This window comes from Yersinia vastinensis (genome assembly GCF_902726565.1).
Taxonomy (GTDB): Bacteria; Pseudomonadota; Gammaproteobacteria; order Enterobacterales; family Enterobacteriaceae; genus Yersinia; species Yersinia vastinensis.
Genome location: NZ_CACVAF010000003.1, coordinates 403,700 through 459,411, shown reverse-complemented (window position 1 = coordinate 459,411; position 55,712 = coordinate 403,700). Strand labels below are relative to the sequence as shown.

The following is a 55,712-nucleotide window of genomic DNA, read 5'->3' as shown; positions in this document are numbered from 1 at the left end:
ATATTATATAATAACATTTATTATTCATTAATGGACATGTTTTTGTAAGTATGGGTGATGGTGGTTTCTGAATGTATGCTGCTTTAATAAAAACTATCGATTATGTGTTTTTTTATATCAAGATTCTTAATTTAAATACAATTAAGAATCTTGATATTTAATCTATATTAACTTTATGTGGTAAAATGTTTATGATAAGGTGTGAGTATTCAATTGATTTTTTTATGATTCTTCACTATGCCAGAAATAAAAATTTAATTAATCTATTATTAAGTTAAAAGCCACTATATTTATAAAGGATTAGAATAGATATTGATACTCATTGACCTGTTCACCGTTGGCTAACATACCACCATGTTAGGTTCGCCTATCGTCCAGAACAACCTTGGTTATGTATCTGCTTAGTGCCAGGAGCGGACATTTCAAAGTGGAATTGCAATCGCTACTTCCCGAACTTTAAGAGCATCAGTTGTGTTACTAAGAAGTCTCAGTAACATCCTATTATAAAACACATGTATACGCTGTAATTTGTTGAAAATAGGAACGTTAGGTAGTGATTTCTCAGTTAACGCATGAGGTGTTATTGGGAAGTCTACATATTGACTGTTATATCTCATGTGAAATATAGTGCCTAATAGCGGTATTCTAACTTATTATTTCGGCCTTTTAACATACTGAATATCAAGAGTTAAAGAGATGAGTGTATTTGAGAGTTTCAAGTTATTAAAAGCGGATATGGTTGCAAATGGCTGGGTTATAGAAGCATTCCCTTTCAATTACAAAAACCGTGATTATATTGTGTTGGCTAAACTGTACGAAGATGGAGGAAAAAAGCCGAAATACGCTTTGATGAAAGTAGAGATATTGAAAAGTGAAGAAATTAATGAGCGACTAGTTTCAGCTGTAAACGCAAATGGATTCATGATCGAAGCGAAGCTGTTAAGAGCTTTTTTTGATATAGAGTATGACGAAAATCTTGGAGAGTTATTGGGTCAGTTTAATGAGTATTTTTCTCAGTTTATTCCAACTCATGTAACTTTAGGTAAAAGTCCACATATTGAGGAAGCAATGGTGATATCTCTATCAAATAGTGATAGCCAAGATCCTAATAAGCGCTTCTGTTATGGTGTTATGAGAAATTCAGATGGACGACAAAGAACTCCTTTCAATGACAATAAAACTAGATTGCTAAGACCCACTTTGCACCCAGAGTTCAGTAGTGATCTATCTATAAGCTTTTGCTACTCAACTGATGCTAATGATCACAAATCTGATGCAATAATAATTCAAAATTTTTCTAACAGATGAACTTGGATAACTTATTGAGGGGAATATAACAAAACGCTTAGCACGTTCCCTTCGGTCACTGGGACAGCCACGCAGAGGGCTTCACGATTAAGCCGCAACGTCACTGTCTGTTAGCTTAGCATTATAATTTTAAGGGGGTTGCGTGAACATTCTGGGGATTAGAGTAAACCATGTTCAATCGTTATTGCGATATATGATTCAGACGAAAATGCTATCGTAAACGTTGAAGAAATTAAAATGCCAAAAACCCTACCAACGCCTGAGACTCTAAAATATATTAGAAGCACGGCGTTAGCGTCCGCTGATTGCTCATAGCAGACCGAGATCAGCACACATTGTTCCGTTCTGTGCCAGAAGCGGACTGTTGATAGTTCATGGCGCTCCTTAAGAACCGCTTAGTCGGGAGGGTTAACAGCTTATTGGATCCGCCTTACCTCGGGATGCCGCACTGTGGCGGCTTCATGGAAAATATCATCAAGCCAGCCGGGGATTTCTGTTTCACTAAGATCGTCAGGGATAATGACATCATAGAGTCGGGATGATTTTTGTTCTGTTAAATCAATTCGATAAACCAGCCAGCGGCCGCCTTCACGCTGAACGCCGATGTGCCTGCCAAAAACATCGTAAATCATCATTTTTAATTTGCTTACCTAATTTGGGTGAACCTAGTTATTACCTTATCAAACGGCTTGCATATATGCTGGGCTTTGTTGGTATCGCTTCATGAGGATGCGCTGACCGATACAACGTCCGCTTCATGCCCTGAGACATTCGACAAGCTTTTTGGCCTGCCTACCTTGCTTTGATAGCCATATTGATGTTGTACTGATATGGCTTTGTACCCGCTGGCAATGTCTGATTTTTGTACGGATTTTCGTATGTGGGTACAAGTGCGGGTACAAATATCTTTAACCTGAAATAAATTACATTGATATCAATTTGTTAATTGTGATTGGCGAGTCCGGCCTTCTCCCTTATCCGCCAGCACCGCTTTTGGACGGGATTTCAGACAACCACTTGTATGAATAATACCAATCTGGTTGAGTAAGGTTTTCGCATATTGACTTTCGTGGGCCTGCCCACCGCTCAAGCAGAAGCTGGGGGGTAAACCTGCGGCATCTGTCGCCAGATGGATTTTTGTGCCAATACCGCCGCGAGAGCGACCTAGCTCATGATTATCGGGTTCATCGGGATTTTTTTCGATCCGACTGCCGCTTTCAGTGCTCAAATGTTACTGCCATCAGGTGCGATAACACCCCAGTCAATTAACGACGTTTCATCCAAAATATGTAGTAATTTATTGAAAATACTATTTATTTTTCAGGTTTTAGACCACCAATGAAAGCGGTTGAAAATAGTTTTCCAGTGACCATAGCGTTCGGCTAAACCTCGCCATGGAACATCGGAGCAAAGAACCCCAAAATACCATTCATGACGTGCTTGTGTGCAAAGTTGGAGCGTCCGCCTCTGGAAGTGCCTTTTTCAGGTGGTAGCATGCGTGAAATCAGCGCCCAAGTATCATTCGGAAAATCGTAACGAGCCAAATTGAAGGGCTTTTGCAGTTAAACCATGTGCTAGATTGAACAAAAAATAGTTAAGGGACACACTCTAGGGTGGGTCGAAATATATCTCTGATCATATCTTATCCTTAATATGTTTTTATATATTCCGCATTGCTTACTGTATCAGGACATATAAATACCACCTTTAAAAAATGCTATATATCAACACTGAAAATTAACTTATTAAAAGGAACTATTTGACCGTACGGCAAATACCACCTGTACATAAAGCAAAATTTTAAAATTAAGGGGCAGGTCAAATTCTTGTTGATAAAATTAAATTTTGTATTGTCATCTTAGTGATAAATGAGTTAATAAATAAGAAAAACTTTATCAAAAAATAACAGGAAAACGACTCTTTTGAATTCGTATCAGACAACTCCATGATGGAACGTAATCATATACAGAAAATCAGAGCTGGCGAGAATGTGTTGTCAGCGGTAACCTGCCGTATAGAGTGGATATTCGATACCTTTTCTCAGGTTTGCCTGTCTTTTTCCGGCGGTAAAGACTCAACCGTTCTGTTTCATCTCGTCGCCACGATTGCCCGCAGGAAACGTCGGCGTTTCTCTGTTCTGTTTATCGACTGGGAGGCGCAGTATCAGAACACAATTGAACATGTGCAGAAAATGCAGGAATTGCACCGTGATGTGACGGAGACATTTTTCTGGGTGGCACTCCCACTGACTACTGTGAACGGCGTTTCACAGTTTCAACCCGAGTGGGTGTGCTGGGAACCGGACATGGAGTGGGTTCGGCAGCCACCGGAAGATGCCATTACCGATATGACATATTTTCCCTTTTATCGATATGCCATGACATTTGAAGAGTTTATCCCGGCATTTTCAGCCTGGTTCACGCAGAATCAGTGTGGTGTAGCTGTGCTGACCGGTGTTCGTGCGGATGAATCCTTGAACAGGTTTCTAGGCCTTACTTGCCAGCGTAAGCTTCGCTATGCGGATGACAAACCTTGGACCACCGCCTCGCCCGCGGGCTTTTATTATACGATGTATCCTCTGTATGACTGGAAAGCCCGGGACATCTGGATTTATCACGCCCGAACAGGTGCTATTTATAATCCGTTGTATGATCTGATGTATAGGGCCGGTGTTCCCCTGCGTAATATGCGTGTCTGTGAACCGTTTGGACCCGAACAGCGCCTTGGACTATGGCTTTACCATGTTCTGGAGCCGGAGACTTGGGGCAGAATGTGTGCCCGTGTATCCGGAGCGGTCAGCGGGGCTATCTATGCCAATGAAAGTGGCGCTTATTTTGCCTTGCGCAAACGTATCTCCAAACCGGCACATCATACCTGGCGCAGCTATGCCATGTTTCTGCTGAATGCCATGCCAGAAAAAACGGCTGAACATTACCGGAACAAGATAGCGGTATATCTGCGCTGGTCTCAAACGCACGGTTACCCGGACGATATTCCAGATGAACAGGATAATGATCTGAGAAGCAAGGATATCCCCTCCTGGCGGCGAATATGCAAGACGTTGATTAAAAATGATTTCTGGTGCCGGACTCTGTCCTTTAGCCCTAATAAACCCCGGCATTACGAACGTTATCGGGAGCGTATGAAACAAAGGAGGAAAGAATGGGGGATAATGTGACCTTGGAGCAGATAGCCGAATTAATTACCCGGTATTTCAGCCAGCATGAATCTGATGAAGAAAAGGTCGCTGCCATGAATTATCTCCGTACAACACTTCATGAACTCAGTCCTTTTACCCGGGAGCCAGTAGACCTAGTGCTATGGGTGAAAGCCGATGCAGTAGTGGCCAATGATTACAATCCCAACATTATGGCGGCAGGTGAGAAAAAACTACTACAGCGCTCACTGCAGGAGGACGGCTTTACTCAGCCCGTCGTAGTCTCCGAAGATAAAGGGAATTATCTGGTTGTGGATGGTTTTCACCGACAGTTACTGGGCAGACGCGAGTCCGGAGCAGGAGAGCGTCTGAAAGGTTGGCTTCCTGTCACCTGTATCAATCCTGAACGGAAGGGACAGGCTGAGCGGATAGCTTCTACCATCAGGCATAACCGTGCCAGGGGAAAACATCAAATAATGTCCATGTCAGATATTGTCAGGGACCTAGCTCGGCTCGGATGGACGGATGAGCGTATTGGTCAGGAACTGGGTATGGACAGAGACGAGGTTCTGCGTCTGAAACAGATAAGCGGGCTTACCGAACTGTTTGAAGAAGAGGACTTCAGCCCTGCCTGGACGGTTCGCTAAAATGTGAACAGTACATTCAATAGTATTGGTATTTTACGCTTGGAGACGTGATTAACGAAGGAAGCAAAAAGGCTTTTCTCAGATTGAAACATACACATTAAAGCGCTCCGGTTTTCCTGGAGAGTATTTTTGCCTGAGTAATCAGGTTGCCACTCTACGTCACTCAGTCGCTGTGTATAAGGCAGCGACACATATTATGACCCTTTGTTGCTGTGATGGATGGCCCCGTTCATGTGTCTGGCCCACATCGCATGTTCCAATGCATCTAGGGCGAACGAAGTTTCCATCGCGGATGAGACCCGCCAACCGACTCACTGTTCCTGTCATTGCGGGAATGGCCTTTTTGTTTATTCCACGGGGCACCAACCCACATAGCAATAGTGTGTATTGATGTTGTTCACTAAGCAGAAGTAACGGTTTTTTGTGATCAGCTAGCGATTTTATCGTGATCATACTTGTATGGTAGTATGCGAGTTGAGTAAATTCTTTACATCGCAAAAGAGATGTAAGGAACAAAAAATGAAGATTGTAGCGGCTGAAGTCTTTGTCACCTGTCCAGGGCGTAACTTTGTCACCCTGAAAATTACGACCGAAGATGGTATTACCGGTTTAGGTGACGCGACGTTGAATGGGCGTGAACTGTCTGTTGCGTCGTACCTGAAAGATCACCTGTGTCCTCAGCTTGTCGGCCGTGATGCGCATCGTATCGAAGATATCTGGCAGTTCTTTTACAAAGGCGCTTACTGGCGTCGTGGTCCAGTCACCATGTCGGCTATCTCTGCTGTCGATATGGCGCTGTGGGATATCAAAGCGAAAGCGGCCAATATGCCACTGTATCAATTGTTAGGTGGTGCATCCCGCGAGGGGGTTATGGTTTATTGCCATACCACCGGCCATACCGTTGATGATGTGTTGGAAGATTACGCACGTCATAAAGAGATGGGGTTTAAAGCAATCCGCGTGCAGTGCGGTGTTCCGGGCATGAAAACGACTTACGGTATGTCGAAGGGGAAAGGGCTGGCTTACGAGCCTGCAACCAAGGGGCAATGGCCGGAAGAACAGTTGTGGTCAACCGAGAAGTACCTCGACTTTACACCAAAACTGTTTGAAGCCGTACGCAATGAGTTCGGCTTTAATGAGCACCTTTTGCACGACATGCATCACCGCCTGACGCCCATTGAGGCTGCGCGTTTTGGTAAGAGCATCGAGGACTATCGGCTATTTTGGATGGAAGATCCGACACCTGCTGAAAATCAGGAGTGTTTCCGCTTGATCCGTCAGCATACCGTCACCCCAATCGCTGTTGGTGAAGTCTTTAACAGCATATGGGATTGCAAGCAGTTGATTGAAGAACAACTGATTGACTACATCCGTACCACGATTACCCACGCAGGCGGTATCACCGGCATGCGCCGTATTGCTGACTTCGCCTCCTTATATCAGGTTCGTACAGGTTCGCATGGCCCGTCCGACCTCTCTCCAGTTTGCATGGCTGCTGCTCTGCACTTTGATCTGTGGGTACCCAATTTCGGTGTTCAGGAATACATGGGATATTCCGAACAAATGCTGGAAGTCTTTCCACACAACTGGACGTTTGATAACGGCTATATGCATCCGGGAGATAAGCCAGGCCTCGGTATTGAGTTCGATGAAAAACTGGCAGCGAAATATCCGTATGAACCAGCCCATTTACCCGTGGCCCGTCTGGAAGATGGCACGTTGTGGAACTGGTAATTAACGATTCAGTAGTGAATACAGGAGAATAAACATGGACTTCATTAACGATCATTTCATGATCGGCAATGAAGTCGGTGTTCGGCTGTATCAGGACGTCGCAAAAGATCTGCCGATCATCGATTATCATTGTCATCTTGAAGCAAAAGATATTTACGAAAATAAATCATTTGAAGATATTACCCAACTCTGGCTAGCGGGCGACCATTATAAATGGCGAGCAATGCGCGCTAACGGTATTAATGAACGCTTTATTACTGGAGACGCCAGCGCAGAAGAGAAATTCCGTGCTTGGGCTGAAACCGTGGAGGCCGCATTCGGTAACCCGCTTTATCACTGGACGCACTTAGAGCTGAGTAAATACTTTGACTGCAATATAAATCTCGATAGTCAGAACTGGCGTGAAGTTATGGCGCACTGTAACCGGCTTATTAAGCACAGTGATTTTAAACCGCGCCGCCTTATGGAACGGTCAAATGTCGAGGTTATTTGTACGACCGATGCTCCGCTGGACTCTCTGGAATATCATCGCCTGTTACAGCAGGATCAAACCTTTTTAATTAAGGTATTACCGACATTTCGGCCCGATGATGTTTTTAATGAAAAAGCGACTGAATTTGCCCTCTTTATTAAAAAACTCGCTCAGTTAACTGACGTCAGGATAAATACCTTTAATCAATTTTCCGATGCAATAGGTAAACGTATTGACTGGTTTCATGAAGTGGGTTGCCGTATTTCCGACCATGGCCCGCTAAATATTCAATACAAAGTTTGTTCGCCGGAAGATGTGAACTCTCTTTTTTCTCGTAAAGCCGGGGGGCAATCTCTGACTGACGAGGAAGAAATACAGCTCAATAGCGCTATTTTCATCATGCTCTCCGCGCACTACAAAGCTAGAAATTGGGCTATGCAGATTCATTTTGGTGCCATTCGTAATAATAACAGCCGAATGTGTCAGCAAGTGGGGATTAATTCCGGTTTTGATTCGATAAACGATCAAGTGCATCTGGCATCATCCCTTAATCAATTGTTGGACGCGATGGTACAAGCAAACGCGTTGCCAAAAACCATCCTTTATAACCTTAATGCCAGTTACAACGATGTTGTTGCGACAACTATCGCTAATTTCCAGAGTGCAGAGCATGGGGTGAAATCTCCGATGCAGTTTGGTTCAGGCTGGTGGTTTAACGACACGCGTCGGGGTATGGAAAATCAGCTTAATAGTCTTGCTGACCAAGGGTTGCTCATGCATTTCGTTGGCATGCTGACCGATTCCCGCAGTTTCGTTTCTTATACCCGACATGACTATTTTCGCAGGATCCTTTGCAACCTTATCGGTGGGTGGGTTGAGAAAGGTGAAATACCAAATAATAAAGAAGTTCTGACGCGAATGATCAGAAACATTTGTCACGCTAACGCTAATAACTATTTCAACTTCTAATACTCTTCCCTGTGAGGATAGAACATGACTCGTACCAACCGCAAAATTACCATTCCGGTCAGTATTGGATATGGTCTGACGGATATTATGGGTGGCGGCGCATTTACCGTTATTGGCGCCTGGTTACTTTTCTTTTATACCACCTTTGTCGGTTTATCTCCGGTCGAGGCGGCGTCAATTGTCGCGATTGCGAGGATCGTTGATGCCATTGTCAGTTTATTTATGGGATCTTTTACTGACCACTTTTATAAAAATGCATTGGGTAAAAGATTTGGCAGAAGGCGCTTCTTTTTACTTATCGGCGCGCCATTAATGCTGGTTTATATTTTGCTGTGGGTAACGGGAATGAGTTTCTGGTTTTACCTTACGGTATATCTGGCATTCGAAATCATTGCAGCAGTAGTGTTAATTCCATGGGAGACTCTGCCCTCGGAAATGACGAAGGATTTTAATTCCCGAACTAAACTCTCGACTTGCCGTATGTTCCTCTCTGCATCAGGTACATTTCTGGCCACCTTTATTCCAGGTCTGTTAATTGGTCATTTCGGTGAGCACGATCCAAATGCCTATTTTATTAATGGCGTAGTTTTTGCGGTTCTGTTCATGCTGTGTGTGTTTATTTCTTGGAAGGTAACATGGGAGCGCGAATTAACTCCAGAGATGTTGCAAGAATTGGAACGCAGCAATCAGCCAAAAACGTTCAGTGAAAAATTAGTCATGGTTGGGGGGCTATTTAAGGAATATGGTTCGACATTAAAGGTTCGCGCCTTCAGAAAACATCTGGCCATATATCTGTTTTCCTTTACCGCAAAAGATGTCTACAACACGGTGTTTGTTTTCTTCTGTGTTTACTGCCTGAATGTTTCTTCATCGCTGGCCGGTACGCTGCTGTCGATGAGTATTGTTGGTCTGCCGGTCACTTTGTTAGCGGGGGTGGCTATCATTAAATACGGTCCTTCTCGTCTATATGTCTTCGCATACACATTGATGATGTTGTGCCTGGCCGGTTTGTTCATGGTTTACCAGTTCCCGATGGGAAACAAAGTGACGGTGTTGCTGATTTTGGCGGCGTTGTATCAAGTTGGTCGTTGTGTGTTGGAGTTCACCCCGTGGAACGTGTTTCCTTTCATTCCAGATATTGATGAGATGATCACTCGCCAGCGCCGCGAAGGTTTGTTTGCTGCGGTGATGACTTTCTCGCGTAAAACGACGGTTGCCATCGCCACCTTCATTGTGGGTCTGATGCTACAGAATGGTGGATTTGAGAAGGGGAGTTTGGTGCAGCCTGAGCAGGCGATCAACACCATCGCAACACTATTGTTTGCCGGAACCGCAGGTTTACTGCTGCTGGCACTATGGCAGGCGGTGACATTCCACTTGAACAAACGCACGCACAAAATCTTTGTTGATGAAGTGGACCGTTTGAAAGCTCATGGCCTGAAACAGGATGTAGAACCAGAGACTCGGCGGATTGTTGAAGATTTAACCGGTTACTCTTATGACGCACTGTGGTGCGACGCGGATGATACGGTGGCTAAAGCAGCCAAGTCGGCTACAACGTTGAGTTAATACAGTGCCCCCCTGATGGAAAGTTAGGGGGGCATATAACTTAAAAATGATGTTATGCCCATGACGAAAAACGTCATTCAAATTTGTACATGTAACCATAAAGGCGTTTCCCTAAAGACGTCCTGACTCATTATAAAGTAGGCCATACAATGCAAAACAAGCTCTTAACGGCAAAGGCGACACTTCCTGGCTATGATCGCACTAAGCTGGTTCCACGTATTGTTCATCTTGGTTTTGGTGCATTTCACCGTGCTCACCAAGGAGTGTATACCGATATTCTGGCTACTGAGCACCACAGCGACTGGGGCTATTGCGAAATTAACTTGATCGGCGGTGAACAGCAGATTGCTGATCTGAAACAGCAGGATAACCTTTATACCGTAGCGGAAATGTCGGCGGATGCGTGGACAGCAAGAGTGGTTGGCGTGGTGACGAATGCGCTGCATGCAGAAGTTGATGGATTGGAATCAGTACTGAATGCGCTGTGCGAACCGCAGGTTGCTATTGTGTCGCTGACAATTACGGAGAAAGGGTACTGTCATTCCCCGGCAACCGGTCAATTGATGTTAGATCATCCGATGATCGCAGCTGATCTACAAAACCGCAAGCAACCAAAAACGGCACTCGGCGTGGTGGTTGAAGCACTGGCACGCCGTAAAGCGGCAGGTTTACCGGCATTTACCGTAATGTCCTGCGACAACATGCCTGAAAATGGTCATGTCGTGCGTAACGTGGTCACCGCTTATGCCCGTGCCATTGATGCTGAATTAGCGGCGTGGATCGAGCAGAACGTCACTTTCCCTTCCACGATGGTTGATCGGATTGTGCCAGCGGTAACGGCAGACACACTGGATAAAATTGAGCAACTAACCGGCGTTCGAGATCCCGCGGGTGTGGCATGTGAGCCATTCCGTCAGTGGGTAATTGAAGATAATTTTGTCGCGGGCCGCCCTGAGTGGGAAAAAGCAGGTGCAGAACTGGTCGCTGATGTTATTCCTTTTGAAGAGATGAAATTGCGCATGCTCAACGGAAGTCACTCCTTTCTCGCATATCTGGGGTATCTGGCGGGCTATCAACATATTAACGACTGTATGGGTGACGAAAATTATCGTCTGACCGCGCGAGCATTAATGCTGCAAGAACAGGCCCCGACGCTGAAAGTACAGGGGGTGGATCTTGAGCGTTATGCTGATCTGCTGATTGATCGTTACTGTAACCCAGCGCTACGCCATCGCACTTGGCAAATAGCAATGGACGGTAGCCAAAAGCTTCCTCAACGTATGTTGGACTCTATTTGCTGGCATTTGGCACATAATAGCGGTTTCGAGTTGCTGGCTCTGGGTGTCGCGGGTTGGATGCGTTATGTCGGTGGGGTAGATGAACAAGGCCATGCAATTGAAATCAGTGATCCTCTGCTACCAGTGATTCAAAAAGTGGTACAAGAAAGTGACGAAGGTGAAAACCGTGTTCAGGCACTGCTGGATATTGATGCAATTTTTGGCAATCAACTTCCGCACATTGAACTGTTCACGAAGAGAGTGAAAGAGGCGTATCTGTTACTTTTGGCGGAAGGCGCAAAAGCGACCGTTGCAAAATATGCCGCAAAGCTGTAATCAGCAGATGATAAATACCGCCTTTGGGCGGTATTAATGCCATTATTCTTCGCTAAACCAGTCGCTGTTTTCTTGACGAATCAACTGAACAGACTCACTGATCTCCTGCAGATGTATTGTCATTGCTCGCTCTACTGCATCACCGTCATGCTTTTCAAGGGCAGTAAAAATGTCCAGATGCTGGCGCAGTAGCATCTCTGGCGGGGAAACATGATCCAAGCTCATATAGCGGACTCGATCAATTGTCGCTTTAATGTTTTCGATGGTGTCCCATGCCAATTGGCAGTCAGCAATAGTTGCTAGTTGCTGGTGAAAATCATCATCTAGCTCGAAAAAATCATTAATCTGCTTGCGGTCGATGGCAACGCGTTGCTGGTTAAGATTCTGCTCCAGTTGGTAGCATTGGCTGTCGGTTATCATCGATGCTGCACGACGAACAACTGCACATTCAATTGCTTGACGAACAAAACAGCCGTTACGCACCTGCGATAACGAAATTTTGTTTACATAGCTGCCGCGCTGAGGACGAATTTGGATCAGACCGTTCTCCGCCAGTTTGATAAATGCCTCACGCACCGGCTGGCGAGACACACTAAAACGGACAGAAATCTCTTTTTCAGAAAGCGGCGTGCCCGGTGCAATAAGGCAATGCACGATGTCCCGACGAAGAATTCGATAAATCTGCTGATTTACGGGCTGTGTAGGATTAAGTTGCGTTTCGACAGTCATTCATTCTTACTGTTTAGTGAGTTAACGCTGTGATTCTACCACTCTTTTGCCAGAACAGGGCAGCCCGACAGTCGCAAATCGAAAACTCGGCTTTTCAGACCCGGTGGTGACCATTCTCCGAGCACATAAAGAGAAATATTATCTCTTTATGTGCTTCCAGTACCAGATCGCGAAATGGAATGATGGCGATATCTTTATGGCGGAACTGGAATAGAGTGAGGCCAGTCGTAATACTGACGCCGTAATTGGCAGCAATCAATCCCATCATCGTGGTGAGTTGTCGTACTTCCATTTGATAATTGAATCCTTCTCTGCCATCACACAATCTATCGGTATGCTGACGAATACGGGTTCCCGGACAAAAACCAATAAAGGGATACTGACCAATGTCAGCAATATCTACCATTTCGAGTCGTGCTAATGGATGATTGCGATGGCACAGCAGGTAAAATTTATCAGAAAACAGCAGTGTTGAATTAAATGTACTCAACGATGGCTGGCCCGCAGTCAGCGCTAGGTCAGCTTGACCATCTAACAGCGCCTTCAGGCAGCGATCCCACTGTGTGTCTATCAGCTTGATGCGAGTTTCTGGGTGGACAAGGCTGTATTGCACCAAAACTTCTGGTAGCTAAACCAGCCGATTGAAGGATACTAATCAAAATAATATAAAGGGCTTTCTATGGGTGAGGCCCTTATTTTTAAATAGAACTGATTTGGGTTTTAAATTCAGTCAGCCAAATATTGATATCGCTTTGTTTTACAAACTTTTGACAACTTTATACAGCAAACAGACAACTCGACGCATGATAAGATGAATAATCGCTGCACTACTCCTAGAGTCCTGCACAAGAGGTTTTATCATGTTAATAAAACAGGTCGTGAGAATAAAACAGGCCATAACTTTATTCATATTATTTCTACTCCCGCTATTTGTCATGGCCAAGGTAGCTACGCCAGCCGTCACTGTTAAATCAGAACTTTCAGCACCAGTGATGTTGGTCAACAGTGAAGATAAAAACTACCTAAAAGTATCTCTGACGGGTTTTAATCTCGACAGCAAACGTCGTAGCCCCATTAATCTGGCATTGGTGATTGACCGCTCTACCTCAATGACGGGGGACCGTATTGAGAAGGCGCGAGAGGCTGCAATTCTGGCAGTCAATATGCTTGATGCGACTGATACGCTATCGGTGGTGGCCTATGATAACAACGCACAAGTGATTATTCCGGCCTCCAAAGTCAGTAATAAACCCGCGTTGATTGCCAAGATTCAACAGCATATCCACCCAATGGGAATGACAGCCTTATTTGCCGGTGTCAGCAAAGGTATCGGCCAGGTGGATAAAAACCTGAACCCTGAACAAGTGAACCGCATCATTTTGTTGTCTGACGGTCAGGCGAATACCGGCCCAACCTCAATCAGTGAGCTTTCTGATCTGGCTCGTATGGCCGCGAAGAAGGGGATTGCCATCACCACTATCGGTTTGGGCGAAGACTACAACGAAGACCTGATGACGGCTATTGCTGGCTACAGTGATGGTAATCACTCTTTCGTGGCCAACTCTGCCGATTTAGAAAGTGCTTTTACTAAAGAGTTTCAGGATGTGATGTCGGTGGTGGCGCAAGATGTCATCGTCCAGATTAAGACCAACAATCAAGTGAAACCGGTCCGGTTGCTAGGCCGTGACGGCGATATCTCTGGTAACACCGTTAATGTGAAACTAAACCAGCTTTACTCCAATCAGGAGAAATACATTCTGCTGGAAGTAATACCAGAGAAGGGGAGTGATAATCAGAAAAAAAATCTCGCCGATGTCAGTGTCAGTTACCTTAATCTCAGCAGCAAGCAGCAAAATAATATCAATGAGCGGGTTATCGTCAGCTACAGCAAATCGGTAGCTAAGGTGAGTGATGCCGTTTTAGAAGAGGTCTTGGCCGAGTCAGAGATTCAAAAAACGGCGCTTGCCAATGACGAAGCCATCAGGCTTATCGATGCAGGGAATAAGGAGGAGGCGAAGAAAGTATTAGAATCCAATGCTGCTGCATTAGGTTCTATGTCATTCTCCAGCCCTGTCGCCGAGAGAAAAGTGAGAGAGAGCACCACTAAACAACTCAAGCTGGCGGAGGATATTGACAGTAAAGATGCCGCCACCTACCGTAAAGAATTAAAAGAGCAGAACTACAACGTCAAACAGCAGCAGAAGTAACAGTTAACTTTAATACTGAGTCAGTGGGTTGGCTCAGTATCTCCATGGGATGGAACATGAAATCGTCGAGAAGTCTGTTTCTTTTTGCGTTTATCACATTAGTGATTTTTTCCGCGATTGCTTATTTTGGCTATCGTACTCTGACCCATGAAACCTTATTACGTCATTATCAAAATCAACGTTTAGCTCAAAGCCATACTGAGCAAGTCAGTCGTTTTATTTTGGACCTGCTAAATCAAAATGCAGTGCGCCTTAGCTCGATTGCTTCTTATGTTAATGTAGACAGCAAAACGCTCAACGCATTAGTTGCGCAGGAGAGCGGCATTGATGCTCTGTTCGTGCTGAAGAAAAATCAGCTTTTGTTTCCCAATACCGAGGCGGCATTGACGGAGAAGGAAAAAAGCTGGGTGCAGGCCATCACTCCTATCGTGCAGGATCCGAGTTTACTCTACAGTCACCATTTCACCGACGAACAGACCCAACCCACCTCCGGCTGGTACTTTAGCCGTGAAGCGAACGATCCCTTGCTCATTTATTGGCAACAACAGGGCAGCCAGCTTATTGGTTTTAAGGTCCCCTACGTCAAGCTACTGTCTGATGTGATTAACTCACTGGATTTTGACTCTGCACCGAATACATTGCAGGTGCTGGATGATGGGCGCTTACTCTACCAAAATGATCATCAAACGTTGACGAGTGATCGGGTTGCATTGAACTCCCAACACTTGCCTTACCCACTGAACGCCTGGCAGATAGATTATTACGCCAAAGCGGTGAACAGCTCCTCTCTTTACCTCTGGGGTGGGCTGATGTTGGGGTTTCTGATGGCGATTATCGGGTTGGCGATGTTATACCTTTACCGGGAATATACCCGTCAGTTGCGCCTTGCACAGCAGCAGGTCAGTTTTGTCGGGCAGGTCTCTCACGAGCTAAAAACGCCATTGACCAATATTTCTCTGTATGCCGAAATGCTTCAGGAATTACAGCCGGAGGAGAGCACCTTTTCTAGCCCTAGTCAGCGCTATCTTGCAGTGATCCTTAATGAAAGCCAGCGGCTCTCCCGCCTTATTCAAAATATCCTCAGTTTTACCAATGTGCCAAAAGTACACTTACAGCCCGTGGTGTTGCGCCCATTGCTAAACGATATTTACCATGCTTTTACTCCCGCTTTTGCCGCGAAAGATATGGAGTTGGTGTTAATAGTTAATGGCGATATTCACCTCACGACCGATGTCGATCGGCTGACGCAAATTATCAGTAATTTTCTCAGTAACGCTGAAAAATATGCAGCGCAGGGAAAGCGGGTGGAATTGATTGCTGAACAGGCCGACAACAGGGTGCTGATCCGGGTGCGAGACTACGGCAGCGGTATGGCTGCGAAAGAATTGAAAGCTATTTTTCAGCCCTTCTATCGAGTGAAAAGCCACATTACTGAAGGCGTATCAGGGACCGGTATTGGGCTCACCATTGCCAGACAGTTGGCGACCAGTTTGCAGGGCGAAATTTTAGTCAGCAGTGGCCCGACGGGTAGCTGTTTTACCCTTAAACTGCCCATGACACCGGATGAAAAAACCAACATAGGCAAGGAGCCATCAACGTGAAAATATTAATTGCTGAAGATAATGCCCATATCCGCAACGGCCTGATGGAGGTTTTAGCGCATGAAGGCTATCACCCTATTGCAGCCGAAAATGGGGTTCAGGCACTGGCGCTATACCGTCAACAGCAGCCCGATTTTATTATTCTCGATATTATGATGCCGGAGCTTGATGGCTACAAAGTCTGTCGGGAGATCCGCAAACACAACTGGCAGATACCTATCGTCTTTCTGTCAGCTAAGGATGAAGAGATTGATCGAGTGATTGGATTAGAGCTGGGAGCAGATGATTACATCAGTAAACCCTTTGGTATTCATGAGATGCGCGCCAGAATTAAAACTATTGCTCGTCGTTGCCTACGACAGGCACCGCTCTCTGAAGAAGATGCGGGTTTCCCGTTTGGAGATTTGACTGTTATTCCTACTGAGCTGTGCGCTACCCGAGGCGAGCAACGTCTTGAGTTATCACTGCGCGAAGTCAATATTCTGCGTTATCTTTATCAGCACAAAAATCGAGTCGTGACCCGGGATATGCTATTTGATGCCGTATGGGGATACGACCATTTACCGCAGAGCCGGACATTGGATCAGCACATTTCCAAGCTGCGCAAAACCATTGAACTTGACCCAGTGAATCCCGTATTGATTCGAACTGTGCATGGCATTGGTTATCGATATCAAGGCGGTGAATGCAATCATCCCAAACATTCCCAGCATCAAACCCCTGCATGAGTTGAAAGGGATTTACGTCGTGAATAATAACGCGCAGTTTTTATGAGGGAATAGCGGCAGCCAAAACATGTGATCTGCAAAGAGAAAACCAGCGCACTGTGACTATCTCCTTATTGCCAGAGCACCGTTCGCCAAGATTCGTTTCGCCTTGACCAATGACAAGGCGGTTTGGGTATTAGCCACTTTATAATCAGGCCCGTTTTTTTCTTACTGGTGTGAAAGCATGGCTTATCAACTGAATCTTAACTGGCCCGAATTTTTAGAAAAGTACTGGCAAAAACAACCTGTGGTATTAAAAAATGCCTTCCCGAACTTTGTTGATCCTATTACGCCGGATGAACTGGCGGGACTGGCGATGGAAGCGGAGGTTGATAGCCGTTTGGTCAGTCATCAAAATGGTCAGTGGCAGGCCAGTAATGGGCCTTTTGAACATTTTGATAATCTGGGTGAAACCGGCTGGTCATTATTGGCGCAGGCGGTTAATCACTGGCATGCTCCGTCAGCCGAACTGGTGCGCCCATTTCGGGTATTACCGGATTGGCGCTTAGACGACTTAATGATCTCCTTTTCTGTTCCTGGCGGCGGTGTTGGGCCACATATCGATCAATATGATGTTTTTATTATTCAAGGGATGGGCCGCCGCCGTTGGCGCGTGGGTGATAAGTTGCCTCTGAAACAGTTTTGCCCGCATCCGGCATTACTTCACGTTGAACCTTTCACACCGATCATTGATGAAGATTTAGCACCCGGCGACATTTTATATATTCCGCCAGGCTTCCCACACGACGGTTTTACTCATGAAACAGCCTTTAACTACTCAGTCGGTTTTCGTGGGCCAAACGGTAGGGATCTCATCAGTAGTTTTGCTGACTATGTGCTGGAGAACGATCTTGGCAGTGAGCACTATAGCGACCCCGATTTAACCTGTCGGGAACATTCTGGGCGGGTGGAAGATTATGAACTCGATCGTGTGCGTACCATGATGATCGACATGATTAATCAGCCGGAAGAGTTTAAACAGTGGTTTGGCCGCTTCGTAACCACGCCGCGCCATGAGCTTGATATCGCGCCGGCGGAGCCACCTTATGAGCCGAGTGAGATTGTTGACGCCCTCATGCAAGGAGATGCATTGACGCGCCTTGGTGGGTTGCGAGTGCTGCAAGTTGGTGACAGCGTCTTCATCAACAATGAGTGCTTGGACACTGTCGATCCTAAAGCGGCTGACGCGCTGTGCCGCTACACCCTTATTGGGAAAAAGGAGCTGGGTGAGTCACTCAACAATCCTGCTTTTGTTGCTGAGTTAACCGAGCTGGTCAATCAGGGCTACTGGTTTTTCGATGAAGCAGATATTAAGTAGTAAGATTTATGGATTGGTGCATTGATGAGCGGCTCCTCCCTCTGGCAAGTTAGTCTTGCTCTACGGGTGGAGCCGTAAATTATGGTAGGTTTCCCCGATGAAGCCCTGGTGAGGCGATATCAGCATTTGCAGGCAGAGCAAGAAAAATAGATTACACCTACAACTTGTATTGATATTTTTTAGCTCTGTCACAATAAATATAAACACTTAACATGATGGCGGGAACGGGTGAAAACCACTCTTGTAACACTTTAAGGAAAATGATATTACAGATAGTTGGGATTCATTCATTTGACTATAATTATTAGCATAGGAAGGTATGTTACAAAAATGAATATCAACGTTACGGATACGCCAAACCCACTAGACGAAGAATATGTTATCGATGGTCTTTGGACACATAACCATAAAACGCAAGCGGTAGATATCCACCCGTTGTTCCTCACTGTGACCGACGACAATGATAAAATTGTGGCGGGATTAGTGGCCAGAACTTGGTGGGGCGGACTTGAAGTACAATATCTTTGGGTCAGTGACGGTTATCGTGAAAGTGGCTATGGCCGTCAATTAATGAAAGGAGCGGAAGAGGAAGCCATTAAGCGTGGATGTCATATGGCTTATGTAGACACTTTCGATTTTCAGGCGAGAGGCTTTTATGAAAAGTTAGGTTACCGTGTATATGGTAATTTAGGTGGGTATGCCAAAAAGCATACGCGGCACTATCTGGCAAAAGAACTGATAAAAGAAGTTTAACCCATTTTTGATCGGCGAGGTCGTAATGGATTTGCCCGATAAAAATAATGATATTTATTTCAAGGGCCTTATTGCCATGATGGAACACTTAAGTGAGCCATGGGGCATTAAAGATCTAAACTCCCGCCATATTTATATGAATAGGGCCGCTTACCTCTATACCAATACACCATTGAGTTTTGAGATAGAGGGGAAAATGGATGATGAGTTTCCTGCTCACTGGGCTGAGTTTTCTCCCGAGTTTATAGAGCATGATAAACGGACGGAGGAATCACAAAACCGGGTTACCGTAATAGAAACACATTATTGGTATGGCAAAGACACGCTGACACCATTTATTAGTGAAAAGCTACCTATTTATAATGATAAAAAAGAAGTCATTGGCGTTATGTGGAGTGCCAAACCACTTAATACGTTATCTCCATTAAAATATATAAACCAACAAAAACCCAGTATTTTAACGACTGAAATTAATAGCAGTACATTCACTCGGGCTGAACTTGACGTTATATTTTTAATGCTACAAAGATTCTCAGTTAAAGAGATTGCCAAGATATATAACATCAGTACTAAAACGATAGAAAATAGAATATATACTATTTATCAAAAATCTGATGTCCACACGTTGCAACAATTTGAGGAGTTTTGCAAATTTGCACATTTGGATAATTATATTCCTGATCGACTGGTGGCAAAAGGGATCCAGTTTATCTGACAACTAAGGGTACACCTTATCGTGATCAAAATTGAAGATTATCCATTGAGCCGAGTGCCACAGGATAAAAGGGTTTCATTTTTAAGTGTCGCCATCGTTCATATGGGTATGCTGACTGCGCTGGATCAATTTATGCTCGGTGCAGTGCTCGGTAATTCTATGACCCTAACTGATGCATTCACTGCGATCCTTATCGGCAGCATAATATTTGGCGTAGTCACTTACGGTCTTGGTTTGGCAGGTATGCGTGAAGGGATTTCCGGTAGCCTACTGGCTCGCTGGTGTGGTTTTGGTCGTTTGGGGTCTGTACTGATAGGGATTGTTGTGGCGGTGAGTCTACTCGGATGGTTTGGCATTCAAAATGCTATTTTTGCTAAATCGCTAGATTTTGCACTAGGCCATAAACTAGGGTTCGGATTTGCTGCTGCTTTATCGGGCACCTTGTTGACCATTTTAGTCGCCTTTGGTTTTAAAGCACTGCGTATTGCCGCTCGCATTGCTGTTCCGATGTTTATTTTGCTGGTGGCTTATATCTCCATTACTACGCTATCAGGTCATAATATCCATGAAATTATTCAGTTAGTACCACCCGGTGAGCATCTTCCTATCAGTGCCGGTATCACGATTGTGGTTGGGGGGGCCATTGTGGCGAGCCTAATGACGCCTGATCTGACGCGCTACTCCAAAAACAGTAAGCATGTCCTTGGCGTGACTATTTTTACCATTATTGCCGGGGAGTTTATCGTCAACGGTCTGGCTATCCTTATCGCCAAAACTCTTGGTACAGCGGATGTTGTGACCATTATGTCTCAGGCCGCCGGCGGAGCGGGTTTGCTGGTTGTGGTGTTTTCCACATTGAGGGTTAATGACCTCAATTTGTACTCTTCATCGCTCGGTATTGTTAACGCCGTTGAAGGTTTAACCGGTAAGAAACTGAAGTACACATTGACCACATTAGTTATTGGTGTGTTAGGAACGACCCTGTCTGTACTGGGCATATTAGACCGCTTTGTGGACTTCCTTACAGTACTGGGTGTCGTGTTCCCACCGATTATCGGTATTATGTTGGTTGATTACTATGTCCTGCGCTCTCATCGTAACATTCTGGACAAGAGCCGGCAGGAAGGAAAATTACCAGATGAAACACCGGTTATTGGCTGGGTTGCGATTATTGCCAGTATTGTCGGCAGTATTGTGGGGCTAGTGACTGAGTGGGGGATTCCAACCATTAATTCACTGGTTGCCGCCAGCCTTATTTATTGGGTCTTCAAAGTGGCTACCAGCCGCAATCAAAAACCAATCGAATCAGAAAAAGCAATTTAACATAGTTGCGAATAATGCCAATACTCCCCGATCAAGGGGAGTATAATGCTATAAAAAGGTGACTCTCTATTTTTTATATCCCTGACATAGTTAACTCATTCAATAGAATTATTTTCTTAAGTAGGCAATAGGAGAAAACTAAACGTGGGATATTTCATCAGAATATATTGATAAATAAAAACGCGACTAAAAGCCGCGCTTTGCTATTTATTATTGTATTAATTTAACAAGAATGACTTACCTTGTTTTAATACTAAATCACAGGCTTTGGTTTTGATTTTTTCTGTGATTTGCTCGCTACCGAGATCGTTCAGATTCAAACTCTTCCCTTCACCGGTTTTCAGCAGTCCACCCAAACCTTCTTGATAGTCTTGGCTCTTGGCATTTTCAGTGCTGGTGATCCCCAGTTTACTCATCAATTGATCTTTAATCGCTGTAGTGCCATTGGCAGACAGCACGTTATTTTGCACGCAATATTGCAATATACCGGCGGCATTGGTCATGGTGCTAGCACTCAAGCCTTTATCGCCACCATTGAGTAAACCGGTTAGCGACGACAGTGAAGATGAGCTGTCGCCTGATTTGCTGTACTGGTCTGCCGCACTTTTTACTGAATCTAATAAGCTGTTTGCATTAGCGGAGCCGGCAAGCAAGGTGGTTGAGAAAGCCAAAGCCAGTACCAGGCGATGAGTGATATTCATAGAAACTCCTGTTTTACAGTGGAGAGCACAGCACATAGCGCGTGATACCGCAGAAAGGCTGCTAATCATTATCTTCGGCGCTAAGAATAGCGCACAGAAAACATTTTGCTGATAGGCGTTATCTGATAACTGGAGTATTTATGACGCTAATGCCCATACCTTAAGCGCAAAACTTCTGGATAAGGATCAAAATACCGCTGTTGCATAAGATAGCTGTCGGGGACTGAGTTGGTGGCTGAAATAGCCTTGGATATGCTGCAATACATTGGTATGCCCGCGTCGGGAAGAGCATTGACGCATCTGCGCCATCAATTGACTTCGATATGCAAAGGCACAATCATTAATGGACTTCCATAGATTAATTGCCGCCACAAAACGGCCTAATTCACAGTAACCGGGTTGTGAATGAGCCATCAGTAGCAGCTTAACGGCTTGGAAAGCCATCAGAGTAGCGCGGCTCATGCCTTGTTTCTCAGGGATTTTTGGGGAGAGAGCGCGGGCAGCATGTGCTGCCCGTATCGGTTAAGGCATCAGACCAATAAAGGATGTTTTCTTACGTGGGCCGGTCATCAACCCTTCCAGTTCTTCGACACACTTCAGATAATGCGGTGTTTTCTTATGGGCCGCTACCGCATCTTCATCGATATAGGCTTCATAGATATAAAAGCGGGTCGGGATAGTCTCGTCCTGCAACACATCAAAACGTAAATTCCCTGCCTCACGGATAGAACCTAAGTGGTTGGCACGGAAAACCTCAATAAACGGTGCAACTTTGTCATCTTTTACATTAATTTCGACGAGGGTGACATGCATAACCTTCTCCTTGTCATTGCTTGCCAGCCGAGGCCGGCAGCTATTTCGAATTAACCTTTTTCGTGGAGGAACAACTGATAAGCCGTTTCTGCATTCTCGTTTTTATGCACCACGGCATGCACAGCTTTCAGCATGGCAATTGGCGCCTCTGACTGGAAGATATTGCGCCCCATATCCACGCCAGATGCGCCCTGATCAATTGCCTGATAGCACATTTCCAGTGCATCTCGCTCTGGTAATTTTTTGCCGCCAGCAATGACAATCGGCACCGGGCAACCTGCCGCAATACGCTCAAAGCCACTATCGACATAATAGGTTTTAATCACCTGCGCACCCATTTCGGCGGCAATGCGGGTTGCTAAAGAGAAATAACGTTGGTCGCGAGCCATGTCTTTACCGACGCCAGTCACGGCCATGGTTGGCATACCGTAGCGCAAGCCTTGGTCAACTAACTGGATAATGTTCTTGATTGACTGATGTTCATGCTCGGTGCCGATGTAAACCTGTGCTGCTACGGCGCAGGAATTGAGCCGCAAAGCATCTTCCATCGCGACAGCCACAGCTTCGTTGGATAACTCTGTCAGAATTGAGTTAGCCCCAGATGCACGCAGCACCACTGGGCGGTTAGCTGCGGCGGGTACGATGCTGCGCAAAATACCGCGGGTACACATTAAGACATCGGCATAGTCAAACAGCGGGGCGATATTGATATCAATCCGCTCCAAACCGGTGGTTGGCCCCTGAAAATAGCCGTGATCAAACGCCAGCATCACGGTGCGATTGGTTTTCGGATTAAATATCCGTGCCAGACGAGATTGCATACCCCAATCGAGCGAGCCACAGCCTTTTAGCGTAAAAGCAGGATTTTTCTGCGGTACGCCAATTCCGAAGTCTTTACCGTCTTTGATATCGTCTAAATCAGCCATCTGTAATTACTCCAAACGGAGGTGAAAGATACTATTGTGGCCCGCGGCTACCTCGCCGCGGGCCGCCGAGATTAGAAATCGTATTTGTCGATGTTCTCTTTGGTGAAAATGACCCGCTGCGGCAGTAATACAATGCCGTTGCCTTTGGCTTCATGGTTATAGCCTTGCACACTGTTTGGCACGACTTCGACGACACCAATATTTGGGATATCAATTTTATCGCCAACATTCAGGTCGCCTTTCTTCAGCATCTCATTGGCAACATAAACTGAGATTTTGCCTTGGTTCACCACATCCCATAGGCCAAACTCTTTGACCGTGCCGCGTTCAACATAAGGGCGCATCACATTCGGGGTACTGAAACCGACAATTGCCACATTGTCGCGTTTCAGGTTTTCAGCGGCCTGAGCAGCAGCAGGCAGAGCGTTAGCATCAGGGGCAATAATGGCATCGAGATCGCCATACGCTTTCAAAATACCTTCCGCGGTTTGTAATGATTTAGTGGCGTCGTTATAGCCAAATTGCGTGGTAACCACTTCCCAGCCGGGGTGGTCTTGCTGGATTTTTTTCTTCGCTTCATTCACCCATTGGTTTTGGTCGGTCACTGTCGGGCTGGAATAGAAAAATGCGACTTTAGCCTTATCTTTTTTCACCTGATTTGCTGCCATATCAACCAGCATTGACCCTAATTGATTCGGGGTTCCCTGATTGATATAAACCGAACGGCACTCTGGCTTGGTGTCAGAGTCCCAAGTTAGGATTTTGACGCCACGTTGCATGGCACGTTTTAGCGCCGGGCACAGGCCGTCAGGTGAAACGGCAGAGACGACAATGGCGTTATAGCCTTGGTTAACGAAGTTGTTGATTAACTGAACCTGACCCGAAACACTCGGTTCTGTTGGGCCATCATAGGTCACATCGACGCCCAGTTCTTTACCGGCATCGACAGCACCTTTACCGCCGCTGGTGAAGAAACCAACCCCGACCAGTTTCGGGATAAATGCGATGCGCTCAGCCGCTTGTGCGGTTGCTATAGAGCCAAAAGTGGTACAAGCAAATCCGAGGGCACAAACCAGCGCCAGCTTTTTTAGTCTTTGTGTTTTCATTGCGTTCTCCGAATCACTGTTCTGTAGGGGTAGAGGTGTTGGCATTTCGCTACAATATTTTCTATATAAATGAGAATGCTAACCTAGGGTGTGTCTGCTGCGACGACGTTGCAGCCATTCATAAATCAGGTGCCGATGTAGGCTAATGGAGCGACCAACCACCACCAGAATCAGTAATGCACCGGACAGTGCACTGGATATCTGGTTGGGTGTGCCAATCATTTGCAGGCCTTGTTGCAAGTAACCCACCAGTAATACCGCCAGTGCAGTGCCGAGGATGGAGCCAGAACCGCCATAAATATTGGCCCCCCCCAAGACGACAGCCGTGATCGCAGGCATCAGGAATGATGCGCCTAAATCAGAGCGTGCCGAGCCGAAGTAAGACACCAATAAGACGGCGGAAATAGCAGATGCCACGCCAGTCAGGGCATACAAAATACAGAGGGTACGAGCGACAGGCAGGGCGCTGTAACGTGCCACCCGACTGTTCTGCCCGATAAGGAAAACGTTGCGACCGCTATGGGTGCGGTGCATTAACAGCCAAAACAGCAACACGCAGACCATAAAGATAACCAGAGGTACGGGTAGGCCGAAGAGGGTTTGGTTAGCAAAATCGGTAAAGGCTGTTGGGAAACCGCCAATCCCCTCATAGCCTGTAGCGCCCGACATCCCCGACAACAGTAAGGCGCTACCACCGAACAGATACATGGTGCCAAGAGTGATAACTAGCGGATTGACACCGGTATACAGAATTAGCCCCGCGTTAATCAGGCCACACAGCGCCCCAACCAAAAAGGTAAGCGGAATAGCGATACTCATTGGCACACCGGCTTGGAACATCACACCCAAGAATATGGAACACAATCCAATGGTAGAGCCAAATGAGATATCAATACCGCCGCTGACAATCACCATTGTCAGCGGCAGGGCCACTATTCCGATGCAGATAAAGTCGCTGGTACTGAACAGCAGCACATTGATATCTAACATGCGCGGATTCGATAAACCAAACAGCAGGATTTCCAGTACCAATAATCCGGCCAGAGTCAGTTCCCATCCGTAACGTCGATATAAACTCATGGTGCCACCTCTTTTTTGATTTTGTTAAAAGGCTTGCTGTTATTCGCGGGTTTATCACTCGACGATTTACTGCTGATGGTTTTCTCTTTCTTCTTATCAGCCCTTACTGGCTGGGTAGTGAATCTGGCATATTTCTGTTGGCGGATATTGCGTTCAACAGCACAACGTAGGCGGCCATCAAAGACCAGCACCCCCAGCAGCACCAAGCCGGCGATAAAGTCATTCCACCAGGCAGGGAGGCGTAGCAGGACTAATACGCTGTCGATTTGTGTCAGGAGATACGCGCCGAGGATTGCGCCAATAATCGTGCCGGTGCCCCCCAACAGACTGATCCCACCCAGCACACAGGCGGCGATGGCTTTCATCTCTAACCCGCTACCGGTCTGGTTCGGGATAAAGCCAATCTGTGAAGCGAAGACGATCCCGGCAAGGGCCGCCATCACGCCATTCATTGAGAAAGCAAAAATACGAATGCTGTCGGTACGGATCCCCAATTGGCGAGCGCCCTGCAAGTTATCGCCAGTGGCATAAAAGCTGCGGCCAAAGGCGGTTTTCCCTAGCAATAGGGCCATCGCGACAATCAGCAACATAATCAGCCAGCCGATAGGGGAGATAGAAAACAGAATGGGCGTTGATAAACTTTTGAGGTCTGCCGGTAACCCTTCGATCCATTTGCCACCAGTCAGTAAGAGCATTAAGCCACGGTACAGCCCCAATGTTCCCAGAGTGGCGACAATCGCTGGGATCCTCAGCCAAGTCACCAAAATGCCATTAAAGAAGCCGGTCACCATGCCAACAAGCAGAGCGAACAGGCAGGAGAGTGCTAGCCCGAACCCCGCATTCAGCGCCATACCGACGGTCACGGCACACAGACCTGTAATTGAGCCGACAGAGACATCAATGTTGCGAGTCAGCATCACCATGGTGGCCCCGATCGCCAGCAGGATCAGGATCTGCGCGCTGCTGAAGATCATGGTGAAGGTCTGCATGCTGAAATAATTACGATCGATGACACCGAGTAGGGCAAATAAGGCGAGAATCGCCAGCAGCGCAGTCGCTTCGCGGTTATTTTGGATAAACTTCAACATGATACGCCCTCATTTTTAGCTGGCTGATGGGCGTCGGCATGATGTTCACCGAAAGCCAAATGCATAATGGTATCGACGTTCATGGCGCTGCCATCCAGTGCGCCACTGATTTCTCCTTGATGCATTACCAACACGCGATCCGCCATCTGCACCACTTCTTCCAGATCAGACGAAATAAAAATGATCGCCACATGTTGTTCGGCAATGCTGCGGATCAATTGATAAATATCACTGCGGGCCGCCACATCCACGCCACGGGTGGGTTCATCAATGATCAGCAATAACGGATTGGCTTCCAGGCATTTGGCAATCAGTAGTTTCTGTTGGTTTCCCCCGGATAAGGTTCTTACCGGTTGCTCAAGGTGATTGAATTTGATGTTCAGCGCCCGACGATAGCGCTCCAGAATGGCAGCCTCTTGTGCCGGGTGAGTCCATAATCCCTGATTACTTTGAGTTAGCGCACACACATTCCAGCTCAAGGGAGCATCCAGATACAACCCGGATGCCTGCCGGTCTTCTGGCAGATACACCAGACCGGTAGCCAACCGATTGACGGTTTTCATGGTGGTGATGTTGATATCTTCCAGCAAGACATGGCCACCACTGGCGGGGCGTAAGCCATACAGCGTTTCGGCCAATTCAGTTCTGCCAGCACCGACGACACCTGCCAGCCCAAGGATTTCACCCGCGCGTACTTCAAAAGAGATGTGAGCAAAACCTTCGCCGCTCAGATCGTTCACTTGTATTACCGGTTGATTTGATTGGGCGCGAGCTTGAGATCGGCGGTTACCGGGCAGCTCTAGCCATAATTTTTGGGTATCTGATAACTCGCTATTTTTCGCCTGTGGTGTGATCGCCTGAATAATGGTGTCGGTTGAGAAATCAGCCGTCGCGCCACTCAGGGCAATGCCCCCATCGCGCATGACGCTAACCCAATCGGCCAATTGACGAATTTCCGGCAATTTGTGAGAGATAAAGACCACACCGACGCCTTGCTGCAATAACATTTTTATTTGGCTAAATAGACGGTTGGTTTCCGCAGGTGTTAGCGACGCGGTAGGTTCATCAAGAATTAAAATACGTGAATCACGCATCAAGCCGCGCATGATCTCCACTAATTGTTGGTCGGCAACATCCAGTGAACCGGCACTGGCCGTTAAGTCCAGATGGCAGCCCAAACTTTGCAGTAACTGCGCCATCTTCTTCTTGTCGGCTTGATGCTTGGGTAACCGGAACAAGATATTTTCCTGCACCGACAGATTGGCAAACAGCATCGGTTCCTGCGGCACCAGATAAATGCCCAGTTGATGAGCCTTGGCAGGTGTGAGGTTTAAACAAGGTTGCCCATTAATCTCAATAGTGCCGTTATCGGGGGGGAGCACGCCGGCGATGATTTTCATCAGTGTTGATTTGCCCGCTCCATTCCCCCCTAACAGTGCATGAACCTGGCCCGGTTGCAGAGTAAAGTCGATACTTTTCAATACCACTACGCCGGAAAACTGTTTGCTAATACCACGTACTTGGAGCAGCGGTGGCGGGGTAGTCATAGTTTGCGGCATCGTGGCTCCAAGTGAACAAAAATAATTTAAAATTAAAAGTGTTCAAAAAAGATAGCTGTATAATCCCATTTATGGCGTAATCAAGATCACATTTTCGTGAATAAAAAAATTTAAATTAAAATGTGTTCAAATATGTTGTTTAAGCTGTTAGCGTAGTTATCAATTGAGATTTAACATTCGGTGTTCAGCGGTTGAGCTGATGAATGTTGAGAGGAATCAGAAGAGAAACGTCGGTAATGATGAAAGAAAAAGTGCTCACAAAAGAAAAACCTATGTCGTCCAATGATGAATACAAATATCCGGGTAATAGCATGAGTGAAGAGGAACTGCTCGCTCGTATTGCGTGGTTTTATTATCACGATGGCTTAACACAAGGGGATATTGGCGAACTGCTGGGGTTGACCAGACTGAAGGTCTCCAGATTACTGGAGAAAGGCCGGCAGTCAGGGGTCATTCGGGTACAGATTAATTCGCGTTATGAAGGTTGTCTGGAACTGGAAAACCAACTGCAACAGCATTTTGGCCTCAAACATATCCGTATTCTGCCCGCTCTGGCCTCCCTCAGTATCAGTAGCCGGTTGGGAATTGGTGCTGCACATTTATTGATGGCATTAATACAACCGCAGCAACTGCTGGCTGTGGGTTTTGGCGAAACCACCATGTGTGCGCTACAGCACCTGAGTGGGTTTATCGCCTCACAGCAAGTACGTCTGGTGACTCTTTCCGGCGGAGTCGGCTCTTACATGACCGGAATCGGTCAGCTAGATGCCGCCTGTCAGGTCAGCATTATTCCGGCTCCCTTGCGAGCATCCAGTGCCAAAGTGGCTGAAACATTTCGTCAGGAAAACAGTGTGCGTGATGTGATGCTGGCAGCACGAGCGGCAGATGTTGCAGTGGTTGGTATTGGCTCAGTTAATCAGCAAAAAGAGGCCACCATTTTGCGCTCCGGCTACATCGGCGAAGGTGAACAGTTGATGTTCAGCCGCAAAGGTGCCGTCGGCGATATCCTCGGCTACTTTATGCAAGCCGATGGTGCATTGGTGCCGGATATGCAAATTCACCAAGAATTGATCGGCATCTCACTGGCCGAGTTGACCAATATTCCGACAGTTATTGGTGTCGCAGGTGGGGTGGAGAAATCAGAGGCAATTGTTGCTGCACTACAGGGCAAATATGTGAACGCCTTAGTGACCGATGAGCTGACAGCACGTTCTATTATTAAACTGATTTAATTGGCTATTTGGCGTGTCAGTTTCGGTTTGTGTGGTGCTTAAAATTCTCACGAATTCTGTGTACGCGCCGGTTTTTCCGCGCGGGGCGCCCCTAATCTGACGACGGCAATGACGCCCATATTTTTTTCTTTTACAAAATTTCATTTATAGCAGTAGAGGACCGGTTTATTCACAAATCCATATAAAACAGAGGATAGCGCAATGAGTCAACTCTGTACGACCACCACGTCGGGTGAATACCTGATGGCTCTGGATGCAGGCACGGGCAGTGTTCGGGCTGTGATATTTGATCTTAATGGTAATCAGATAGCCGCCGGGCAGGCTGAATGGCTACATCTGCCAGTACCTGATGTTCCGGGGTCGATGGAGTTTGATTTAACCACTAACTGGAAATTGACCTGTCAGTGTATCCGTCAGGCTTTGCATCAGGCCAAACTACCCGCCAGTGCTATTCGTGCGGTTGCGGCGTGCTCAATGCGTGAAGGTATTGTGCTTTATGACCGTAGCGGCAAGCCTATCTGGGCCTGCGCTAATGTGGATGCCCGTGCCAGCCGCGAAGTCAGTGAGCTGAAAGAGTTGCATGATCATGGATTTGAGTTTGAAGTCTACCAATGCTCTGGGCAGACGCTGGCGCTGAGTGCCATGCCGAGGCTGTTGTGGCTGGCACATTATCGGCCAGATATTTATCGTCAGGCCGGCACATTGACCATGATAAGTGACTGGCTGGCGAATATGCTCAGTGGCGAGCTGGCGGTTGATCCCTCTAATGCGGGCACCACTGGTATGTTGGATTTAGCTACCCGCAACTGGCAACCGAATTTACTGGAGATGGCGGGATTACGTGCCGATATTTTATCGCCAGTCAAAGAAACGGGCACCTTGCTCGGCCATGTCACGGCACAAGCAGCAGAAGAGTGTGGTTTGTTGGCAGGTACGCCAGTGGTCATGGGCGGTGGCGATGTGCAACTCGGTTGTTTGGGGCTTGGTGTGGTGCGGCCGGGCCAGACGGCGGTATTGGGCGGCACCTTCTGGCAGCAGGTGGTTAACTTACCCAAACCCATCATTGATCCCAATATGAATACACGCATCAACCCTCATGTTATTCCCGGCATGGTGCAAGCAGAATCTATTAGTTTCTTCACTGGCCTGACGATGCGCTGGTTCCGAGATGCTTTTTGTGCTGAAGAGAAATTGCTCGCACAACGGCTGGGTATTGATACTTACAGTCTGCTGGAAGATATGGCGGCAAGGGTGCCGGCGGGAGCTTATGGCGTCATGCCTATTTTCTCTGATGTGATGCGCTTTAAATCTTGGTATCACGCCGCACCTTCATTTATCAACCTTTCACTCGACCCCGAAAAGTGCAACAAAGCGACCTTATTCCGTGCGTTAGAAGAGAATGCGGCGATAGTCTCGGCCTGTAATCTGGCACAAATTGCCGAATTCTCTGGCGTCAAAGCCTCTTCCGTTGTCTTTGCGGGGGGAGGATCAAAAGGCAAACTGTGGAGCCAAATCTTGGCGGATGTCACTGGCATTCCGGTCCGCGTGCCAGTCGTCAAAGAAGCCACTGCGTTAGGTTGCGCCATTGCGGCAGGGGTGGGTGTTGGGCTTTATGACGCGCTGGATAAAACCGGCGAACGGCTGGTGCGCTGGGAGCGAGAATATACACCCAATACTGAGCATCAAGCACTCTATCAGGCAGCCAAAACCAATTGGCAAGCCGTGTATACCGACCAGTTGACGCTGGTGGATAGTGGGTTGACGACGTCGTTGTGGAAAGCTCCGGGTCTGTGACATTGACGATTAAAATTGACTATCTTGTTTGCCAGCTTGAACTTCGGGCAGTACTCATCACCGTCACATACCGCTGTATGCTACGGTTCTTGCGCACTGTCCGCACTCAATCTTCCTGCACCGATAACGTCAATGGGTTTCGTGGGGTAAATCGACAACCCAAGAATGATTCTGCGGGAAAGCGTGCCGTGGGGGGCGGCGTAAACCTCTAGGGATAGGCTGATGGCATCTTCACTGCCTGCTTGTTCTCTCTGGGCAACACCAAAAATCATTGCTATGTCGCAAGTGCTTGGATAGCATTGTTGCCCCCTTTCGTTGCCGATGATGGCGCATCCTATGATGAATACATCAAATAAGACAGAATCACCTGCCGGGCAACTTTCTGCTCCTGTTTCTACCGCCCAACAGAGGGTATATAACCTGCCAGAAACATTGCGGGAGAAAGATAAAGTTCAGCGCATTTTAGTTATTAAATTACGCCATTTCGGCGATGTTCTTCTCACTACGCCGTTAATCAGCACGCTAAAAACCCACTATCCGCAAGCCAAAATTGACGTGCTACTGTATGGCGGCACGCAAGATATGCTGCGTGAGAATAAAACGGTCAATCACGCGTTTATTGTGGATCGTGGTCTCAAACATGCCGGCTTGCCAGCTCAAATTAGTGGCGAAAAGGCGTTATTTGCTGCATTAAAAGAGCACCATTATGATCTGATTCTCAACCTATCCGACCAATGGCGCGCCGCAGCCTATTGTCGCCTCTTAAAACCCGGCTTCAGTATTGGTTTTCATTACCCGAAACGTGACACTTGGCTCTGGCGCTACTGCCATTCTGCTTTGGTGGATATTCCTAATGCGGGCGAACGGCACACCGTACTGAATAATCTGGATATTCTTGAACCGCTACACCTGACCGAGGTTTGCACTGATGTCACCATGTCTTATGGTGCGCACGATGTTGAGCGGGTAAAACAGTTATGCCAGCAATACAGCATTAATGACTACATTTTGATCCAGCCCTCTGCCCGTTGGAAATTTAAAACGTGGGCCAGTGAATCCTTTAGCCAACTGATAAACCACTTAACTGAGCAAGGTGAAACGGTGCTACTGACAGGCGGCAAAGACCAAGCTGAACTGGACTATATTGCTGACATTATTGCCGGTTGCGTGCAACCAGAAAAAGTCATCAATCTATCTGGTCAATTGGCGCTACCGGAACTGGCTGTCTTGATCGATAACGCTAAACTATTTATTGGTGTGGATTCTGTTGCTATGCATATGGCAGCGGCATTACAAACTCCGGCCGTGGTACTTTTTGGCCCTAGCAACCTTAACCAATGGCACCCGTGGCAGGCTCCGCATACCCTTTTATGGGCGGGTCACTACCGCACTTTGCCACACCCGAATGAGATAGATACTGACACCACCGATCGCTATTTGAACGCAATTCCGGTGCGTGATGTCATAGAGGCTGTTGACGCCTGGCGTGTACAGAGCCGGTAGTTTGTTAAAACGGGTGTCTGCCAGCCACTTTAATCGCCTCCCAACCTGCTCAAACTGAGAGAATTATGATCATCCCATCGACTTCTTCGCCGGTCACGACACCGGCTAACCGTCGTAGCGACATACTGAGTGGCATCACAGCATTACTGCTCGGTATTGCTTTGCCGTCATCCAGCTCACTTATCAATATATCGTTGGTTTTAGTCCTGATTTGTCTGATAGTTAACCGTAACTCACTGCAATTTAAACCCTTGCTGACAAATCCACTTGTCTACTTGCCAGCAGCTATGTTTGCGCTTTTGGCATTGTCATTGTTATTTCATCACAACAGTTATGGCCCGGAGATGGTCGGTAAAGATAAAAAGTTTCTTTATATCCTGCCGCTGGCACTCTTCTTTATTCATCAGCCACGGCTGATTAAACTGTTTTCTATTGGGTTTTTAGCGGCTAACGCAGTGGCTTTGGCTGGCACACTGGCGGTTGGAGTGTTACACATCCCGATTGGTAATGTTGATCCAACCAATCCCACCATCTTTAAACTGCAAATTACCCAAAACTTCTTCATGGCTTTGGCGGCTATGCTGTGGTTGGCTCTGGCGGTTAAAAACCAGGGGTGGAAACGCTGGGCATATGGACTACTTGTCGTCGCGGCCAGTTACAGTGTGTTGTTTTTGGTTCTGGGACGCACCGGTTATGTTGCATTAGTTGTTGGACTCGGTGTTTGGTTGTTTTTCTCGTTGAGCAACCGTCAACGCGGGCTACTGGTGATACTGGGCGTGGTTGCATTCGCCGCACTCTTATTTATCCCCAATAAAGCAACGCAGCGTATCACTCAGGGTATTGATGAAATAAAAGTCTGCATAGCAGCGTCTGCAGGCCATGAGAATGATGCTTGCAGTACCTCAATGGGGCAACGTTCCGCATTTGCTATAGAGGCGGTACGGCTGATTAAAGCGGCTCCAATTCTTGGTCACGGCGCTGGTGGCTTCTATTATGAAAATCCAGAAATAAACTACAAAATCAATAATCCACATAACCAGTATCTGCTGGAGACTATTCAGTCCGGAGTGGTGGGTTTGATTATCTTCTTGGCGTGGATTGTCTGCTGTTATCGGGTTATCTGGCAGCAAACACCGGCTCTGCGTAATATTTTGTTAGCCGTTTTGACCAGCTATATGGCTTGCAACTTCTTTAACTCATTCTTGTTGGATTCATCTGAAGGCCATCTATTTATGATCTTTGTGGCGATTTTAGCCGGTTATTCTGTTGCGGGCACTCAGCATGCATCTGATAAGCAAGTAACCTAAAACCAGTGTGTTTAACGAATATACAAACTGAGTGCGGCCCCCAATGGGGGCCGTTTTTATTGTTCGGTAACATTTGCAATAGCGTGTATTTGCGATAGAGCATCGCAAGACGTTATCACTTCTAGGGTAATGATAACGAATAACCTAAATGTAAAGTGATGCCTTTAAAATAACCGTCAATATGTATATTTGACTAGGGAGTTATTGACTAGGTTGTAAATTTTAAATACGAAATTAACCAGTTTTATTTACGTTATTTCCGGCAATGAGAGAATAATACGTTAGGTTTGAGGGATAATTCCTACACTATTTCATCATTATGACCTGCGCCTCTATCGGACATTTCAACATAAAGCATCAGCCTTTCTAATGCGATCATAAAGAATAATGGATATTTTCTTTATTTAAATTAAATTGTTACTGCGGTTTTTTATGCTGGCATTTCTTTCTGTGCAAAAATAAAATGCTAGTTTGTTGTCGTGTCATGGCGTTAGTTCATAGTGATTTACGTTAGTAGGAATGTAACGGTTGTTTTTTAACGTATCGATAACAAATGTAAGCTAAATCTAAATGAAATCTAAATAAAACCTAAATGGCGATCATCTTTTCGCTATTGTTGTTGATTTTTCACACAAGTATAGCTACGCGTGGGAAATATAAAAAAAGAGTATTACCTATACGTTTTATAAAAAATAAAACGCGATGATTATGAACGGTCACTCTCTGATTATGGTTGTGATTACATAGGGGGGATAAGGTGATGAAGGCGAAGAAACAGATAAAATTTTATAAGATTACGCCTATTTTTATAGCTGAATATGAGTTATTTAAGCTATTGAATTTTAAGAACTTTATAATTAATGGTTTATGGCTTAATCATTAATGTTAGACCATGGGTTCAGTGTCTGCAAGAGTGCGAGCACCCTTATCTATACCTAAGTTATTTAATGAATTGGCATGCGGTAATCATCTTAAATGGCCTAATTAAAAAAAACAGATTCCTATGCTAATGAAGTATCTTTGATGCAGTGAATTAAACTGGTTAGAACATTGTTGAATATCTGAAATGATGATTTTGATCACTATTACAAAATTCTGTTGTGTGTGATAATTTTTGCAACAATTTACATATTGTTATTTTTGGTCTACTTTCCGGACATTATGCAATAGTTTTAAAGGAAGCTATCATAAAAATGTATTTATCTCGGTAAGTGGGTCCAGGTGAATCTGTTTGTGGGATAAGCAGAATTTACATTTAACTTAATTTATCCAATGTCATTGAGAACATCATGGCCAATTCATCTACGAATAAATTATCTTTGCCGGCCCTAACTTCTTTAGTGGTCGGTTCAATGATCGGGGCCGGTATATTTTCATTACCAGCGACTTTCGGACGAGCAACTGGTGGGTTTGGTGCACTAATTGCTTGGTGTATTGCTGGGGGGGGGATGTTAATGCTGGCTTTTGTTTTTCAAACATTAGCGCAGCGTAAACCTAATCTCGACTCCGGTGTATTCATTTACGCAAAAGAAGGCTTCGGGGATTATCTCGGTTTTGCTTCAGCATTAGGTTTTTGGGCCGGCACTTGTATTGGTAACGTCTCTTACTTCGTACTTATCAAGTCAACACTCGGGGCATTTTTCCCTATATTTGGCGATGGTAATACCATCCCCGCAGTATTAGTGGCTTCCGTTATTTTATGGGGATTCCATATCCTGATATTGCGGGGCGTTAAAGAAGCGGCAGCGATTAATACTATTGCGACCTTCGCAAAAATCATTCCTATCTTCATTTTCGTCATCGTGCTGATTTTTGCCTTTAAAGGCGATGTCTTTGCATTGAACTTTTGGGGCACACCAGACGTTGTTAAAAGCGTGGATTTATCCCACTTGAATGATTATGGCTATGTCGGTCATGCAGCGGCAGTGATGGCACCTGTTGTTGAACCTGAGTCCTTATTCTCTCAAGTCCGCAGCACAATGCTGGTTACGGTGTTTGTGTTCTTAGGCATTGAAGGGGCCAGTGTGTATTCACGTTACGCCAAAGAGCGTAGCCATGTGGGTATTGCGACTGTTCTCGGTTTTATTGGTGTTTTATGCCTGTTGGTGCTGATCACCATGCTGTCTTACGGTGTGCTGCTCCGTCCAGATCTTGCGGCTTTACGTCAACCATCAATGGCAGGGGTATTGGAAGCTATCGTTGGGCGTTGGGGGGCCATCTTCATTAGCGTCGGTTTGATTATTTCGGTATTAGGCGCTTATTTGTCTTGGTCATTGCTGGCTGCAGAAGTGTTGTTCTCCGCCGCCAAAAGTAAAAGTATGCCGAAAGTCTTCGCGACGGAAAATAGTAATGCAGTACCTTCCGCGGCGGTTTGGCTGACAAATATCTTTATTCAAGTGTTCTTAATTCTGACACTGTTTACTGATTATGCTTTCCAGTTGGCGTTGGAATTAACCAGCTCATTAACCCTTATCCCTTATTTGCTCGTCGGGGCATATGGATTAAAACTGGCATGGACCGGTGAAACTTACGAAACCAATGCACGTGGGCATCGCAAGGATCTTATTTTTGCCATTATCGCGACCTTCTATTCCGCACTGATGATTTACGCAGGTGGCCTGAAATACTTGCTGCTGTCGGCCATTATCTATGGCCCGGGCACTATTTTGTATTTGATTGCCAAACGTGAACAGCATCAAAAAGCCTTTAATACCTACGAAAGAATACTGTTTATTGTGCTCATCGTGGCGGCGGTTATTGCGCTTTACAGCATCTTTACCGGAATTATCACCATATAATTTATTGGAGTTCTTATGTCAGATAAAGCGAAGAAAACTCACGCTAAAACTAAGTTTGGTGTCCATTCTGAAGTCGGGAAGTTACATAAAGTCATGGTGTGCGCCCCCGGTCGTGCTCATAACCGCCTGACCCCCAGCAATTGTGATGAATTATTATTTGATGATGTTCTGTGGGTAGAAAGAGCTAAACGCGACCATTTTGATTTTATGACCAAAATGCGTGAACGCGGTGTTGATGTGGTTGAAATGCATAATTTGCTGGCGGAAACACTGGAAAATCCGGCCGCGAAAAAGTGGATTCTGGATCAACAAATTGTGCCAAATGAAGTGTCACTCGGTATTTTGCATGAAACCCGCAGTTATCTGGAAAGCCTGACATCACGCGTGTTGGCGGAAGTATTGATCGGTGGGCTATCGACCACTGAATTACATAAAGACGGTAAGTGTGACAAAGAAGAACTGAAGCTGATCCGCGAAGCAGTTGGCATCACCGAATATCTGTTGCCGCCACTGCCAAATACGCTCTATACCCGCGACACCACCTGCTGGATTTATGGTGGGGTCACACTGAATCCGCTGTATTGGCCTGCACGTCATGAAGAAACTATTCTGACCACCGCTATCTATAAATTCCACCCAGATTTTGGCGACGCAAATGTAAAAGTATGGTGGGGTGATCCGACGCAGCACCACGGTACGGCGACACTGGAAGGCGGCGACGTGATGCCGATTGGTAACAAAACCGTGTTAATCGGCATGAGTGAGCGTACCTCTCATCAGGCGATTACTCAGTTAGCTCAATCGCTGTTTAAAAATAGTGAAGGGCAAGTCGAGCGTGTCATGATTGCCGCAATGCCAAAACTGCGTGCTGCCATGCATCTGGATACGGTATTTACATTCTGTGACCGTGATGTGGTGACTCTGTATCCGGCAATTGTTAATCAGATTCAAACCTTCTCACTGCGCCCAGATAAAGGCCCAACCGGTATTAAGCTGAGTCGCGATAAAGGCACTTTTGTTGAGGCGGTTGCTGGGGCATTGAACCTGAAAAAACTGCGTGTGGTAGAGACGGAAGGCAACGATTACGACACCGAACGCCAGCAGTGGGACAGCGGCAATAACATGGTTGCATTGTCTCCTGGGGTTGTTCTGGCTTATGACCGTAATACGAAAACGAACACCCAGTTGCGTAAAGAAGGGGTGGAAGTGATTGAAATTGTCGGCAGTGAATTAGGCCGTGGGCGCGGAGGCGGTCACTGCATGACATGCCCGATTATTCGAGATGCCGTTGACTACTAATTCCCTTTGTTCTTGAAGTCGTAGGGGGTTAGTTACGTGCACTTACCCGAATCATTTACTTATGTAAGTGATTCGGGATGCGCTTAATAGATAGAGCTGCTCTTAAAAAAATAGCCGATAGTGAATAGCAGAACAGCGCTATTTTACTCTCGGCTATCTGTGTTTATTCCCTTTTTAAGACTGAAATGTGATGTACCGAAATGAAAAGGATTATTGAGTGAAATACGTTTATGGTGCGTGCTTTTTGTTGATTGTGGTTCTGACTACGCTGTTTGCATTCCAAAATAGCGGGACAGTGAACTTATCTCTACTTTTCACGCAAATAACACTACCCATTTCTGTACTAATTGTGCTGATCTATTTTTTAGGGATGTTTACCGGGGGATTATTAATCACACTAATAAGAGCGCTAGTGCGCAACTTGTCACAGAAGACAGATAAAAAAGTGTGAATAACTAATCTGCAATAATTTTGAAAATCTGACTCAATGAGATCTTATAGTGAAGATAAAAACAGTAGTCATTCTGCTATTAACGTTTCTTCTCGCTGCTTGCGACAGAACTCCCCCTGAAGTCGTGGAAAGTGTGCGTCCGGTTAAAATATTTACTGTTGAAGACAGTGGGCAAAATGGGACTCGTTACTTCCCGGCACGATTACAAGCTGGTGATGAAACTCAACTCTCCTTTAAACGCAGCGGGCAGCTACAACAATTGTGGGTGCGTGAAGGTGAGCAGGTCAAAAAAGGTCAGAGAATTGCGATGCTTAATGACACTGATCTGAACTTACGAGTCAGGGATCGTCAGTCAACTTTTAATCTGGCACGAGATCAATTCAACCGTTTCAATACATTACAAGGGCAACGTGCAGTTTCACGTGCCGAGCTGGACGTCCGCCGTGCTGAGATGGAATCTGCTCGCGCTGCGTTGGAAATTGCGCAAAAAGAACTCAGTGATGCCACCATTACCGCACCTTTCGATGGCATTATTGCCAATGTTAATGTGCGTAACCATCAGGTCATGGCCCCAGGTCAAGCAGTGGCAACATTAAGTGCATTGGATACGCTAGATGTCGTGTTCAGTGTACCCGAGCGTCTATTTACCACACTGGACATCAGCAATCGCAATTACACCCCAACGGTATTACTAAATCACCTGCCGGGGCGCGAGTTTATTGCTGAATATAAAGAACATACCACCTCGACGACTTCCGCCTCCCAGACTTTCCAAGTGACGTTGACCATGAAACGCCCGCCAGATATGCCATTGCTTTCAGGTATCAGTGGCCGGGTGAGAATCAATTCCGGCAATCTGTCTGGTACTGCCCATCCCACCATTATCGTACCGGTTGAAGCGGTCTTTAATCCTGACAGTGCACAGCTCAATGATGCACGGGTCTGGGTTATCAAAAATGAGGATGGTCAGATGCATGTCGAAGAGCGCAAAGTACAAGTGGGTCAACTCACGGCAAACGGTATTCAAATCACTTCCGGGTTGGCTGATGGCGAGCAAATTGTCTCCGCAGGTACGGGTGAGCTTCGTCCAAATCAAATTGTTCGGGCTTGGGTACGTGAGCGGGGCCTCTAATGAAGCTGACTGATAATTTCATCAATAATAATACACGTATCTGGCTAACGATTCTGTTGCTGGGTATTGGTGGCATTATTGCCTATCTCAATATAGGTAGGCTGGAAGACCCGGCTTTTACCATCAAAACGGCGGTGGTAGTGACCCGCTATGATGGTGCATCGGCGCAGCAGGTTGAGGAGGAAGTGACGTTACCTCTGGAGAATGCTATTCAAGAACTCTCCTATGTAGATGATGTGACGTCGATTTCCAGTGCCGGTTTATCGCAAATAACTATCAATATTCGCGCACAATATGGCGCGAATGAGTTACCGCAAATCTGGGATGAGTTGCGGCGTAAAATTAACGACAACAGTGTGCGCTTACCGCCGGGGGCGAGTGCCCCAATGGTCAACGACGACTTTGGCGACGTGTATGGGTTCTTCTTCTCGCTCACGGGCGATGGCTACAGTAACCAGGATTTACGCAATTTTGCCGAACAATTGCGGCGTGAATTGGTCTTGGTGCCCGGGGTTGGGAAAGTGGGGATTGTCGGTATTCTGCCAGAAGAAGTGCAGGTAGAGATTTCCCGCGCCCAAATGACGGCCGCTGGCATTACACCGCAGCAATTGTCCGACTTACTGAGTCGTCAGAATGTGGTGTCTGATGCTGGTCAGTTACAGGTGGGCAGCGAGTCGATTCGTTTGCATCCCACTGGTGAATTCCAAAGCGTACAAGAGTTGGGGAATTTATTGGTCAGCCAGCCCGGCAGCCCGAAAAGTGTCTATCTTCGTGACATCGCGACGGTGACACAGGGCTTTGGTCATTCACCCACCAACATTTATCGCGCTAATGGTAAGCCAGCGTTGGCATTGGGGATCTCATTTGCCCCGAACGTCAACGTTGTCAATGTGGGTAATGCCATTAAAGCTCGGCTGGCACAGCTTGAAGGCGAACGTCCATCAGGCATGCACATTAATGTGTTTTATGACCAATCCCATGAAGTTGAGGGGGCAGTTAACGGCTTTATCCTGAACTTCTTGCTGGCATTGTTAATTGTTGTTGTCACCCTGCTGATTTTTATGGGGGTCCGCAGTGGTGTAGTTATCGCCATTTCTCTGGCACTTAATGTTCTCGGCACACTGCTGATTATGTGGCTGTTTAATATCGAGCTACAGCGCGTATCGTTAGGCGCGTTAATTATCGCGCTCAGTATGTTGGTAGATAACGCCATTGTGGTGGTGGAAGGGATAGTGGTAGGCCGCCAGCGCGGCGAAAATATCTTTACGGCTATCAGCAATGTGGTCAAGCGCTCAATGATGCCATTATTGGGGGCCACTATCATTGCTATTCTGGCTTTTGCGCCAATCGGCCTGTCCAATGATGCCACCGGTGAATACTGTAAATCCTTATTCCAGGTATTACTGATTTCGCTGATGTTGAGTTGGTTCACCGCACTGACACTGACGCCGGTCTTTGCCAAGTGGGCATTTGAGAATCAGAAGCCAGTACAAGCCGATGCGGATAAGCCAGCCAAGCAACCTTATGATGGTTGGTTGTTCCGTTATTATCGTGTGGTTTTAGGCAAATTACTGCAACACCGCACCATCACTTTGGTACTGCTGGCAGCCCTGTTGGCGGCATCGGTGGTTGGGTTTGGCAATGTGCGCCAGAGCTTCTTCCCCCCCTCAAACACCCCTATCTTCTTTGTTGATATTTGGCTGCCTTATGGGACAGATATCAGTTATACCGAAGGGGTGGCAAATAAAGTTGAGCAGTATATCAAACAGCAAGAAGGGGTGGCTGACACCATGGCGACGATTGGTCAGGGCGCAATGCGCTTTATGCTGACCTACAATGCCCAGCGTCATTATCCTAACTATGCGCAGGTGATGGTTCGTACTGAGCAGCTTGACCAAATACCGGGCCTGATTGATGAAATCGAATCCTACATGCATGACGAATACCCGCAAGTTGATGCGCAGATAAAACGCATCATGTTTGGGCCGTCAAACAACAGTTCCATCGAAGCTCGTTTTATTGGTCCGGATCCAGAGGTTCTGCGTTCACTGGCCGCACAAGCGGAAAAGGCGATCATTGCTGATCCGATGGCCGATGGTGCAAGGCATGACTGGCAAGATCGTAGCAAAATGATCCGGCCACAATTCTCTGATTATTTGGGCCGTGAACTGGGTGTCGATAAACGTGAGGTAGATGGCACGTTGCGCATGAGTTTTGGTGGTCTACCGGTGGGGCTGTACCGTGATGGCACACGCCTAATGCCGATTGTGTTACGCACCCCAGATTCTGAGCGGCTTAATGCAGAACGTCTTAATGACGTGATGGTGTGGAGCCAGGCACGCCAAGCCTTTATCCCGATTGATAACGTTGTGACCAGTTTTGAAACCGAGTGGGAAGATCCACTGATTATGCGTCTGGATCGTAAGCGCACACTGACGGTGCAAACGGATCCGACTCAACAGGGTGGCGAGACCTCGGCGGAGCTATTGCGACGCATTAGACCGGGAGTGGAAGCCGTGCAGTTACCACGCGGGTATGAACTGGAATGGGGTGGCGACTACGAAAGTACCAAGGAAGCTCAACGAGGTATTTTCATCAGTCTACCTATCGCCTTCTTGATTATGTTCGTGGTCACGGTGCTGATGTTCAGCTCTGTACGCAATGCGCTGGCTATTTGGCTGACAGTGCCATTGGCGTTGATCGGAGTGACAGTGGGCTTCTTATTGACGGGTATTCCGTTCGGCTTTATGGCCCTATTAGGGCTATTAAGTTTGAGTGGGATGTTGATTCGTAACGGTATTGTATTGGTTGAAGAGATCGGTTTGCAGCGGCAGGAAAAACCGCTACGTGAAGCGATTATCGATGCTTCTACCGCCCGTCTACGGCCCATTATGCTAACAGCATTTACCACTGTTCTGGGGCTGGCACCGCTGTTGAGTGATGCCTTCTTCCAGAGTATGGCGGTGGTTATTATGTTCGGTCTGGGCTTCGCCACCGTGTTGACATTACTGGTCTTGCCAGTGATTTACAGCAGTATGAACCCAGAACCTAAAGAAAAAGTGCATGATGAGCCGGTGAGTGAATAACTCGCTCATCGTATCACTCAGTTTGCCGTGATCTCAGCAGCCCCAATTCTCGGGGCTGCTTTTTTATTTGGTGATCTTTTTTAGGGGGGTAAATAATAAATATCCTGCTATCGCAAGGCCAGTACTGCCCGCGATAACGAATGTCATAGGGATGCCGATATAATGAGCAACACCGGAACCGATAACCGGGCCGGCAACCAGTGTGGCTAATTGTACGCTGCGGCAACTGGTTGAAATGACACCTAACATATTTGTGGGCGCTTCATTTTGTAAAACAATGCTAAATGACATCACAATACACGCATAACAAAAACCATTAATAAACCAAATAGTGCAGAAAATATAAAGATGGAGATTATCAAAAATCAAACAGAGAGTACCGGCACTGAGTACAGTGACACTGAAGCCAATAAGCCCACAAATCATCAACCATTGGTTGCTAAATAATGCATATATTTTCTTGAATAAAAAGCCCGATAAAATAGCACCAGCAGCGGTGCTACTCACGATAATGCCAAATGTACCTGGGCCAAATCCCTGATTTCTTAATAAAATAGAAAGAATGGAATCATATAAACCCAATGTAAGTGAGGCGGCCAGAACGACGTAGAAAGAAGAAAACAATATAGAGCTTTTCCTAATGATATTATATACTAGATTGAAGTTAGGTAGAGTTTCTGTGACAATAATTGATTTTTTAACCCATCCAATAATAAAGCCCATTCTTATAGATAGTAATGCTGTAATTAGCGCCATAACGGCGGTTAAATAAAACCCCCCTTGCAAATTTACTATGGCAGAGATGGCAGAGACAAATAGTGGGGAAATGATTTTTATGCATTGATCAATAATATTGCAAAGTGCGACAGTAAGTAATATTTGTTCTTTATTTAATAACTCCCTAATAAGTATTTGCTCAGCAGGGCTTGCACCTAAGTTACTGATTCCTTTTAGAAGAATTCCAAGTAAAAACAGTTCCTGATGAGTTGATGTAGCAAGCCATAGAGAGGTTGCAAATCGACCAAAAGAACTCGTTAATAATATTACCACTGGCGAGTATCTATCTGCCAGTTGACCAATAAATGGCCCTAATAATAATCCAGGAAAACCATATAATGCCGCTGCTATCCCTAGCTGGTAGGCCGGAGCATTAAAATGAAAACTCATTACAGTGAATATAAGGGTAAAATCAACCCAAACTGCGATAGAGTTAAGTATTCGGGATAAAAATAAAGAAGGGAATCCAGCTATAAGAAATAGTTTTAGCATTAAAATGATTTCTTATTATTTTCATGTGAATGTTTTTTGGTATAAAACCGATCATTGACAACAAAACCATCAAGCCCTCTTTGCTGCATATATTCTGCTAACTCACTTGTTTTATTAATAAAGCCTTTTCCGTTAAAATTGAGTGAGGTATTACATAACACACCATAGTCTGTTATTTTTTTAAAAGCTAAAATCAGTTGATATATATTATTGTTTTGCTCGCTATTAACTGTTTGTGGTCTGGATGAACTATCAACATGAGTAATAGCTTGAAGGCAACTATCTAAAACATGAGAAAAAAATAGCATGTGAGGGCTGGGTTTCTTTAAATCAAAATATTTTAATGCATCACTTTGCAAACAAATTGGAGCAATTGGCCTAAATGATTCTCTATTTTTTATAGTATTTAAACGCATTAATGTGGTTTTACTAAATGGTGCTGCCAATATTGATCTATTACCTAATGCTCTTGGGCCAATTTCGGCTTTGCCATTAACCCAACCAATAACAGCACCTTTTGCCAGAGCATAAGCGACATTAGGATATTCTAATTTTTCATATTTAAGCCCAACAATATCAATCACATCATCATTGAAAATCTGGCCACAGTAAACACTCCAATCAATTTTAGCATTACCTGTAAAATAATATTGTGCATCAATAGCTGTACCAATGGCAGAACCAGAGTCATTAGTGCAGGGCGGGATGAAAACATCATCAAATAAATCACAATTTAGCCATTTACTATTCCAATCACAGTTCAAACCACAACCACCACTTATCAGTAATGGTAATTTCTTACTAACTATTTTTTTAACTTCGGTATAAAATTTTGCAAATATTGCATCAGTTAAATGCCCTGTAAATTGCTTAAAAACATCACTTTCGACGCCTATATTATATAGGTGTGACTTTACAAATTGATTCTTACATAGTTTTTCATAACTCAATGGTGTTGATAATAAATAGGATATTAATTCATCATCCTGAGCTGATATTTCCTCCCTGTTACAGTAAGCCGCCAAAGCCATTATTTTACCAGCATCACCCAGCCTTACTTGGCCTTGAGTAAATGGAAAGGTTTTATCAGCAATGCCATATGAAAAAGCATAACGAATACCTATATCAGGAATAATATCAGCTAGTTTTTTAATTCTAACATGTTGGTCTATATAATAAAATGAACCAATATGTCCCTCCCAAATAAGTGCATAGCAAGGTTTTCCTTGGCGAAAAGGTGACATACCATAGGCACATAATAAATGTGAACGTTCGTGAGAAGAGGTAAAATAAAACACATCATGTTTAAGAAAATTCATTTTCACCGGCTTGGTCAATTCTAGCCCAAAGTAACCGGCACCAATATCATGATTATGTGGATTATTACCGGATGACCAACCACTAAGTGCAATAATATCTGGGGCATCATTAATAGTTGATAGAGCTTCAATAATGCACTCAGTAGTAATATTACAATAACGAAATCCAGAGCCTTTTTCTGCTTCATGAGAGAAAATTAGCTTGCTATCTTTAATGTAAGAAATACTGCCATCATGCCCTGGTTTAAATGATAAAATTTTCATTGGTTACTTTCCCCATGACTAGTTTGACGTTTTATAGTTTCAAGCAACTTAGGGGAAAAAGAGGAACCCGAACTTGGCCCCGCGCCTAAGAAGAACATTACAGATTCTTCAACTTCATTTACACCAAGTAGCTTATTTATTTCCCTATCCAAAAAATAGCCAGTTGGCCAAGAGCCTAACTGCATGGCAGTGGTGATTAGTTGAAATGTTTGAACTAAGCAGCCTATATCAAACAATGCGACCCTATAGGCTCTGGAGTGAGGGTATTTCCACCACATCTTTTTAAAGCATGATGTGATAAAAATACCAAAAGCTAAGTCTTTGGCAAACATTTGGGCACAAAGCAGGCTCCCTAATTTTTCCCCATTGATATCGGTACTGACTAGCGTCAATTCATGTCTATGAGACTGATAGTGATATATTCCTGATGCTAATCCAATTATATTTAAAGCAACCAAATAAGCTTCACTTGTTTGTAGGGAACCTCCTGATGGTGAGGTGCGGCGATAACCGATAGATTTTAGTCCTGCAACTTCCATTTCAGTGCGCTTTGAACCGTGAGGGGTACCAAAGGTCCAGAATAAAACCTCGGCCACTTCTTGCAATGAAACTGTTTCTCTTTTGAATTCTCTGCTAGTCTTTCGCGCAAATAATGTATCCATCAGCCTCTTATCAAATAAGAAATTCTTGTCTGGCTTTGGTAATGGAATTGTCTCACCTGAGCGTTGGTAGTCTAATTCAGGAATCTTATCTGCGATTGATGCACAGTAATTTACATAGCCTTCATAACTGTCATCAGTTGGTAATTCCATTCCTTTGTCTAAGATAACTTGAGTTCCAATGTGAAATATTTTTGAGAGGCAATCCCAACCCCAATAAAACATATCTCTATCATCTCCATCTAATATTTTACTATCCATAATGTTTTTATCTATTAAGGAATCAGTAAATTTATCGCCATTAGCAAGTTCTTTAATTCTTTTTATATAATCACTATTTATCTCATATTGATTATGATGTCTATAATCCCATAAAATTAATTTACCACTAATTATTGCTATAAAAATAAAAGGATCAGTTGTTTTCATTTTTATTATAATTATCCATAGGTATGGCAGTCAGCCAGTCTAACTGCCAATTGAGATGAAAAGTAATAGCTACACAGGATTGACTGGGCCTGTATAAGCATCATTAGATTGATATGAAAGGCTTGGTTCTATAGATACTTTATTCATTATAAATATCCTATTGAGTTTATTAGATTGAATTTTATTGAGTAGTTAACTTTAGTCGATTTGAATAAATGACTAAAATAGGCTAAGTGATTTTCTCAATTTATACAATATTAAGTTTAATTTTTAAGAGTTTCTTTTTATATGCTTCTGACATTTTTTCTATGTACAAAATAAGTAATTTAGTCAGGTTTTATTTTTAATGTTAAGAGGGCAACGAAAGAAAATTATTGGGCTACAGAGGATCCTCTCGACTGGGGGCGGTAATATTAACTCATACACAAAATCAAATTGTGCGCTACTTCTCTTCCTGTTCCCAAACGTTAGCCTTATTGTTCCAATATGAAACCTCATTCCGTCATTGATGTTTCATTATGGAACGTTTTCGCCACCCATTTTCAGCTTGTTTTTTGCGCTTATAGTGGTTCCAGTTTCATCAAATTGACCCTAAAAATTATTCATTATGATGTTATCTCTTACGCTATAGGAGCAAGGTATGCTGAAAGTCATTCAATCTCCGTCTAAATATATTCAAGGTGCCAATGCACTTCAATCCATTGGTGAGTTTGCTAAGTTACTGGCAAATAACTATTTTATCATTGCTGATGATTTTGTGATGAAGCTGACAGCTGATACCGTCGGCTCAAGTTTGCAAGCCAGTGGGTTGGACAGTCATTTCAGCCGTTTTAATGGTGAATGTTCTCGTCAGGAAATAGAGCGCCTGACCGTCGAGCTGAAGAAACACCATTGCAATGGGGTGATTGGTATTGGTGGTGGGAAAACGCTCGATACAGCAAAAGCGATTGCTCACTATCAGCATATCCCGGTGGTTGTCGTGCCGACGATTGCCTCCACCGATGCACCAACCAGCGCACTGTCGGTGATTTACACTGAACAAGGTGAGTTTGCTGAATATCTGATTTACCCGAAAAATCCTGACATCGTGCTGATGGATACCACGATTATTGCTAAAGCGCCGGTACGTTTGCTGGTCGCTGGCATGGGGGATGCGCTATCTACTTATTTTGAAGCGCAAGCCTGTTTTGATGCCAAAGCCATTAGCATGGCGGGTGGTGCGTCAACTTTAGCGGCGGTCACACTGGCCCGTTTATGCTACGAAACATTGCTGGCAGAGGGTTACAAAGCCAAGCTGGCGGTAGAAGCGGGAGTGGTGACTGAAGCGGTTGAGCGCATTATTGAAGCCAATACCTATCTGAGTGGTATTGGTTTTGAAAGCAGTGGCTTGGCGGCAGCTCATGCTATTCACAACGGTTTTACTGTGCTGGAAGAGTGCCATCATTTATACCATGGCGAAAAAGTGGCTTTCGGCACCCTAACGCAGTTGGTATTGCAAAACAGCAGCATGGAAGAGATTGAAACCGTGCTCTCATTCTGCCAGCAACTGGGTTTACCTATTACTTTGGCGGAAATGGGCGTTTCGCAGGATATCGAGCGCAAAATTCGTGCCGTTGCCGAAGCCAGTTGTGCAGAGGGTGAAACTATTCACAACATGCCATTTGCCGTCACACCAGACAGTGTTTACGCCGCAATTATCGTAGCTGACAGTTTAGGACAGGCCTTCCTTAACTGATTTCGATGATAGACAAGCTAACTGACTGAGCTTGCCGGTGCCCTCATCATCGGCAGCTCAATTTTCCGGCATTCCCGTTCGCGGAGCATAAAATGAAAAAATTAATTAACAGCGTTGAGAGTGTATTACAGGAACAAATTCAGGGGCTGGTTGAGGCCCATCCTGAGTTGGTATTGCATCAGGAACCGCTTTTCATCACGCGAATAGATGCGCCGGTGAAAGGTAAAGTGGCATTGATGTCTGGCGGCGGCAGTGGTCATGAGCCAATGCATTGCGGTTTTATCGGTGAAGGGATGCTGGATGGTGCGTGCCCTGGTGAGATTTTTACCTCGCCCACTCCTGATCAAATGTATGAATGCGGTCAAGCTATTGATGGCGGGCAAGGGGTGTTGATGCTGATTAAGAATTATACCGGCGACATTCTTAACTTTGAAACTGCCGCAGAACTGCTGCATGCCGATGGTACGGCGGTTGCCACCTTAGTGATTGATGATGATGTCGCTGTCAAAGACAGCCTATATACCGCAGGACGGCGTGGCGTAGCCAATACTGTCATTATCGAAAAGTTGTTGGGGGCGGCAGCAGCTCGGGGCGATTCATTGGATGAATGTGTTGCACTCGGTCAGAAAATAAATAATCAGGGCCATTCCATTGGCATCGCGCTGGGGGCTTGTACTGTGCCAGCAGCGGGTAAACCGTCATTTACGTTGGCTGAAAATGAGATGGAGTTTGGGGTGGGGATCCATGGTGAGCCCGGCATTGAACGCCGCCCATTCACTTCGTTGAATGACACGGTGGATGCCATGTTCCAGACTTTAATCGAACACGGTAGCTATAAGCGCAAGTTACGTCAGTGGGATAGACAAGCGGGAGATTGGAGTGAAACGGAGCAATCTAAACAGCCATTGGCGAAAGGTGATCGCGTGATCGTGCTGGTGAATAATCTGGGAGCGACACCGCTATCTGAACTTTACGGTGTCTGGCATCGCCTGGCCGCTTGTTGCGCTGATTTTGGCTTGACCATTGAGCGCAACCTGATTGGTTCGTATTGCACTTCTCTGGATATGCAGGGCATGTCTATCACCATACTGAAAGTGGATGATGAACTGCTGTCATTGTGGGATGCCCCGGTGAATACACCTGCGCTGAGAAAAAATATTTAAAACGGTATATCTAGAAAAACGATATCGCTAAAAAATAATGTGTCTGGAGAAAACCATGGGACTTACCAAACAGCAAATTGTCAGTTGGTTGCAACTTTGCGCTGAAGTTTTCAGCGAGCAACGTGATTTTCTGACGCAGTTGGATACTGAGATCGGCGATGGTGACCACGGCCTGAATATGAATCGCGGCTTTAATAAAGTGGTCGAGAAATTACCTTCATTTGCTGATAAAGACATTGGCTTCATCCTGAAAAATACCGGTATGACTCTGCTTTCCAGTGTTGGGGGAGCCAGTGGCCCCTTATTTGGCACATTCTTTATCCGTGCGGCGCAGAGCACTAATGCCAAACAGAGTTTGGACTTGGCTGCGGTTTGTCAGATGTTCAAAGATGGTGTGGAAGGGGTGGTTATGCGTGGCAAAGCTGAGCCGGGCGATAAAACCATGTGTGATGTTTGGTGGGCCGTCGTGGCACAACTTGAGCAAGCCAATCAGCAAGGCGTGCCGCTGGTGGATGCGTTACAGCAAACCGTCGAGCGTGCCCAGCAGGCACTGGCAGGGACTATCACTATGCAAGCCCGTAAAGGCCGCGCCAGCTATCTTGGCGAACGCAGTATTGGTCATCAGGATCCTGGGGCAACATCTGCGATGTTAATGATGCAGGCCCTATGGCAGGTTGCCAGCCACTAATATGGCGCAACCGACAAGTTTATCAGGAGGAAAGATGGTCAATCTCGTTGTAGTTTCTCATAGCGCGCTGCTGGCTCAGGGTGTGGCTGAACTGGCACAGCAAATGACACAGGGGGGCTGCCAGTTGGCGATAGCCGCCGGTGTAGACGACCGAGATCATCCTATCGGCACGGATGCCATTAAAGTGATGGAGGCCATTGAGTCGGTTTATTCTCCATCAGGTGTGCTGGTGTTGATGGACTTAGGGAGTGCGCTGCTCAGTGCAGAAACCGCACTGGAATTATTGGACCCAGAGATGGCACAAAATGTGCGGCTCTGCGCCGCCCCGCTGGTCGAAGGGACTCTGGCCGCTGTGGTGGCTGCATCATCTGGGGCATCACTGGCCGAGGTGTGTGCTGAAGCGATGAGTGCTCTGACAGCAAAAGCCGCTCAATTAGGTGAAGATACCACGATACCCACAGCCGCTAGTGCTGTAGCAGCTAAAGTTGCGCCTGACGCGCAGAGTGTCAGTTGGGTGGTGCGCAACCCTAATGGGCTGCATGTGCGGCCTGCAGCTAAATTGGTCGAAGTGCTCGCCCCCTTTACGGCAGATTTACTGCTGGAAAAAAATGGTCAATGTGTTAATCCACGCAGCTTAAACCAGTTAGCTATTTTGCAAGTCCGTAAGGGCGATACCATTCGTTTGCTCGCCAGTGGTGCGCAAGCAGGTGAGGCGCTGGATGCATTCCTGCAACTGGCTCATCAGCATTTTGGGGAGTCTGTTACCACCACCAGTGATAGTGGATTTACTGGCGTGATGGTTCCTCGCGGTGCGATTCATGCCCCTGTGTTGCAGTGGTTACCTGCCAAACCTGTTTTTTTACCGCAAACGCTTCACGCCGGACAAGTGGTGGATCAGCAACAGCGTCTGGATTTGGCTTTGGCCCAAACCACCGTTGACTTACAGCAGTTGGCACAGCAGGCAGAACAGCAGATTAGCGTTGAGGCCGCAGCTATTTTCAATGCGCATGCCATGCTAATTGATGACGAAGAACTTCACTTGGCAATAAAAGCACGGATAACACAGCAGTTGATTTGTGCAGAGTCGGCATTGCAGGATGAACTGATGGCAATGGTGGCTGATTATCAGGCACTGGATGATGATTATTTGCGTGTCCGGGAATTGGATATTCGCGATATTCTGAATCGTACCTTAGGTCATTTAACAGGGCTACCCCCGGTTCCACTTTCAGTCTGTGGTGAGATTTTACTCGTAGCTGAAGAGTTATTCCCGTCGCAGATGGTTGGGCTTGATCACCAACAAGTCAAAGGCATCTGTTTAAGTCAGGGGAATATCATGTCCCACAGTGCTATTTTGGCAAAAGAGTTGGATATCCCAATGCTAGTCGGGGCGGAGGGGTGTCTTGATGGCAGTCGCAATGGGCAAATTGCAATATTAGATACAACCGTCGGAGTGCTTAAGCTTCAGTGATCCAGATCATCGGCAGACAGCCGCGCTCGCTCAGAGCGGCTGTCTGCCGGAACATCACGCTTAACTATGCTATTCCACGACACTACGGTGCTAAAATCTGATTTTTCCAGTTATCTTGTTATTTTATTAATAATGGATATTAATTTATATTATTTTATTTCGCGCACATTTCTCGTCAAAAATTAATTATTCCTTTCTTTTTAGGTTATTCTCAATAATGTGATCTATGTAAATGGAACTGCGTTTCATTTTATGTATTATGCATTTCTAATATTTAAATTATCTTTCTAAAGTCAATAATAACGCAAGGTTATTTTAATCTGGCGGTATTCCTCTTTAAGGATCATGAAATGCCGATTCATTTTATGAGTAAAACCCTATTGTTGGGGTTGGTATCATTTGCGGTATTAGGTGAGGCCCGTGCGCAATATAATGCTGTCGTGTCTACTGCTCCTCAGGGAAATGAGTTTTCTTCGATTAATGCGGCGGTAAAGTCAGCCCCGGCAGATAATTCTCCGTTTATTATTTTCCTTAAAGATGGGGTTTACACTGAAAGGTTGGAGATCACACGCAGTCATATCACACTGAAGGGGGAAACCCGTGATGGCACAGTGATTGGCGCAAACACTGCCGCAGGCATGCTCAACCCACAAGGTGAAAAATGGGGAACGTCAGGCAGCAGTACCGTATTGGTGAATGCGCCAAACTTTACTGCCGAAGATCTCACTATTCGAAATGACTTTGACTTCCCTGCCAATAAGAAAAAAGCAGATACCGATCCGACGAAATTAAAAGATACCCAAGCGGTAGCATTATTATTAGCCGAAAATAGTGATAAAGCACGTTTCAAAAAAGTGAAGCTAGAGGGTTATCAGGATACGCTTTATAGCAAAACAGGTAGCCGGAGCTATTTCACTGATTGTGAAATCAGTGGTCACGTTGATTTTATTTTTGGTTCAGGTATTACCGTATTTGATAACTGTAATATTGTGGCGCGTGACCGCAGTGATATTGAGCCACCCTATGGCTATATTACCGCGCCCAGCACATTAAAAACGTCACCTTACGGTTTGATATTTATAAATAGTCGTTTGACAAAAGAACCGGGTGTACCGGCCAAAAGTTTTGCTTTAGGGCGGCCATGGCATCCAACAACCACCTTTGACGATGGGCGTTATGCTGATCCGGCGGCAATCGGTCAGGCTGTATTTATCAATACGACGATGGATGATCATATTTACGGTTGGGATAAAATGTCTGGTAAAGATAAGCAAGGCGAGAAAATTTGGTTTTATCCGCAAGATTCCCGTTTCTTTGAAGCAAACAGTACAGGGCCGGGCGCTGAAATGAATGCAGGGCGTCGTCAGTTATCTGCTGAACAGCTTAAAGCCTTCACTTTGCCGATGATTTTTCCTGATTGGACCGTGAATTAAGGCTACACGGGCAGAGATTCGCCCCCTTTAAATTGATGGATATCCAGCCGGTGGAGTTTCACTTTTCGCCATAATGTTGTGCGGCCTATTCCTAATAAGGCCGCCATTTCATTCAACTGACCTTGGCACACTAAGGCTGCACGAATAATGGCCTGTCTTTCTAATTCTTGCAGTGATAGAACCGGCTGGGGCTGTGGCATATCCGGTTCCAGTAGTAGTTTTTCCCCTAACAAATGTTCCGGCAAATCATTGAGATTAATGCGATTGTTACGACACGCCATGGCAGCTCGCTCGACCACACTTTTTAGTTCTTGATCATTGCCCGGCCAAGGGTACTGACATAACTGTCGGATAACACTGTCATCGGGCTGATACTGACAGTGAAAATGTTGTCCTAAACTTGCCAGTGTATGCTGAACCAGCAGCGGGATGTCTTGTTGGCGTTGGCGTAAGGGCGGGATATGCAGCTCAAAAGATTGTAAGGTATAGAACAGTTGGCGGCGAAAGCGCCCTTGTTTTACTAACAATGGCAGGTCCGCGCCGGTGGCGGTAATTATCCGAACATCCACCGGAATCACCCGATTGGAGTTCACCCGCATCACCATGCCGGTTTTGACGATTTGCAGCAGTGCTGACTGCATTTCTGGCGACAAATATTCAACCTGCTCCAGATAAAGTGTGCCGCCATTGGCTAGCTCAAATTTACTGGGTTGCCCGGATTCGCCTTCACTGACGTCGCTGCCAAGAAACTCCCTTGTCATCAGATTTTGCGGTAATGCTTGGCAATTCAACACAATATACGGACCATCTGCGCGGCTGCTGGCATTGTGGATGGCCTGCCCTAGCTGTTGTTTGCCGACGCCTTCTTCTCCGTGCAATAAAATAGGATGTCGGCCTTTCGCCGCTTGTTTGCCATAACGTACCAGACGGCGCATTTCTAGTGATGCGACGGGCATATCGTCAAAGGTATAACTGGCACGCCCTAATTGATTGTGGACCATTTGGCGCAGTAATTCTTGTGGATGCAGCAAGGCAATAAAACCGCAGCGATCGCCATCAGGAATGGGCTTAAGGGTCAGCAGCGCGGGAATAAATTGCTGTTGGTTTTCAAAGGTCACTTCCACATGGCTGAGGGGATTGCGATGCAAAATAGCCTGAGTCAGCAAGGCGGGGAGGGTGAGCAAGTCAGTGACCGGCTTACCGAGGCTGCTGGTTTCATCAAGTTGCAAAATTGCGGCTGCACGGCGGTTAAGATACAGCAGACAGCCACGTTGATCCCATGCCATTACGCCATCTTCAACCCCATCAAGCAGGGCATTAAGTTCATTGAGATGACGGTTTGTCTCGGCCAGTAAAGTGTCGGCGTGGAGGTAATTACCGATTTCACGAGCAATCGCCAGCGTCAGCGGCAAGTCACTGGCGGCGTTATCGTTCAGTAAACTGCCCAATACAATCACTGCGCGTTGGCGGCCACTGTTGTCATAAACGGGGGTGGCGCAAAAGCGCCAAGGATGCAGTGCTTGCTTGAAATGTTGCTGTCCACTGACTTGTACCGGATGGCCTTCAGAAATGGCCAGCGCGGGGGCGTTGGTCCCCATTAGTCCTTCGGTCCAATAGCTACCACAATCAATCCCCAACTCTCGTAATTGGCTGATGGTTTGCGGATGGCCGCATTGCCACAGGGTACAACCACTTTCGTCGAGAATTAAAAGCACGCAGTGGCGTGATTCCATATATTCATAGGCATCTTCCAATGCCGCTTGGCCTAGCACCAGCAAGTCATTTTTTCGCTGACAAATGGATTGGAACGTTGCCCCGACGGCACGGTGTGGCTTGCGCCATTGCTGGGCTTGCATCAGCTTTTGGCAACGCTGCCATGAGCCGATTAGCGCCGGTGTCGTCGTCGGCTCAATGTGACTCATTTAGCGCCTTTGATCCCGGATGACGCCAATGGATCTGCCCCGGTAGAATCAGCCGATTTTGTGCCAGTGGTGTTTCGGCGATCAAGGCGGTGATCATCTCAAAGCTATGCCGCGCCAGCCCTTGGCAATCCTGCGCGATAGTGTCAATTTTCAATGGCAAACAATCAAAAAGATAGTGATCATCAAAGCTGCAAAGATGTATATCGCTGTCCATTAATTGATGCTGGTTAAGATAGCGCAGGACACCTTCCAATAAACCGCAGGCCGCCGTAAATACCGCTTTGGGTGGGCGGCCTAATTGCGCACAAAGCTGGGCAATCATTTCATAGCCGGAACTGGGCAGGTAATGGCCATTCAAGAGCCATTCCGGGCGGCATTTAACTCCCGCTTGTTGTAAGCCTTGCTGGAAACCGGCTAAACGATCACGAGTCGGGGAGATGCGAGGCTGACCACCGAGAAAGTAAAATTCATCAGGATGTTGGCGGGCTACGTTTTCAACTAATGCAGTGGTAGAGGCCACGGAATCAGTGATCACCAGTGGCAAATCCGAATCACCAATAAGTCGGTCCATTTGCACGACCGGCAAGCGAGCATTAATTTTTT

General features: G+C 45.9%; 44 protein-coding genes and 2 pseudogenes (1 of these 46 cut by a window edge). 28 read left to right on the top strand and 18 right to left on the bottom strand.

The window, feature by feature from the left end; translation table 11 throughout:
* The first annotated feature begins 696 nt into the window (after positions 1-696).
* Positions 697-1,308: a DUF6037 family protein gene (locus tag HUZ92_RS06825; RefSeq protein WP_145579629.1), complete on the top strand. Its 612-nt coding sequence runs from the start codon at positions 697-699 to the stop codon at positions 1,306-1,308.
* A gap of 416 nt (positions 1,309-1,724) precedes the next feature.
* On the opposite strand, the gene HUZ92_RS06820 is transcribed toward HUZ92_RS06825, so the two are convergent.
* Entirely contained in the window at positions 1,725-1,943 is a 219-nt protein-coding gene (locus HUZ92_RS06820; RefSeq protein WP_145579630.1) for a DUF7661 family protein, read from the bottom strand.
* Positions 1,944-2,278: 335 nt separating this feature from the next.
* Positions 2,279-2,852 (bottom strand): annotated as a pseudogene (locus HUZ92_RS21090) (IS5 family transposase); the annotation flags it as partial.
* Between the two features lie 401 nt (positions 2,853-3,253).
* On the opposite strand from HUZ92_RS21090, the gene HUZ92_RS06810 reads away from it, so the two are divergent.
* From HUZ92_RS06810 to HUZ92_RS06785, 6 genes are all read left to right on the top strand, one after another.
* Positions 3,254-4,486, top strand: a complete 1,233-nt coding sequence (locus tag HUZ92_RS06810) for a phosphoadenosine phosphosulfate reductase (protein ID WP_128451337.1) — start codon at positions 3,254-3,256, stop codon at positions 4,484-4,486.
* Positions 4,471-5,112, top strand: a complete 642-nt coding sequence (locus HUZ92_RS06805) for an IbrB-like domain-containing protein (protein ID WP_050140922.1) — start codon at positions 4,471-4,473, stop codon at positions 5,110-5,112. The genes HUZ92_RS06810 and HUZ92_RS06805 overlap by 16 nt, the downstream gene beginning before the upstream one ends.
* A 519-nt stretch (positions 5,113-5,631) precedes the next feature.
* Entirely contained in the window at positions 5,632-6,846 is a 1,215-nt protein-coding gene (rspA, locus tag HUZ92_RS06800; protein ID WP_050295901.1) for a starvation-sensing protein RspA, read from the top strand.
* Positions 6,847-6,880: 34 nt separating this feature from the next.
* Positions 6,881-8,287 carry a glucuronate isomerase gene (gene uxaC, locus HUZ92_RS06795; RefSeq protein WP_128451338.1) on the top strand — a complete coding sequence of 469 codons (1,407 nt, stop codon included), beginning with the start codon at positions 6,881-6,883 and terminating at the stop codon, positions 8,285-8,287.
* 24 nt (positions 8,288-8,311) lie between these two features.
* Positions 8,312-9,856, top strand: a complete 1,545-nt coding sequence (locus HUZ92_RS06790) for an MFS transporter (RefSeq protein ID WP_050099957.1) — start codon at positions 8,312-8,314, stop codon at positions 9,854-9,856.
* Positions 9,857-10,005: 149 nt separating this feature from the next.
* Positions 10,006-11,469: a mannitol dehydrogenase family protein gene (locus HUZ92_RS06785; RefSeq protein ID WP_128451339.1), complete on the top strand. Its 1,464-nt coding sequence runs from the start codon at positions 10,006-10,008 to the stop codon at positions 11,467-11,469.
* Positions 11,470-11,511: 42 nt separating this feature from the next.
* On the opposite strand, the gene HUZ92_RS06780 is transcribed toward HUZ92_RS06785, so the two are convergent.
* Positions 11,512-12,198 (bottom strand): GntR family transcriptional regulator, encoded by a 687-nt coding sequence (locus HUZ92_RS06780; RefSeq protein WP_050099961.1) that lies wholly within the window; start codon positions 12,196-12,198, stop codon positions 11,512-11,514.
* A gap of 94 nt (positions 12,199-12,292) precedes the next feature.
* A complete protein-coding gene (locus HUZ92_RS06775) occupies positions 12,293-12,814 on the bottom strand; it encodes a LysR substrate-binding domain-containing protein (protein WP_318249420.1) in 522 nt (173 codons plus the stop codon).
* A 244-nt stretch (positions 12,815-13,058) separates the two neighbouring features.
* Here HUZ92_RS06775 and HUZ92_RS06770 point away from each other — a divergent pair, with 244 nt between their 5' ends.
* The 7 genes from HUZ92_RS06770 (at position 13,059) to HUZ92_RS06740 (ending at position 20,882) form a co-directional block, all read left to right on the top strand.
* Complete coding sequence (locus HUZ92_RS06770; protein WP_087770181.1) at positions 13,059-14,405, top strand: vWA domain-containing protein; 1,347 nt, start codon at positions 13,059-13,061, stop codon at positions 14,403-14,405.
* Between the two features lie 56 nt (positions 14,406-14,461).
* Positions 14,462-16,006, top strand: a complete 1,545-nt coding sequence (locus HUZ92_RS06765; protein WP_145579632.1) for a sensor histidine kinase — start codon at positions 14,462-14,464, stop codon at positions 16,004-16,006.
* Positions 16,003-16,734, top strand: a complete 732-nt coding sequence (locus tag HUZ92_RS06760) for a response regulator transcription factor (RefSeq protein WP_050099966.1) — start codon at positions 16,003-16,005, stop codon at positions 16,732-16,734. Before HUZ92_RS06765 ends, HUZ92_RS06760 begins: the two co-directional genes overlap by 4 nt.
* A 223-nt stretch (positions 16,735-16,957) precedes the next feature.
* Complete coding sequence (locus HUZ92_RS06755; protein ID WP_050099968.1) at positions 16,958-18,091, top strand: ribosomal protein uL16 3-hydroxylase; 1,134 nt, start codon at positions 16,958-16,960, stop codon at positions 18,089-18,091.
* Between the two features lie 330 nt (positions 18,092-18,421).
* Positions 18,422-18,844: a GNAT family N-acetyltransferase gene (locus HUZ92_RS06750; RefSeq protein WP_050099970.1), complete on the top strand. Its 423-nt coding sequence runs from the start codon at positions 18,422-18,424 to the stop codon at positions 18,842-18,844.
* A 25-nt stretch (positions 18,845-18,869) separates the two neighbouring features.
* A complete protein-coding gene (locus tag HUZ92_RS06745; RefSeq protein ID WP_050099972.1) occupies positions 18,870-19,559 on the top strand; it encodes a helix-turn-helix transcriptional regulator in 690 nt (229 codons plus the stop codon).
* A 21-nt stretch (positions 19,560-19,580) separates the two neighbouring features.
* The gene (locus tag HUZ92_RS06740; protein ID WP_050140909.1) at positions 19,581-20,882 is read left to right on the top strand and encodes a cytosine permease; all 1,302 of its coding nucleotides are present in this window, start codon (positions 19,581-19,583) and stop codon (positions 20,880-20,882) included.
* A gap of 218 nt (positions 20,883-21,100) precedes the next feature.
* On the opposite strand, the gene HUZ92_RS06735 is transcribed toward HUZ92_RS06740, so the two are convergent.
* The 8 genes and pseudogenes from HUZ92_RS06735 to lsrA form a co-directional block, all read right to left on the bottom strand.
* Positions 21,101-21,583: a DUF2501 domain-containing protein gene (locus HUZ92_RS06735; protein WP_050099975.1), complete on the bottom strand. Its 483-nt coding sequence runs from the start codon at positions 21,581-21,583 to the stop codon at positions 21,101-21,103.
* Positions 21,584-21,729: 146 nt separating this feature from the next.
* Positions 21,730-22,054, bottom strand: a pseudogene (locus HUZ92_RS06730) (DUF1722 domain-containing protein); the annotation flags it as partial.
* Between the two features lie 51 nt (positions 22,055-22,105).
* Positions 22,106-22,396, bottom strand: coding sequence for a (4S)-4-hydroxy-5-phosphonooxypentane-2,3-dione isomerase (lsrG, locus tag HUZ92_RS06725; protein WP_145579633.1), 291 nt, complete (start codon positions 22,394-22,396; stop codon positions 22,106-22,108).
* 50 nt (positions 22,397-22,446) lie between these two features.
* The gene (gene lsrF / locus HUZ92_RS06720) at positions 22,447-23,322 is read right to left on the bottom strand and encodes a 3-hydroxy-5-phosphonooxypentane-2,4-dione thiolase (RefSeq protein ID WP_050099981.1); all 876 of its coding nucleotides are present in this window, start codon (positions 23,320-23,322) and stop codon (positions 22,447-22,449) included.
* Between the two features lie 71 nt (positions 23,323-23,393).
* On the bottom strand, positions 23,394-24,428 hold the full coding sequence (lsrB, locus tag HUZ92_RS06715) for an autoinducer 2 ABC transporter substrate-binding protein LsrB (protein ID WP_145579634.1): 1,035 nt from the start codon (positions 24,426-24,428) through the stop codon (positions 23,394-23,396).
* A gap of 78 nt (positions 24,429-24,506) precedes the next feature.
* Complete coding sequence (gene lsrD / locus HUZ92_RS06710) at positions 24,507-25,508, bottom strand: autoinducer 2 ABC transporter permease LsrD (protein WP_050099985.1); 1,002 nt, start codon at positions 25,506-25,508, stop codon at positions 24,507-24,509.
* Positions 25,505-26,596 carry an autoinducer 2 ABC transporter permease LsrC gene (gene lsrC, locus HUZ92_RS06705; protein WP_050099986.1) on the bottom strand — a complete coding sequence of 364 codons (1,092 nt, stop codon included), beginning with the start codon at positions 26,594-26,596 and terminating at the stop codon, positions 25,505-25,507. Before lsrC ends, lsrD begins: the two co-directional genes overlap by 4 nt.
* Positions 26,590-28,155, bottom strand: a complete 1,566-nt coding sequence (gene lsrA / locus HUZ92_RS06700; protein WP_050099987.1) for an autoinducer 2 ABC transporter ATP-binding protein LsrA — start codon at positions 28,153-28,155, stop codon at positions 26,590-26,592. The genes lsrC and lsrA overlap by 7 nt, the downstream gene beginning before the upstream one ends.
* Positions 28,156-28,394: 239 nt before the next feature.
* Between lsrA and lsrR the strand changes: the two genes are divergently transcribed.
* Together lsrR and lsrK are read left to right on the top strand one after the other, a co-directional pair.
* On the top strand, positions 28,395-29,387 hold the full coding sequence (gene lsrR / locus HUZ92_RS06695) for a transcriptional regulator LsrR (RefSeq protein ID WP_050140931.1): 993 nt from the start codon (positions 28,395-28,397) through the stop codon (positions 29,385-29,387).
* A 201-nt stretch (positions 29,388-29,588) separates the two neighbouring features.
* On the top strand, positions 29,589-31,181 hold the full coding sequence (gene lsrK, locus HUZ92_RS06690; protein WP_050099990.1) for an autoinducer-2 kinase: 1,593 nt from the start codon (positions 29,589-29,591) through the stop codon (positions 31,179-31,181).
* 80 nt (positions 31,182-31,261) lie between these two features.
* Here lsrK and HUZ92_RS06685 read toward each other — a convergent pair whose 3' ends face one another.
* On the bottom strand, positions 31,262-31,453 hold the full coding sequence (locus tag HUZ92_RS06685) for a hypothetical protein (RefSeq protein WP_050295895.1): 192 nt from the start codon (positions 31,451-31,453) through the stop codon (positions 31,262-31,264).
* A gap of 64 nt (positions 31,454-31,517) precedes the next feature.
* On the opposite strand from HUZ92_RS06685, the gene rfaQ reads away from it, so the two are divergent.
* The 7 genes from rfaQ (at position 31,518) to HUZ92_RS06650 (ending at position 42,757) form a co-directional block, all read left to right on the top strand.
* Positions 31,518-32,684 carry a putative lipopolysaccharide heptosyltransferase III gene (gene rfaQ / locus HUZ92_RS06680; protein ID WP_050140902.1) on the top strand — a complete coding sequence of 389 codons (1,167 nt, stop codon included), beginning with the start codon at positions 31,518-31,520 and terminating at the stop codon, positions 32,682-32,684.
* A 65-nt stretch (positions 32,685-32,749) separates the two neighbouring features.
* Positions 32,750-33,991 (top strand): O-antigen polysaccharide ligase WaaL-ps, encoded by a 1,242-nt coding sequence (gene waaL-ps, locus HUZ92_RS06675; protein WP_050099994.1) that lies wholly within the window; start codon positions 32,750-32,752, stop codon positions 33,989-33,991.
* Positions 33,992-35,280: 1,289 nt separating this feature from the next.
* On the top strand, positions 35,281-36,789 hold the full coding sequence (locus HUZ92_RS06670) for an amino acid permease (protein WP_050099997.1): 1,509 nt from the start codon (positions 35,281-35,283) through the stop codon (positions 36,787-36,789).
* Between the two features lie 15 nt (positions 36,790-36,804).
* Entirely contained in the window at positions 36,805-38,088 is a 1,284-nt protein-coding gene (gene arcA, locus HUZ92_RS06665; RefSeq protein ID WP_050099999.1) for an arginine deiminase, read from the top strand.
* A 217-nt stretch (positions 38,089-38,305) separates the two neighbouring features.
* Complete coding sequence (locus tag HUZ92_RS06660; RefSeq protein ID WP_050100001.1) at positions 38,306-38,539, top strand: lipopolysaccharide assembly protein LapA domain-containing protein; 234 nt, start codon at positions 38,306-38,308, stop codon at positions 38,537-38,539.
* Positions 38,540-38,588: 49 nt separating this feature from the next.
* On the top strand, positions 38,589-39,671 hold the full coding sequence (locus HUZ92_RS06655; protein WP_050100003.1) for an efflux RND transporter periplasmic adaptor subunit: 1,083 nt from the start codon (positions 38,589-38,591) through the stop codon (positions 39,669-39,671).
* Positions 39,671-42,757 carry an efflux RND transporter permease subunit gene (locus HUZ92_RS06650; RefSeq protein ID WP_050140900.1) on the top strand — a complete coding sequence of 1,029 codons (3,087 nt, stop codon included), beginning with the start codon at positions 39,671-39,673 and terminating at the stop codon, positions 42,755-42,757. The genes HUZ92_RS06655 and HUZ92_RS06650 overlap by 1 nt, the downstream gene beginning before the upstream one ends.
* Before the next feature lie 63 nt (positions 42,758-42,820).
* On the opposite strand, the gene HUZ92_RS06645 is transcribed toward HUZ92_RS06650, so the two are convergent.
* From HUZ92_RS06645 to HUZ92_RS06635, 3 genes are read right to left on the bottom strand one after another with little or no spacing between them, the layout of a single operon-like run.
* Positions 42,821-44,026, bottom strand: coding sequence for an MFS transporter (locus HUZ92_RS06645; RefSeq protein ID WP_145579635.1), 1,206 nt, complete (start codon positions 44,024-44,026; stop codon positions 42,821-42,823).
* Complete coding sequence (locus HUZ92_RS06640) at positions 44,026-45,609, bottom strand: carbamoyltransferase C-terminal domain-containing protein (protein ID WP_050100009.1); 1,584 nt, start codon at positions 45,607-45,609, stop codon at positions 44,026-44,028. Before HUZ92_RS06640 ends, HUZ92_RS06645 begins: the two co-directional genes overlap by 1 nt.
* Positions 45,606-46,697 carry a SagB/ThcOx family dehydrogenase gene (locus HUZ92_RS06635; protein ID WP_050140898.1) on the bottom strand — a complete coding sequence of 364 codons (1,092 nt, stop codon included), beginning with the start codon at positions 46,695-46,697 and terminating at the stop codon, positions 45,606-45,608. Before HUZ92_RS06635 ends, HUZ92_RS06640 begins: the two co-directional genes overlap by 4 nt.
* A gap of 640 nt (positions 46,698-47,337) precedes the next feature.
* Here HUZ92_RS06635 and HUZ92_RS06630 point away from each other — a divergent pair.
* From HUZ92_RS06630 to HUZ92_RS06610, 5 genes are all read left to right on the top strand, one after another.
* Positions 47,338-48,432, top strand: a complete 1,095-nt coding sequence (locus tag HUZ92_RS06630; protein WP_050100011.1) for a glycerol dehydrogenase — start codon at positions 47,338-47,340, stop codon at positions 48,430-48,432.
* 92 nt (positions 48,433-48,524) lie between these two features.
* Complete coding sequence (gene dhaK, locus HUZ92_RS06625; RefSeq protein WP_050100013.1) at positions 48,525-49,595, top strand: dihydroxyacetone kinase subunit DhaK; 1,071 nt, start codon at positions 48,525-48,527, stop codon at positions 49,593-49,595.
* A 55-nt stretch (positions 49,596-49,650) separates the two neighbouring features.
* Positions 49,651-50,283, top strand: coding sequence for a dihydroxyacetone kinase subunit DhaL (gene dhaL, locus HUZ92_RS06620; RefSeq protein ID WP_050100015.1), 633 nt, complete (start codon positions 49,651-49,653; stop codon positions 50,281-50,283).
* 34 nt (positions 50,284-50,317) lie between these two features.
* A complete protein-coding gene (dhaM, locus tag HUZ92_RS06615) occupies positions 50,318-51,754 on the top strand; it encodes a dihydroxyacetone kinase phosphoryl donor subunit DhaM (protein ID WP_145579636.1) in 1,437 nt (478 codons plus the stop codon).
* Between the two features lie 350 nt (positions 51,755-52,104).
* Complete coding sequence (locus HUZ92_RS06610) at positions 52,105-53,187, top strand: pectinesterase family protein (RefSeq protein ID WP_050296342.1); 1,083 nt, start codon at positions 52,105-52,107, stop codon at positions 53,185-53,187.
* Positions 53,188-53,189: 2 nt separating this feature from the next.
* Here the strand turns inward: HUZ92_RS06610 and dhaR are convergent, their stop codons facing one another.
* Complete coding sequence (dhaR, locus tag HUZ92_RS06605; protein ID WP_145579637.1) at positions 53,190-55,109, bottom strand: dihydroxyacetone kinase operon transcriptional regulator DhaR; 1,920 nt, start codon at positions 55,107-55,109, stop codon at positions 53,190-53,192.
* Positions 55,096-55,712: the 3' portion of a substrate-binding domain-containing protein gene (locus HUZ92_RS06600; protein WP_050100023.1), read on the bottom strand. The gene runs 418 nt beyond the window's last position; only the last 617 of its 1,035 coding nucleotides appear in the window; the start codon falls outside the window, past its right edge; the stop codon is at positions 55,096-55,098. The genes dhaR and HUZ92_RS06600 overlap by 14 nt, the downstream gene beginning before the upstream one ends.

Bases quoted from the DNA above. Each gene is read 5' to 3' on its own strand.
- HUZ92_RS06825 (WP_145579629.1), top strand. From the start codon at position 697: ATGAGTGTATTTGAGAGTTTCAAGTTATTAAAAGCGGATATGGTTGCA.
- HUZ92_RS06820 (WP_145579630.1), bottom strand. From the start codon at position 1,943: ATGATGATTTACGATGTTTTTGGCAGGCACATCGGCGTTCAGCGTGAA.
- HUZ92_RS06810 (WP_128451337.1), top strand. From the start codon at position 3,254: ATGATGGAACGTAATCATATACAGAAAATCAGAGCTGGCGAGAATGTG.
- HUZ92_RS06805 (WP_050140922.1), top strand. From the start codon at position 4,471: ATGGGGGATAATGTGACCTTGGAGCAGATAGCCGAATTAATTACCCGG.
- rspA (WP_050295901.1), top strand. From the start codon at position 5,632: ATGAAGATTGTAGCGGCTGAAGTCTTTGTCACCTGTCCAGGGCGTAAC.
- uxaC (WP_128451338.1), top strand. From the start codon at position 6,881: ATGGACTTCATTAACGATCATTTCATGATCGGCAATGAAGTCGGTGTT.
- HUZ92_RS06790 (WP_050099957.1), top strand. From the start codon at position 8,312: ATGACTCGTACCAACCGCAAAATTACCATTCCGGTCAGTATTGGATAT.
- HUZ92_RS06785 (WP_128451339.1), top strand. From the start codon at position 10,006: ATGCAAAACAAGCTCTTAACGGCAAAGGCGACACTTCCTGGCTATGAT.
- HUZ92_RS06780 (WP_050099961.1), bottom strand. From the start codon at position 12,198: ATGACTGTCGAAACGCAACTTAATCCTACACAGCCCGTAAATCAGCAG.
- HUZ92_RS06770 (WP_087770181.1), top strand. From the start codon at position 13,059: ATGTTAATAAAACAGGTCGTGAGAATAAAACAGGCCATAACTTTATTC.
- HUZ92_RS06765 (WP_145579632.1), top strand. From the start codon at position 14,462: ATGAAATCGTCGAGAAGTCTGTTTCTTTTTGCGTTTATCACATTAGTG.
- HUZ92_RS06755 (WP_050099968.1), top strand. From the start codon at position 16,958: ATGGCTTATCAACTGAATCTTAACTGGCCCGAATTTTTAGAAAAGTAC.
- HUZ92_RS06750 (WP_050099970.1), top strand. From the start codon at position 18,422: ATGAATATCAACGTTACGGATACGCCAAACCCACTAGACGAAGAATAT.
- HUZ92_RS06745 (WP_050099972.1), top strand. From the start codon at position 18,870: ATGGATTTGCCCGATAAAAATAATGATATTTATTTCAAGGGCCTTATT.
- HUZ92_RS06735 (WP_050099975.1), bottom strand. From the start codon at position 21,583: ATGAATATCACTCATCGCCTGGTACTGGCTTTGGCTTTCTCAACCACC.
- lsrG (WP_145579633.1), bottom strand. From the start codon at position 22,396: ATGCATGTCACCCTCGTCGAAATTAATGTAAAAGATGACAAAGTTGCA.
- lsrF (WP_050099981.1), bottom strand. From the start codon at position 23,322: ATGGCTGATTTAGACGATATCAAAGACGGTAAAGACTTCGGAATTGGC.
- lsrB (WP_145579634.1), bottom strand. From the start codon at position 24,428: ATGAAAACACAAAGACTAAAAAAGCTGGCGCTGGTTTGTGCCCTCGGA.
- lsrD (WP_050099985.1), bottom strand. From the start codon at position 25,508: ATGAGTTTATATCGACGTTACGGATGGGAACTGACTCTGGCCGGATTA.
- lsrC (WP_050099986.1), bottom strand. From the start codon at position 26,596: ATGTTGAAGTTTATCCAAAATAACCGCGAAGCGACTGCGCTGCTGGCG.
- lsrA (WP_050099987.1), bottom strand. From the start codon at position 28,155: ATGCCGCAAACTATGACTACCCCGCCACCGCTGCTCCAAGTACGTGGT.
- lsrR (WP_050140931.1), top strand. From the start codon at position 28,395: ATGAAAGAAAAAGTGCTCACAAAAGAAAAACCTATGTCGTCCAATGAT.
- lsrK (WP_050099990.1), top strand. From the start codon at position 29,589: ATGAGTCAACTCTGTACGACCACCACGTCGGGTGAATACCTGATGGCT.
- HUZ92_RS06685 (WP_050295895.1), bottom strand. From the start codon at position 31,453: ATGATTTTTGGTGTTGCCCAGAGAGAACAAGCAGGCAGTGAAGATGCC.
- rfaQ (WP_050140902.1), top strand. From the start codon at position 31,518: ATGATGAATACATCAAATAAGACAGAATCACCTGCCGGGCAACTTTCT.
- waaL-ps (WP_050099994.1), top strand. From the start codon at position 32,750: ATGATCATCCCATCGACTTCTTCGCCGGTCACGACACCGGCTAACCGT.
- HUZ92_RS06670 (WP_050099997.1), top strand. From the start codon at position 35,281: ATGGCCAATTCATCTACGAATAAATTATCTTTGCCGGCCCTAACTTCT.
- arcA (WP_050099999.1), top strand. From the start codon at position 36,805: ATGTCAGATAAAGCGAAGAAAACTCACGCTAAAACTAAGTTTGGTGTC.
- HUZ92_RS06650 (WP_050140900.1), top strand. From the start codon at position 39,671: ATGAAGCTGACTGATAATTTCATCAATAATAATACACGTATCTGGCTA.
- HUZ92_RS06645 (WP_145579635.1), bottom strand. From the start codon at position 44,026: ATGCTAAAACTATTTCTTATAGCTGGATTCCCTTCTTTATTTTTATCC.
- HUZ92_RS06640 (WP_050100009.1), bottom strand. From the start codon at position 45,609: ATGAAAATTTTATCATTTAAACCAGGGCATGATGGCAGTATTTCTTAC.
- HUZ92_RS06635 (WP_050140898.1), bottom strand. From the start codon at position 46,697: ATGAAAACAACTGATCCTTTTATTTTTATAGCAATAATTAGTGGTAAA.
- HUZ92_RS06630 (WP_050100011.1), top strand. From the start codon at position 47,338: ATGCTGAAAGTCATTCAATCTCCGTCTAAATATATTCAAGGTGCCAAT.
- dhaK (WP_050100013.1), top strand. From the start codon at position 48,525: ATGAAAAAATTAATTAACAGCGTTGAGAGTGTATTACAGGAACAAATT.
- dhaL (WP_050100015.1), top strand. From the start codon at position 49,651: ATGGGACTTACCAAACAGCAAATTGTCAGTTGGTTGCAACTTTGCGCT.
- dhaM (WP_145579636.1), top strand. From the start codon at position 50,318: ATGGTCAATCTCGTTGTAGTTTCTCATAGCGCGCTGCTGGCTCAGGGT.
- HUZ92_RS06610 (WP_050296342.1), top strand. From the start codon at position 52,105: ATGCCGATTCATTTTATGAGTAAAACCCTATTGTTGGGGTTGGTATCA.
- dhaR (WP_145579637.1), bottom strand. From the start codon at position 55,109: ATGAGTCACATTGAGCCGACGACGACACCGGCGCTAATCGGCTCATGG.